The following is a 43,230-nucleotide window of genomic DNA, read 5'->3' on the forward strand; positions in this document are numbered from 1 at the left end:
AGCGCCGGTTCGGAAAGTTCGAGTTCGTAGTCCTCGTCGAGCGTATCGGCGAGCTCTGCTTCCAGCCAATCCGTATTTTCGCCCTTGTCCTTCGAATAAGTCATCGCACCACTCCAAATCTGGCCAAACTGTTGCGCCCGTTTTATCCCTTTATGCCAGGATCGCGTGACGGCAATCTAAAGTTTCGTCGCGATCAAAACCGTGCCGTCGATCCAGCGGCTCGAATTCAGACTCGGCCTGTAGTTTAGTCCTGAAGCCTGTGGCGGCCAAAACGGGCGCGATTTACCGTTTCGACTCGTGATCGTGACAGAAACATTGCGGATATGTGACGACCGTCGTGTTAAACGGCTCGACCCGCAAGCAGAATTTATTGAAAGTTAAGAAGCGCGGCCAGCCATAGGTGGTCGTCGCGCCAGCCGCGCCCGACACAGACGAGCAAGGGGTTGTCATCCGTGTCGACGCGAAGCCTAAACACTGTGGCGATCGTTTGATATCACCCGCACGGGTTAAATAAGGGGTAAAAGAACCGTTTAGCAACGTTTGTATCGGCAGCATGAGATGCTTGCCCTTTCAAACTCGGCAAATGACTTTTACCTTGCCACCGCCGTCCAAGCAGCACCTTGCAATGGGCGATGATCGTGAGTCGTGCGCCACTCCTAGGCCCAGCGCGAGGGTCCACCTTTTCCTGATAACAACCAAAAATCGGAACAACGTCAGGATCGATGAGTTTAAAACGCGTGAAGGGACATTCAACGGGAAGATGTTCGATGAAGAGCATTATCCTCAAAAGCGTCCTCGTCCTTTGCGTTGCAACAGGAGCATTCGCGCAAACGGAAATCATCAAGAAAAATCCGGAACAGCAAACTGAAAGTCAACAAAGCGAAAACGTCATTGCGAAACAGAAGACTGAAATCCGGCAGGTAATCATCGAAACGAAGGCTGAGCCTGTCCGCGAAATTAATTTCGAAGTCAAGGTCGGCATGACTGTGCCGAATACTGTTAAACGACTGCCGCTCCCGCCAGGTATCGTGAAGATCGTTCCGAGGTATGCGGATTACGAGTATTTCGTGCCCGCCGACGGCCGCATTGTCATCGTAGATCCTAACTCGCTGGAGATCGTTCTCGTGATCGAGTAGTAGATGCCGAGTGGCCATCCCTTCCGATCGGCGGCCGCAGCAGAAATAGTCGTTGGCGAGACAACGAGAAGCTGCGTGGGAATGTCCTGACATGCAAAGGTCATGCGATCCTTTTCGGCCGGATCATCCTGTCGCTCGAGTACACGCCAATAAAGTAGAAAACGTAAGCGGCGAGGGCACCTACTGCCCCCAGGTAGATGTTGAAGGGGATCGAGACCCCAAAGAACAGCAAGGAACCAACCGTGCCTGTGATCGCACCCAACGTTGCGTAAGGGCCGGGAGGATTGTTGGGACGCCTGGATCCGATGACTGTAATGATGATGGCCGGCACCAGCGCAATTGCTCCGATGAGTTCGGACACAAAAATAATGAACCGAATGTGACGGTTGTCCGGGCTATCGACAATGAACTGCAGGCTGTTGATAAAGAAGAGAGAGAACCCAACACCGGCGACCAGTGATGCTAACACGAAACCGGCCAGGAAAAAGGCAAGACGTCCAACCAAACTGGCGACCAGAAGCATGAAATGTTTACTTTCATTTAGGGACATTGGTAACGGTACCGAGGTGGTTGTTGACCAGGTTGAAGGCTAGCACCAAGGCTGGCGCCTACCAGTCCACCGCCGGGCCAGATTGCGCTCGACAAGAGTCTCTCCAACGTCCTTGCCATTGACTGAGACAAGGGCGAGCGTCCGTCCATACTGGTCGATCATGCGCCTGGTTTTGGGATCGCCGCGCGCAATCCGTATTTCCTTGCCATCGAGCAATCGTTTCAGCGCGGCTTTGGCTTCGAGGCCGCGAGCAAGTTCGCTTTCACATCTGGCATTGCTGATTTCGGGCGTGTCGATGTTCGCGAGGCGGATCTTCTCCCGGTTGAGCCAGATCGTGTCACCGTCGATTACATAGAGCTGTTGGCCATTGGCCAGACTTGCGTGTGCGCTTTCCATTGGTTCCGGGAAAACAGCAAAATAGAAATAGCACATCGCCAAACCCAGAACGGGCAGTGCCCAGCGTTGTACGTGCCGGCCCCACGATCGGTGCCAGCGGAATCGCCGCCGCTGCTTTCCGGGACCCTCGGGAGGCCTGGTCCATTCGCTTGAGACTACCTTCAGCTTATCACTCATTCCCGTGCCCTATTGTCCGGGCTTCATATTGACACCTGTTCAATAAAATATGGATTGAGCGAAATGCTAAGATTTGAAATTAATAGAGGTTCCGATTCATGCGGCTTACTGACTGCTCCAACCCAACCAATAACGAGCGGCGCATAGAGGTAATGAGGTAATCGCGCATGATGAGCAGCGGCCCAATCAATGACTGAGCTTTACCACGTTGGACAATGTCCGGGTTGCCGCCAAGGATGGTTAATTCTGCAGCGCAATCTCTCTAATCAGGGCATTTACGCTCATTGCGAAGAGTGCGAATTGGGTTTCATTTCGCCAGGTGATCTCGTGCCACCATTGAATGGTTTTCTAACCATCCGGCCTATCGCCCTCAATCGGAAGAACGCACTCTTTGCCGGGCATCACGCCGGAGCCGAGAACTGGGCGACCATTGCTTCGCTGATCGAGACTTGCAAACTCAATGCTATTGATCCGCAGGCCTACCTGACAGCCACGCTTAACGCCATCGTCAACGGCCACAAGCAGAGCCGGATCGATGAACTGCTGCCCTGGAATTATCCGCTTGAGTAACACGTGCACAATCGTAGGGCCCAAGCGGACAAACTTTCGTTCAGAGCATCATAGCTTGACCAGTTGCTTGCCGAAGTTCTCTCCCTTCAACATCCGAACGAAAGCGTGGGGCACGGTCTCAACCCCTTCCGCAACATCTTCCCGTGTCTGAAGCAGTCCCTGTTTGTACCATGACTGCAGATCGGCAATCCCGATTTCGTATTCTCCCTCGTGGTCGTCGAGCAAGAACCCTTCAATCCGCGCACGGGTGATCAGCGTCCTTCTGAGATGCCTGACACCGATATCGGGCTGGTCAAATCGGTCGGCCAAGGCAATAGTCCCGACGACCACCACCCTGCCAAAGGTGTTGAGGTTTAGCATGGCTGCATCGTGAATCGGCCCGGCGGTATTGTCGATAAAGACATCGACGCCTTCGGGGCATGCGGTGGCGACATCTGCCACGAGATCAGCCGAGCTTCGATGGTTGACGCCGGTCCGATATCCAAGCTCCCTGCACCATTCCAGCTTCTCGTCTGAGCCCGCAACAGCGACTGGGTCGAACCCTTTGATCCGCGCGATCTGTCCCGCAATCTGTCCCACCGCTCCTGAGGCGGCCGAGATCAACACCGTTTCCCCCACCTTCGGAGTCGCGGTTTTGAGGAGGGCAAAGTAGGCGGTGAGACCGGGCATGCCGAGATAGCTCAGCGCGGACTGAATCGGAGCGTCCGTAATTGTCACTGATTTGGCTGACGCGGCCGGGATAACGCTAAACGGCTGCCAACCAAAATGATCGCTCATGACGACGTCGCCTGGCTTGAACTCTGGAGACTCAGATGTAATTACCTCGCCAATTCCGCCGCCGCACATCAGATCGCCAATTTTAAAACCAGTAGCATAATTCTTCGCGGGGCTGATCCGACCGCGCATATAGGGGTCGACGGAGAGCCACAAAGTTTTCACCAGCAACTCACCATCCGCAGGCTGGGGAATTGGGCGGTCCTCCAAGGCCCAGTTCTCGACGGAAGGCATTGCGGGAGGGTAGCTCCGAAGTATCCAGCTAGGATTCGTGGGCATGTCCATCTCCCAATTGAGCGTTCGCCGTATTGATGCATGAATCCGATTTCCGTGTTAATGGTCGCTCGATGAGAGACATTATTTTGAATTTCGGAAGAATGGCGGATGGATATGATCGAGGCCATGAAGGTGGCCGTGGCAGTCGCCAGGCATAACAGCTTCTCTTCTGCGAGCCGGGATTTGCGCCTTTCCGCTGCCTCGGTAAGCCGCATTGTGGCAGACCTTGAGGCCGATCTCGGCGTACGTCTCTTCAACCGCACCACCAGGCAGATCAATCTGACGGATGCCGGGATGGAGTTCGTTCAAAAGAGCACCTGCCTCCTGGAGGAGCTTGATCTGATGCGGAGTGCGGTACGCGAACGCCACGACACCCCCCGCGGCCAGCTCCACGTCTCCTGCGTAACGGCCTTTGGCAATGAGTGCCTGGCACCAGCGGTTCCTGAGTTCCTGCGACGGTTCCCGCAGCTCGATGTCTCTATCGACCTTGGCAATCGGCTGGTCGATCTCATAGGAGAGCACTTCGATGTCGCCATCCGGGTAGGACCGTTGAACGATTCATCCCTGATCGCACAGAGGATTTTCACGCAGAGGATCGTGTTTGTCGCTACGCCCCAGTTTTGCGAGCAATATGGGACACCCAAGACCTTAGATGAGATCAGAGCTTGCCCATCCGTTACTCAGGTCAGCGGGAATTGGGGGCGCGTACATAGGTTTTCGCATGGAGGAAAGGTCATTGACTTCGAAGTGCCGCAGCATCTGACAATGAACTCAGCGCGAGCGGTGAGAAACGCCTGCCTTACGGGCGGGGGCTATTCCCTCTTGGGCGATTTCATGGTCGCCCAGGATATAGCGGAGAACCGCCTCGTGCGGCTGCTGCCGGACTATGAACCCATCGAGCAACCGATCTTTGCGTTCTACGCTCAGCGACGGCATACCCCACGTAAAATCAGGGTGTTTATTGACTATTTGGCGGAGGTGTTCAGCGGCAAGAATACCACGTGAGACCTCATGACATCTCCTGTCGGGGACAGAATCGCCGCCCCCAGCAGGCTACTTTTCTCCGCACCACATTCAGGATTCTTGTTTAGGTGCCGATGGCACACCGCTTACGCAAAAATCATCGTTCGAATAGTGGAGGTCCCAGCATGAAGATTGATTTAGGCGAAGTGCTTGATCCATTTCGCAGGCACGTCATCGACATCAATGATGCGCTTGCTTCCCGGGATCGAGGTCGAGTTGGCCGTCGAACCAGTCCTGACGCTGCTTCAACAGGCCCGGCCGCTCCTGCTCCAATGCATGTGCGGTCTTTTTTTGTACGTGAAGCCGCGCCCGCGCAGCCAATTGTTCAGCGCGCTCCGGCCAATCCGCACGCCGTGCTCGTCCACCAGGCGCGTGACCATCTCGTTGAGCGTAATATCCTTTCGCTTCTCGATCATGCCAACTATGAAACCTTCATGGGCATCCAGGCTTGAGCCGCGCCGCCGTCCCGTCGCACGCGCTTCCAACTCGCCCTCTCTTGCTCGCGCGATCCAGCGGATCGCCGTCGAAGCCGCCACACCGAACCGGGCCGCCGCACGGCGCGCCGACAAGCCCTCGCTCGATGCCTTCAAAACGCGAACCCGTAGATCGCCGCTCAATGCCCGTCCCATCAAATGCCTCCATCATTGGAGACCTTGAATCAGACAAACATCATGCTGTCACTTCACAATCGATTCATCGATCAATGGATATGCTTGTCTTATGACTGTCCGCGCTTCTTGTGAGAGAAAGAAGCGCCGGAGAGGGCTGCCACCTCGTCCGGCGATGGGGGATGGATCGTGGATGTGCAGGCCGTCTGAAGGGCCGAGCTAGAGTGTGATCGCCCCCATCTTTTCCAATCGTCCTGAACGGATACCCAGGGTCTCGCCCTGGATGACAAGCATAGGAGGCGGAAAAGATGCATCAGGATACTATCGGCGCCGACATTTCGAAAGACCATATCGATCTTCATCGCCTACCAGGTGGCGAGAGGCTGCGGATTCCCAATGACCGCAAAGGTTTTGTTGCAATCCTCAAATGGATCGGCGGTTTGCCCATTGACCGTATCGTCTACGAGCCAACGGGCGCTTATCACAAAGCGTTCGAGCGCTTCATGATCGCCCAGGGCCTGCCGGTCGGCGTCACGCCCCCGTCGACAGATGCTTAAAGGGCATAGACCGTCATACGGTTACAGCTTCGGGCGATCCTTGCTATTGTTCCCCCACCGAATGCCGTGGCTACGAATTTATCTCAGTAGAAATTGAGAAAGGAAACGTCATGAAATCAATGACCCGCCGTATGTTCACCGGATCCCTTGCGTCGCTTGCCGCCATCAGCCTCCTTTCAAAGGTCGTGCTGGCAAAAGATATAGTCAAGGCAACAAACGTCGTACTTGTCCACGGCCTGTTCGCTGACGGTTCATGCTGGTCCGACGTAATTGGACGCCTTCAGGCGACTGGGTTAAACGTGACCTCGGTACAGAACCCGCTGACGACGCTTCCGGAAGCCGCCGCCGCCGCCAAACGCGTTCTTGACCGCCAGGACGGGCCAACGGTTCTTGTCGGGCATTCTTTCTCCGGGATGATCGTCACAGAAGTTGGAGTGCATCCGAACGTCTCCTCGCTTGTCTACATTGCCGCCCGCGCTCCGGATGCCGGAGAAGATTACACCGCCTTGGCCAAGACCTATCCCACACCTCCAGCTACCGCCGGCATTGTATTCGACGGCGATGAGGGTCGACTGACCGAGCAGGCCTTCCTTCATGACTTCGCGGGCGACGTGGCTGAGAAGCAAGCCAAAATTCTCTATGCCGTACAGGCACCTTTCAACAAGGCTTTGCTGGCTGGCAAGACGACACAAGCCGCCTGGCGATCAAAGCCGAGCTTTTACGCGGTCTCCAAGAACGATCGCACCATCGATCCTGACCTTGAACGCTTCATGGCAAAACGCATGGGCGCTAAAACGATTGAGCTGGAGTCCAGCCACGTGTCGATGATCTCGCAACCAGAGGCCGTGGCGGCGCTCATCCTCGAGGCGGCGGGCATGGACACGAAAGGTTGAGAGGACCCTTTTTGCTATGTTCGGCGGTATCGTCGATGCTGTCACAAATGCCGGTCGCGTGATTGCACTTATTGATCTCTTCGGGCGTATGACGCCGGTTTTATTCGAGGCGCGACAGCTCAGCCCAGCGGCATAGACCGACTTAATTGCCGCTTCGCGGCCACTTTCGGACGTTTGCTAGCCGGTTATGCAGCGTCCATAGAACTCGCCGCCGCCGCCCCGGCTCCCTTTTTAGGGCTGCTCCTGGCCGCACTTCGACGCTTCACGCGTCCTCATGCAGGCATCAAATCGATGACCCGCATGATCGCGACCGCGCTGCTCGTGTTCTGGGTGCCTTCTGTCGTATCGGCTTTAGCGCAGGTCCAAACCTCGCCTTTCTTGACTGTGAACTTTTTCTCGTTCTGAACGACCGACAGTTCTCCCTCAGTCATGTGGCAGAGCATATCGTTTTTCATCACGTTGTCCGGCGTCTTCGCCCCGGGTTGGATCACGACATCGCGCAACTTGACCATTGCATACGCTTTTATGTTTGATGCCCGCTCGCCCAGCGCTACTTCTCTGACACCGGGTGCAAGCTCCTTGCCCTCATCGGGACCGTAAGTCTGTGCGGCTGCTGGGGTCGCCCAGACTATCAGAGGCGTTGCAGCCATGGTAAGACCGAGTGCGAGTGTGGATCTACGATTGACGGATTCCATTGCTTCCTCCCTAGCCAAATCGTTGGAAATTAGGGTCAACCCACAAGTATTGGGCCGATGCAGTCAAGAGTCAACGAGCCATACGTGGTCGCGGTCGCCACATTCGGCGGTGTTGTCTATGAAGTTACAAACGTCGGCAGAGTGATCGCGCTTATTGATATTCTTCGGACGCATGCGCCAGTTGAATTCGAGGCGAGACAGCCCGACTCTGCGGCTCATGCCGGATTGTGGCAGCGATCTATTTCGCCGAAGTTGTGATGTAGTTGATGATACATTTGTGGTGATAGTTCACGGGCAAATGGAGTAACAGCGCAGGGCTTCACTTCAGAAATAAAGTTCCGAGTCACTTTGACACTGTACAAAGATCGAAGTTAGAGCGGATCATTTTTTGTCACCTGCGGGATGTTAAAGCCTTCTTAGCGGAGACATAGCTCTGTATTATATCCAAATTGGTATATTATTTTAAATTTTGAAGTATAATTTAATTACATGAATTTGATTGTAATGATGAGTTACATAATTATACTTGTGCTAAATGTTAAACTGCTTATGGCCTGCTTTTAAAAATATGTGGGAGGATGAATGCAATGGCAACGATAGTCGGTACCGGTGCTAACGATAGCCTGTTTGGGACGAATGAAAAAGACGGTATCTGGGCTCTCGGCGGTAACGATCGTCTGGATGGCGGCGCGGGAAGCGATTTCCTTTATGGCGGCACAAGCAATGATACTCTAACGAGTTCCGACGATTTCGACCGCCTTGATGGCGGCGATGGCGACGACCGGCTCGTGCTCAACGGCGTGGGAGGGGCTGTGACAGGTGGTGCCGGTGTCGATACGCTCGTTATCGACTTTTCCGGCAGCCCCGAGGCAGTCACGTTCAATGGCCTTAACAGCCATCACATTATCGGCGGCTACTGGAATCAATGGGATCCCGCCAATCATATTTACTTCCGTGACATCGAGCGGCTCGAGCTGACAACCGGTAACGGCAACGACTTTATCAGGGGTGGCACTGGTGACGACATAATCTCGACAGGAGGTGGTGCCGATAGGATAGGTCAGGGCTATTCAGAGGAGCCGGGGGATTCCGCCGGCGGCGACACAATTGACGCTGGCGCAGGTGATGACACCATAGAGGATTATTTCGGAGCCAATCACCTTTTTGGAGGCGCCGGCGACGACAGTATTAATACGACACTCGCGTCCGCTGCGCTTGATGGTGGTGCTGACAATGACATTCTGGTGCTTCAGGATTTTACGCGGACCGACGCTGTCACGGTCGATTTCGCGCAGGGTATTGCCTCGACAGGGACCATTTTCCGCAATTTCGAGTTCTCTACCGTTCAGACGGGCCAGGGCAACGACACCATAGTAGGAGGCGACCATATCCGGCTCAATGCCAATATGCATGGAGGTGATGATCGCTTCGGGGGAGCCGCCCTGGACGAGTCTGCCAATGGCGGTGGGGGCAATGACTTCCTCTTCGGCGGTGGCGGTAGAGATGATCTCTCCGGCAGTATTGGGGATGATCATCTTGATGGTGGTGCTGGTGACGACGGTCTGTATGGCGAAGATGGCAACGACGTTCTACTCGGCGGTGATGGCAATGATTTGATCTGGGGCGGCTCTGGTGATGATCACATCGAAGGGGGAGCTGGAAATGATCGAATGTTCGCGAGGGCTGGGCCCCTTGGGGGAACTGCAGGTAACGATGTACTGCTCGGCGGTGAGGGCGACGATTGGCTTGCTGGTGGCGAGGGTGTTGATCAAATCGATACATTGAGCGGTGGTTCCGGTGCGGACAGACTGGAGGGCCAACTCGGTGCAGACATTCTGGAAGGCGGGAGCGACGCGGACACCTTCGTCTGGAAAGAAGCCACGGCACGCCTGAATGGCGGCATAGACCACATCACCGACTTTGATACTGCTGGCGGCGACGTGATCGAACTGATTGGATTTGCTTCAAGCAGCACTGGTATTCACGATTTCAACAGCTTTCTCGCGGCGTCCCACGATACAGCGGAAGGTGTCTATGTCAGTTTTGATGGCGGCACCAATGGTATCCTCATCGAAGGCATTTCGATTGCCGATCTGTCGGCCGACGACGTTGCCTTCACCTAATGCCTGCTGCTGAGCCTTGTACTTCGTCGCTCATGCTGCGGCGAAGAATGAGCGATGCTTGGCCCCTTCGACGGCGGCAAATGACTTTTACCTTGCCACCGCCGTCCAGGCAGCACCTACGCCTCGGCTTTGCGATAGGCTGCGACGACAAGCCAAATTGCGGAAAGCAGGAAGTAGAACGCGCCGAACCCAGCATAAGGGGCGATGTCCAGAATCGTCGGCGCCACTATTCCCAAGGATCGGCTGATCATGAAGCCGCCGGCGAGGGCCGATTGTCCACCACTCAGGATCATCGCCCATTGCGCGCCATAGTCACGCCAACGCCTTACTCCCGTGTTCAGTTGCAGCAGACCCGAGAAGATCGCCCAAACGCCAAACACGGCCAGAACGGCATATGTGCTGTTGCTGACCGCCACGATGACGGCGAGTGTCGCCATCATGCTGACTATGGCATTCAATGCTTGGGACGGATTGGCTTTCAGGCCACCATTTACCCGGGCGTCAACCAGATTGGCAAAGGCGTCCCATGCCGGGTAGATCACGAGCAGAAACGCGGCAGAACGGGGTTGGCCGCTGAAGAGAATGGCGGCAGCAACCCAGGCGATAGAGAATATGGCGCGTGCGAAATAATAGGATCGCAGCCAGCTGGACTGGATCGAAATTTGGATTTGCATCGGCAGGTTTCCTTGTTGTGAGCTACCTACCAGTAGGAAGGTGCACTCCTTGAGTCAACCCGGTCCTCGAACACCTCATTGTGAACAGCAGGAGCGATGTGCACCTTGACATTTTGCCTACTAGAAGGTAGGTCGCGATATGAAATCAATGACTTCGACTTCGGAAAAAATTCTCGACATCGCACAGTCTCTTATCGTCGCGGGAGGCTATAACGGGTTCAGCTATGCCGATATCTCGGCTGCGATCGGCATTAGGAGGGCGAGCATCCACCATCACTTCCCGACGAAGGCCGAGCTGGTCTCGGTGTTGGTGGATCGCTACAGGCGGCAGGCAGAAGCGGGTTTAAAATCTCTCGGGGAGCAGGTCTCAAGTCCTGCCGAACAACTGCAGTCCTACCTGAACTACTGGCAGACATGCATTCGCGATGCCTCGCCGCCCTTCTGCGTCTGTGCGATGCTCGCTGGCGAGACGCAGATGCTGCCGGAAGAGGTCGCATCACAGGTTCGTGCCCATTTCCATAGTCTCGCGAGTTGGCTTACGTCGGTGCTGAGCGCTGGAGCAGAGCAGGGCTTGTTCCGTTTGAACAAGCGGCCCGAGGAGGAGGCCCAAATGTTGATGGCATCGGTTCACGGGGCAATGCTCTCTGCGAGGGCTTTCGGCGACCCCGGACTGTTCACGAAAATCGTCAACCCTCAGATCACCAAGCTACTCTCACCGGATTGTTTGAGGACTGCTCAATCTAGGTAATTATACCCAGTATTTGAAAATAATCCTTTTACCGCAAAAGCAAATTAGATATACGCGACAGGTGATTTGCAGCTGACTGGCGGACCGAGGGACAGGGAACACTCGCCGGGCGCATGGGAAGAGCTTCACGGCTTCCCGTCATGGAAATCTATTCTCGATATTTAGTGTCATGCGAAGTGGAGAAGTGGTCATCTCGTCTGGCTCATAACCAGAAGATCGTCGGTTCGGCTCCGGCCTACCGCAGCCGATTATGAGGGCAGAAAGTAAATGCTCGCCAAGAAAAGTACAAAAAGGGCCATCGCAAAAACAATTATTTCAAGTATCCAAGCTCCGTTTTTAGTCATTGCCTTTTCTTGTTTTTATTGGCTCATCGCAAACCGTATAGTCTACCTCCCTTTGCTCAAGCGCACCTAAATTCTTCGCGAGCGCCTGAATAGCTTGCCTCCACATCTAGCATCATCGGGTGGTCCACGGCCGGCATGGGAAGAGCTTCACGGCTTCCCGTCATGGAAATCTATTCTCGAATACACCGAGCGGGAGAGGGGAGATCGGCGGTTCGAATCCCTGTCGCAACCGGTTGAGCACATGATTTTGGCCGTCGGGATCTATTGGTTGTTGGGTTGAAAGAGCCACAACCACGCTATTAGCGCGGTCATCAGGATGACGGCGTACACAACCAGATTTCTTCTCTCAAAGTTTTTTCCCAGTTTGCCCACGGCAAACGAAACAAACGACCGCATTTCTGCAATTCAGCCAAACGACGTAGCGCCGGATGCCCATTCCGCGCCCGAAGGCGAAGAGATCAACTGAACTGACGCGCGTTTATCGCTGCCATCGGCCTGACTGTGTCTGCAGGTGGAAGCCGCAGCGAATGGCTATTCGTGCAGGAACTGTAACTTGATCTTGATACCAGTTCCTGAAGCTTCCTTGGATCGGCCTCCCAGCAGGATATCGTCCCCGTCGATTTCACCTTCCATATCAAGGGCATTCTTGCCGCGTCCCAATACGGTTTCCACTCCCTCGATGGGCATCCCTTTGTACGGAAAAGCTTTTACCCGGGCTGTGACTCGGTTCCCGGAAACTGAATAGGTACCTACGTAGTAGATCAAGGTATCTCCGCCATATACGCGACCATCGCGCAGAACTACTAATCCAATCCCCTCCATGGTGAGGGTATTGAATTCCGCTCTGTATATGCCTTCGCGAAATTGCTTAGCCATTTGATCCTCCATTCTTCAAACGATCAATCGCTACCCCAGCTATAACGCACGAGGAGCAGATCATCGGATGGTTCGGCCATGTGCCATGGCGGATGCCAGCGGACCGCCGCAGTTCCGCGGTCAGCGAAGTTTAACAGCCACCCCGCAGGAGCCTATATCGGCGGAACCACTACCCCTTTGATTCGACGAGGATCACCAGAGACTCCGGCACCACCCCGTCGAAGGCCATCGCATCGGCGGCCGCCTTGCTCTGCATCGCCGCCTGCAAGGCATCAATATCCGGAACGTCCATCATCACCGCCACGCGAGTCGGATCTTTAGGATCAACAAACGTTCGGATGTTGGTCACCCCGAGCGGACCGAAAAGCTCCTTGCGCTTCGGTGAGGTGAGCCAGTGGTTCGCGTCCTTTGTGATGTTGTGATGGCCAATAATCGTTGGCATAGCACCCTCCCTGCGACGACGCTGACGGCCGGATCAAGGGCCGCGCTCCATATCGCAAGGCTACTGTGCGCTGTTTTTGCTGGGCTGTAAATTGTGGCGGTCAGGGCGCGGGGACGGTTGAGCAAGGGGCGCAGACAGATGATGAAGATCGCCTTGTCGTCACTGAGCACTGCCGTGCGGGAACGCCGGCTGATAGCCGGAAGGACCCTTGCAGCAGTTGCTCAGGACTGGGGTGACCGAAACAGGTCAAGGATTGCCGTATGGCTGCTCAGAAGAAGGGCGGGCAGAGATGGGCTAATAGGGGTCGGCGGGAGGCAAACTGGAAATGATGATCACCGCGCCGGAGGCCGTCAATCGGTTCGAACTCGGCAAGTAGTACTTCATTTAAATCGGCCGGATAAAAATGCCGCGCCTTTATTTGCAAGTTCGAGGCGACGGCAAAGCTTAGAGCAAGCCGGGAAGTGGTCATCTTTCTCGTCTGGCTAATAACCAGCAGATCGTCGGTTCGAATCCGACCTGCCGCAACCAATCTCTGACGGGTGTTGCGCTCCTTGTGCGCAAGGAGCGCAACAATGCAAAACGCGATGGCACCAGCAATACAGGTTAGCAGCCAACTTGGCGAAGGTCTTCAACAAGGACCTTCAATTTCTGTTCCGGGTCAGCCTATTTTACGCGCCGGAATTTGACGACCTGATCCCGCGACTGCATAGCAAGTTTCTTTAAGCGTGTTTCTTCGTCGAATTGATATCGACGCGCACCTCGCCAGTTGGCCTGATAGTCTTCTTGTTCCATTGCCGCAGGATAGCCAAGGCTGTCTAAGCTCAGGTTTATTTGACCACTAAAATCTTACTGGCTCTTACTGTACCCCCTTCGAATCTAGGTAGTTATCCCTAGGTGATAGCGGCCCGCGGCTTAAGACTCCACATCGGGCACGGTGCATAGTACCGTCAACTCATCCTGCTAAACCTCATTCTCAAGGAAATGCATGGCGATCTCCGGACCTGAACCGTTAAACAAGCTCCTGAGAAACCTGCGCGCGAAAGATTTCGATCTTCTCGCGCCTCATCTGAAGAAACGCGAGTTCCATTTAGGATATGAGATTGAAAGCCCCAACGTGTCGATTGCGGAAGTGGTTTGATCGAGACGGGTTTGGTATCCGTGATTGCAGGAAGAACTCCGGGACCGCAGGTCCAGATCACAATTGCCGGTGTCGAAGGCATGACCGGGACGAGTGTTGTACTTGGCGCGTCGCAAACGTCTCTCACAACCTCCGTGGTGATGCCGCAACCGGCCTTACGATGCCTTCCAGCGCATTGCGCGACGCTCTGTTGCGCAGCGAGACACTGCGCGGCTACCTGTTGCTGTATGTGCAGGCATTCCATGCGCAGGCTGCATCAGCGGGGTTGGCCAGCCAATATCAAGTCGGAGCCAGACTCGCCCGCCAATTGCTGATGATCCATGACCGTATCGATGGGCAACTTGGTCTGACGCATGAAACGCTTTCCGCCACGCTTGGAACAAGAAGGCCATATCTCACCGAAACGCTAAACAGGTTTGAAGAAACCAGACTCATCAGCACAAGGCGGGGCGCGATCTCGATTCTTAGCAGGGCTGGGTTGATTAAACTCGCTGATGGTTCGTATGGAAGTGCCGAGTTAGAGTACAGAAGATTGCTTCTGAAATGAGCGCTCGCTTGCGGCACATCGAGGTTTATGACGTAATCGCGCATGATGATCAGCGGCCCAATCAATGACTGAGCTTTACCACGTCGGACAATGCCCGAGTTGCCGCCAAGGATGGCTAATTCTGCAACGCAATCTCGCAAATCAGGACATTTATGCTCATTGCGAAGAGTGCGAATTGGGCTTCATCACGCCAGAGGGATGTTTGTCACCTTTCGTGGTGTCGTCGATGCGGTTACAAATGCCGGCCGCGTAATTGCGCTCATTGATGTCCTCGGACGTATGACGCCAGTTGAATTCGAGAAGAGACAACTCACCCCTCCGACGCACGAGCGGCTCAATTTCCGCTTCGTGCCCACAAGCGGCAACGGGGGGCTGCTGGTGTGGAAATCACTTTGAGAGTATTTTCTTCATTAAAGGCTAGGCCTAGTTGACTTCGGTTGCGGTCGCTTACGCGCCATGCCGCGGGAGGAGCCTGTGATTGCGATGGCGCGCTTTGCCCACCTTACCCTTCTTGCCTTCGCCTTGGGATTGTTGCCCGGAATTGCACTGGCTGGAGAGCCTTTCGTCCCCAGTTGGATCAAGAACGATCCCACAGCCAAGACAGTGGCTATAGAGATTGTTGCCGATTGGAACCAGGTCGAGCGGTACCGCAGGGATAATATCCGGACCGACATAATCGACTTCAACGGCTACTGGGGCGGCAATCTTATGATCATGGTGCCAGCAAAATGGTCGGTACAGATCGAGTTCATCAATGGCTCCTCGTCTTTCCGGCACAGCCTCATGGTGACCAGGGTCTATGCTCAGTCAGAGATGCCAGTGAAGTTGACGGCCAAAGATGCGATCTTTGGCGCGTACACCGATCCGCCAGAGGGAATCAAAACCAATGAGCGGAGACAACTCAACTTTGTTGCGCAGCCGGCCGGGAACTATTTCCTCGCCTGCGCCAGGCAAACGCATTTGATGGACGGACACTGGATCGGTTTCGAGGTGAGAGACAAGCTCGAGCAGGCGGTGGCAATCGTCCATGAAAACAAGTTTCCGCAGGAGCAGCCCCCAGGACGTCCATAGGTGTGCGCGAGCCCGCCTGCGCGTCACGGCGTCGTCTTGGCGATCAATGCAATCCATGGCGGCTACAATCTATTTCCGAATGTACAGGCAAAGCAGAACTAAAAATCATCGTTCGAATAGTGGAGATCCCAGGATGAAGATTGATTTAGGCGAAGTGCTTGATCCATTTCGCAGGCACGTCATCGACATCAAAGATGCGCTTGCTCATGCCCGTTATCGCTACGATGGGCTCGACTTGATCTTGGAGACGGTCTCGGACTCCAAGGTTCGCGGTGCCTCACAGGAGATTTCGCCGTGGCGGGTGAAAAGATGAATGTCGTCGACGATATGCTAGACGAACTCTATCGGCAGCTATCTGACGTCGATCGTATGCTGGAAGGTTACGCGTCAAAACGAGAGTGACAGCGGGCGAAGGCCCGTTCGTGCCGCGATTGTCGATGCAGTTACAACTGCAGGCCGCGTAATCGCGCTCATTAATATCCTCGGACGCATGACGCCAGTTGAATTCGAGCCGAGACAGCTCACCCCCCGCGGCATGGACTGCCTTGATTTCCGCTTCGCGCCCTGAAGCTTGACCTTTGCAGCTCTCCAGCGAGTTCCGAAAGCTGACGTTGCTGCAGACTGGCGCAGTTGAGCAGTATCCTGGCATCCTTGGGAGGTCGACTTGAGGTTGGCGCCGGCCTCTGTCAGGGCTTCACGAACCGATATGCGAAGCGATCGGTCTCGCTCTTGATCAAGGGATCGAAGACCTTGATCGCGTGTGGATCGTTCCCGTTAGCGAGCAGGGTACTTTCCGCATCCAGTACGAAGCCGGCAGCCTCCACCTCCTCGCGTACGGAGGCAGGGTCGATGCGATGCAATGACTGGGCATCACCTGTGCCGGCTCCGGCGGCGGCGGCGTGATCGACAATGACGTAGAACCCACCGGGCTTCAGCCGCTCGTAGACAGCTCGATTGAAGTTAGCCGCCGTCGCGCCCCTTGCCTGCATCAGCGCGGTGTGGAGATCGTGGTAGAACAGGTGCAGCCACAGGACATCCGCTGGCTGCGTGATCTCCGGCATTGCCACGAGGTCCGCTGAGACGGCTTCGACGTTTTCCCGGCCTGGCTCTTGCGCGATAGTTCGCAGGAGGCCGACCGGATCGTTCTTGAAGTGCGCGACTTCGGCCGGCACGAAGCTGGTGACTCGACCTTCGGGTCCAACGACGTCGGAGAACAGGCGCGTCCAGTCGCCGGCGCCTGGATAAACGTCGATGACGGTGGCACCCGCATCAATGCGTGCGAACCGGATCAACTCGGATAGTTTGGATTGGTCGTACATCGGAATCTCCTTTACGGTTGGGTATTCGACGAGCGCGCGGCACGCGAGACGGCGATCCGCTCATTCACCTTCGGCGAAAGCCGATGGTTGCAGAAGGCCTGCGCTATACGGGCCCGGACGCGTCCATCTGCGCGGCGCGTGCCAACGCTTGCGTGTCTATGTATTCCTGGATGCTGGTCAGTCTGCCGTCCCGGACCGTGATGGCGAAGATCCAGTCGTCCTCGAACGGCTTGTTCGTGGCTTTGACCTTCCCGCTGGCGAAGCCGACGATGAGAACCCGGTCTCCTTGTGCGACAAACTCCCGGGGTTCCGTGGAGGTTTCCATCGACCTGGACGCCGTATCCAGCAAATCTGCTAGTCCCGCGTGCCCCCGGTAGGTGCCGGCCAGCGGCCAGTCCTCGCCCGGAATGATCCACTTGATGTCTTCGGCAACCAGCGCCAACAGAGCCTGTCTGTCGCCGCGGCCTATCGCGGCGAAGAAGTCCTTCGCGGTCTGGATGTTTTTTTCAATACTCATGGGAATATCTCCATTTCGCTGTGATCGGATCGCGTTCGATCCGATCCGTACATCGTGGTCCTGTCGGTGGGGCCTCGTTTTATCCGTCGAACTTGACCAAATCCTTGAAGATCAGATGACCCCAGCTCTTTCCGCGCGCCTGGACCAGCAGCCCGCCTTCCGATAGCCCGCCAAGCTTGATCGGCGCGAAGCCCAGATTTTCCGCGAGCGTACCAATCTCCGCCGCAGCGTCGTCATCGTCGCTCGCCAGGAACACGACTCTCCTGCCGCCATGCACGGCCGGATCTTGGCCAAGGGTGGCAGCGAGCAGATGGTTGAAGCCCTTGACCAGCCTTGCGCCAGAAAAAACCTGCGCGACGGCCTGGGAAGACGGCTGTCCTCCCAGTTGCTCAGGGGGCACGCCGTAGGCATTGGTCACATCGACGATGGTCTTCCCCTGCCAGGTGGGGAGCACCTTTGCGACATCTGGATGCGACTCGAAACGGACTGCCAAGAAGATGATATCCGCCTTGACGGCTTCCGCTAGTGTTCTAGCAATGACCTTGGGCCCGATCGCGGCCGCATCAGCTGCAAAGCTTTCCGGGTCCCGCGTGGTTGCAACAGATACTTCGATGCCCTTGCGTGAAAAGGCCTTGGCCAGAGCTCGGCCGATATTGCCGAAGCCGATGATTGAGTAGCTCATAATGCTTCTCCGATCCTGTGTTAAGGTTGGGTCAGACCTGCGCCCAACCACCATCGACGGCGAGATCTATACCGGTGATGTAGGAGCTTTCATCGGAGGCAAGGAACGTGAGCGCAGCCGCGATTTCCTCTGGCTTGCCCCTGCGACCCATTGGGATCTGTGCAGCAAACTGGGCCACCGCCTCCTCGGCTTGCTCAGCGGTGAGGCCGGTCGTTGTCGCCAAGGCGGGAGTCTCGATCGCGCCGGGGCTCATCGTATTGACGCGGATATTGCGGTCCTTCAGCTCTTGGGTCCAAGACCGCGAGAAGCTGCGAACAGCCGCCTTGCTAGCTGCGTAGGCGCTGAACGCTGGCAGCCCCATCACATTCGCGACCGAAGAGTTCAGAATGATCGATCCGCCGTCTTTGAAGATGGGAAGGGCCTTCTGCACCGTAAAGAACAGGCCCTTCACGTTAACATCGAAGGTCTGGTCAAAATGGGCCTCAGTAGCTGCCGCGAGCGGCGCGACTGTACCTGCGCCCGCGTTTGCGAAGAGAATGTCGATGTGACCATGTTTCTCCTTCACGGTGGCGTAGAGCCGGTCCAGATCTTCCAAGCGCGAGACGTCGCCCACGACTGTTGTCACGTTTTTCCCGATAAGCGCCGCGGCCTCTTGTAAGGCTTTCTCGCGTCGCCCAATGATCACGACCTTCGCACCTTCTTCCACGAAACGCTTGACTGTGGCCAAGCCGATCCCGCTGCTTCCGCCCGTGATGACTGCGATTTTACCTTCGAGTGCTTTCATAATCTTTTGTCCTACGTTGTGTGTGAGTTAGGCACGGAACCGCGCCGGGGTCAGAGTTGAGCAAGGCCGCCGTCGACGGCGACTTCGCTGGCGGTCATGAAGCTGCTGTCGTCCGACGCGAGGAAGGCGGCCGCGGCCGCGATCTCCGCCGGAGCGGCCATGCGCTGGAGCGGGGTCATCGCGCCGTAGGCCTTTTGGCCCTCCTCTCCGAGCGCTTCCTTCGCGAGTTCGGTCGCCGTCGCGCCGGGCGACAGCACGTTGACCCGGATACCGGTACCCTTCAGATCCTCCGCCCAGGTCCGTGCGAGATTGCGCACGGCTGCCTTGCTGGCGCTGTAGGCAGTGAATTCCGGGGCGCCGGTGGTCCCGGCGCTCGATCCCGTCAGGATGATCGAACCGCCCGGGCCCATCAGTGGTAGCGCCTTCTGGACCGTGAAGATCGTGCCCTTCACGTTGGTGTCGAAAGTGTCGTCGATGTGCTTGGCGGTGATCTGGCCGAGAGGAAGCGGACTTCCGGCCCCGGCATTGGCGAAGACGATGTCGAGGCTTCCGCGCTCGGCTTTCACCGCCGCGTAGAGCCGATCCAGATCGGCCTCATCCGAGACCGAGCCCTTCACCGCGCGGGCGTTGGGTCCAAGCTCGGCCACAGCCGCATCGAGTGCTTGCTGCCGACGGCCGTAGATGAAGACGAAGGCACCCTCCTCGATGAAGCGCCTTGCAGCGGCGAGGCCGATACCGGTGGCGCCGCCCGTGATCACGGCGGTCTTTCCATTCAATCTGATCATGTCATTCATTCCTTGTGTCGCGTCTCGGGTCGTCGCTTTTGCGGAGACATCCTCCGACAGCCTCGATATGGGGTCGCCGGCGCCAAGCGGTGAGTGCGCAATCGCGCGTGTCCGTGGTGCGAAAACGATCCACTTACGTGATCGAACGCAGCGACGGCCATGCGCAATCCGGCCCAGTAGGGTAGACTGGTCTTTGGAAGCCGCCCCATGCGGCGCGGGAATGGACCATGATCGACTGGGATGACGTTCGCTACTTTCTTGCCGCCGCACGTGGCGGCTCAGTGCGGGCTGCCGCCAAGAGCCTGGGAGTCAACCACTCGACCGTGCTGCGACGCATTGCTCAGCTCGAGGAGCACCTCGGGGCGCAGATGTTCGAAAAGCTGCCTTCGGGCTACCGCCTGACGGCCGCGGGCGAGGAGGTTCTCGAGTTCGCGAATCAGATGGAAGCCTCGTCGCACCAACTGGAGACGCGCGTCTTCGGGCGCGATCAGAGCGTACGCGGGCTTCTACGGGTGACGCTGCCCCCGTTCCTTGCGACACACCTGCTCATGCCGGATATCGCAGATTTTGCGCGTCTGCATCCGGACATCGAGATGGAGATCGTATCGACCGGCGAGGTCGTGAATCTGACCAACCGGGAGGCGGATGTGGCAATCCGGATGGTCTCCGATCGCAAGACCCTGCCGCTCAATCTTCATGGCCTGAAAGGTCCGGATCTGCTCGCGGGTGTTTATATGTCCCGCGATAGACTGGCCGCGTGGCGTGCGGGTGCGCCGGATCCAATCCGGCCCATCGTCATCGGCGGTCAGGCTGTTCCGAACTGGGTCGACCAAGGGGAGTTTCTCGCCACAGGGGTTCCGTTCAGGACGCCGGACGCCGACGCGCAGATCGCTGCGGTAAGGCAAGGGATCGGCATGACCAAACTGCCCTGTTTCGTCGGAGATGCCGATCACTTGCTGGCGAGAATTCCGGGCATCGATCTGAAATCACCTGCGACGATCTGGCTTCTCACGCAGGGGGAGACACGCAAGACGAAGCGCGTGCGGCTTTTCACAGAGTTCATATCCCACCGACTCGCCGCGTACGCTCCGCTCCTCGCGGGGCGGTCCATATCGCGCGGCTGACGTCCCGTGCCAAACGCCAAAAATGGGCTGGGGAAATTGCTGTTGGAGATGGCATTCCCAAGGGGACAGGCCGCGGAGTGGCCGCTCTCCGTGAAATCGAAACGCATAGTGGACGGTCCGCTCCCGGCCCCAAATGGGTCATGCTGCCAAGTCGAGCCGACGTCCGCATGTGGCGCGAAGGAGACCCCATCCTATATCAGGATTTACCTGAAGCCGATATTCGTTTGCGCAACGTCATAGTACGTTCATTTGCCGCCGATAGGCCCATACCCATGTATAGGAACGGGGATCGGGTATGTTGCCAGTCAAATCATACGTCATATGCGGGACACCAAGAAGCGGCAGCACGCTCCTGTGCGACCTCTTGGAGAGCACAGCAATTGCAGGCCGGCCCGCCTCGTACTTTCGAAGCGTTGCCGAGAAGCGTCAGGGTCTTTCCGTCAAATGTCATCTCGACGTTGGCAAATCCGCCCGAGCGCTTCGCGCGGATCTTGTCCGGCCTGCCCATTTCCATAGCACCGGAACTGGCCAGCATGATTTCTGGTGCTCTTGGGTGACGACCTCAAGATTGGTGGTCTTTTGCGGAATTATGTAGCAAAGACTGGTTTTTGCTACATAATTCCGGTCTTTTGCGCCGCCAGGTAGTCGGACATCGCCTTGAGGATTGTTTTGGCTTCGGCCTCACCGGCCGATGCGCCTGTTGGTGTTCCAGACGCGATAATCAGAGCCAACGCTGCTGATGAACGTGTGGCTGCGGTGGATTGTATCGCTTTTCGGGCTATTGTTTTTCATCGAAATACGCCTTCCTTTGGTATCGCGTTCGCCGGATATCGGTCCGATCCCAACGCAGTCACAGGATCGTTTCAGCTGGCGCAACCCACATCAGCAAATGCAGCCGCTGGCATCGCATTGTGAACGTCTGAGCTTCAGTCGCCATCGTCTCGATCATCATCATCGTCATCATCGAATCGCGAAGGATCGACGACTGGGAGCAGGAAGATACGCCAGTCCTCGTGACCACCAGGTTCGCCCGACTGGCCAGCAGTCGCGCGGCTAGCTTGCCAGGCCTCGGCCTCCTTCGGGAGGGGTCCGCGCAAAGTGATTTCCGAGACACCATCCCAGAGGGAACGGCCTTGGTTTTGGAAGACATGCAGGTCCCGCCGCAACCCCTTGTCCGACAGACGCGCCTTGGCATCATCTTCAGTTACCGCGTCAAAAGCGACAATTCCTCGTCCTGAAATCTCGGCCACGTATACGGTCATTTTTCGATCCTCTCAGAGCTTGGGTTGATGGGCTCCCGATGGCTGAAAAGGTGCGGTGCATGTGCGCTGGTGCTGGTCGCTGTCACTAACCCGACAGCACTTTTTGGTCTGGGTCAGAAGACTTGTTTCTGGCAGTGGCGCCGTCAGCTCAGCTTTCACCCTCCACCAATTTCAATTTTGCTTCAGTGGCCTTCTTGCGTGCGATCGTTTCGCCCGCAGCGGCCACTGCAGCTCCCGAATGCTCCTCGCCAGCGACCTGCACCGTCGGTGAGGCAAATCCGATACCGTTCTCCGCGAACGCTTCGCGTATCATCGCGTAAGCACGTCGCCGGATGGTGGATTGGTGGCCGGGTTTCGTCATCATGGCGAAGCTCAGCTTGATGCCATAATCGCCGAACTCCTCCACGCCCTTCATTTTTACCGTTTCGATGATTTGCGGGCCGAGTTCTTCATCTTCGAGCAGCGCTGCACCGACGCCCTTCACCAGCTTTTTGACTTTGGCGATGTCCGCGTCGTAGCTGACAGAGATGAAAAATTTGTCGATGGCCCAATCGCGGCTCATGTTCTGCACCGCGCCCAATAACCCGAAGGGAACGGTGAAAACCGGGCCTCGATGGTGGCGCAGTTTGACGGAGCGGATGCTGAAGGATTCGACAGTGCCCTTGTAGCTGCCGCTCTGGATATATTCCCCCACCCGAAACGCATCATCTGTCATATAGAACACCCCGCTGATGATGTCCCTGACCAGCGCCTGCGAGCCGAAGCCGATAGCAACGCCGAATATTCCGGCGCCGGCAATCAATGGACCGATCGCCACGCCAAGCCCGGACAAGACCATCATGACGGCGATGGCGGCGATCAGCACGGCCAGGAAATTGCGCAGGATCGGCAGCAGGGTCATCAGCCGTCCGCTGCGGGCCAGCGCAGCTTCATCGCCGCCTTCGATGCGGGCGCGCTCGATGCGCTGATTGATGATGCCCTTGACCATATGCCAGATCAGGTCGGCGGCGAGCAGGACCACCACGCCGCCCAATACGCCGCGGATCATCCGGCTGGCAGCCTCGTCCTCCACCAATCCGCTTGCACGAAATCGCACGACGGCTGCGAGCCAGGTGACAGCAAGTGCGATGACAATCACCCTGGCGCCCCGCTCTATGAGAACCTCAAAGATCGGGTTCCTGGCCTTTGCCGTATCGTCAGGCCCCGAGAAGAACGATTTCACGATCGTGCTGGTCGTTTTCAGAATCGGTGGCAGGATGAGTACATATATGCCGACCCACAAAGCCAGGCTCATGCCGGCAACCCACAATAGCCATAGCAGGCACAGATAGAATGTGAGCAGCCACTCCTTGACGCGGTAGGCTCTTGAAGCAATAGGGGCTTCCGGGCGGTTCCAAACGGTTTCGAGTGCAACCGCCAGCAGACCAAGACCGATGAAGTAGACGATCAGGCTCTTGACGTTGGGTGTGAAATTGAGTGCGGTCATCACTCTGGCGGCCGCCCATCCCGTAAAGAAGATGCCTGTGAACAAGGCAACGCGCCGATACCAGAAGCCGGCCATCACATCATCCATCGGAATGAGACGCATTTTGCCGTGCTCACCTGCAGGTGATTGCCCGCGATGAAATCCCAGGAGAATGGCGGTCAACCGCGTGATCACGCGCCAGGCAATCAGGCCGACGAGCATGGGAAGGACAAGCATGGCCAGCAGCGGGGGCCAGGTGAAAGCAAGAAACGCACCGATGCTGGCCAAAGCAAAGACCACCAAGGGTGCGATGGCTGCGAAGATCGACCGGCCGATCACGTGATGCCGTGCGGGCGTGCCTCCCTCGACCGCATCGGGTGTAACGTTCCGCCGTATCGCCTGGCTGACCAGTCGCCGGAAGACAAATTCGGCGCCGAAGCCGAGGGCCGCAAATGCGCCGAACAGGAGCAGGATTGCTCCCGGACCTCTCCCGTTGATCTCGGTCATTATCGTGGAGCTTGCCCCCGAAAACTCGGCAGGAATTGCCGGAACGGCTTGCCCCAGTCCCCGCAAATGCGCTCGAACGGCGTTCGACCAAAGCATAATCTCATCCGCTGCAGGCGCGGCCGGAGTCTCCGCCGCCTGCGGCGCACCCTTTGCGGTGATCCAGGCTTTGACATCCGGATCGTCCAGGAGTTTGATCAGTTCCTCAACCTTGGCTGGAGGGGGCGGCGCAGCTACGCTCTGCGCTTGCGAAGGCGTGAGAGACGCGTACAATAAAGCGAGGCTCAACGCCAGCAGGACGCTTACCTTGGCGGTCAAGTCCCGGATTGCAGCAATGTGCATTCAAAACCCCCGACATGCAGTTTCAACAATATACACTCAAGAAGTCGGCCTGTCTCATTTACAATGGGTGCGGGGAGCCTTCCGCCAAAGGCGTTCGCTTACGAGGACATCTCCCTGACTGCCAATTCAACACAGCGCTAGTGGCCATGTGCTTAGGCGCGATCTATTGGGCAGGCATGGGGCGCGTCGTGTTTGGCCAGAAGCAAGTCCGGCTGTTGCATGCGCGGACGCTTCTTATGGCCGGAGAAGGAAACGCTACTTCGGTGGCGTTCGGTGTCGGCTACGAAAGCCCGAACCAGTTCAGCAGGGAATATGCCCGACAGTTCGGTTTACCGCCATCCAAGGATGTACTACGTCTTCGAGGCGAGGCCGCGTAACTGTGCCTATGCGGGAGAAGTCCATTTTCGACCGCTTTGGGCTGTATTCCAGACCCTGGCGGTTTTGTGTCCGCTTTCATCTCGGTTAGCCAGCAGCGGACAGTCGGTAGTCGGCCCCGTGAATACTTAAGATCAAACGTTTTCTTGAGGGCCAATGGTGGCCGAAGGAGAACTCAAATGGGTATTGCACAATACGATCCTGCCGCATTGGGCCGACCGGCCTGGAACGCCGGCCGAAAAGTCGGCATCAAAAAACCCCTGAAGCAGCGCCAGATCTGGGCGATTCGCTTCTTCCTCGACCGGGAGGGGCGCATGAGAGATCGCGCGCTGTTTGATCTAGCAATAGACAGTAAGCTCCGAGGCTGCGATCTTGTTAAGATCAAAATCAGAACCCTCGTCACAGGTCAAGAAATTCGAACCCGCGCCATGGTCATCCAGCAAAAGACCGGTCGTCCTGTACAGTTCGAGATCACAGCCGACGTCAGGGCAAGTCTGCTTGCGTGGCTTGAACGGAGAGGTGGAACAATTGACGACTACGTCTTTCCCAGTCGAGTCGATCATTCCCATCATCTCAGCACTCGCCAGTATGCCCGATTGGTCGATGAGTGGGTAACTGCAATTGGGCTAAAACGCGAAGACTACGGGACACACTCGCTTCGACGCACGAAGGCCGCGATGATCTACAGAGTGACGGGCAATCTTCGTGCAATCCAGATCCTGCTTGGACATACCAAAATCGAGAACACGGTCAGGTATCTTGGTGTGGACATTGAGGATGCGCTGGAACTAGCGGAGCATACAGAGATTTGACAGAGTGCGGCCTCGCACCCAGCGGGGCCGTGCCTCTTGGGGAAAATGTTTCTGGTTCTAGCAGTTCGAGTGGGCGGCTATGCGCCCTATCCCAGCCATTCAATTAGGATCGCCCGATGCCCAAAGCTGTCGTTTAATTTGGCGATGATGAAGTCCACTTAGGGGTGGAAAGCGGTCGTTTGCCTAGACTTCAGGAAAGATGGCGTTACGACCGGAACCGGTCGTTTGATGTTCCGCTTCTCGCAGCAGGCCCTCGAGGCGGGTTGCCCATTCCTTGTTGCCATCTCTGAACGGACCAAGCGCATCGCCGGCAGGCTCCGGGAGATCGCCTGCAGCGGCGGCGAAGCGGCGAGCCTCCTGACTATGTCCCAAGGCCGTGTGGCAGCACGCCTGAATGCGGAGCAGCGCCGGCCAGCCAGGCCGCGCCTTTAACGCCGCACGCCCCGTGTCAAGCGCGCCCTCGACGTCGCCCGAAAAGAACAGCGCAAGGATCAAGAGACTGAACCAGACCGCATTCTGCGGATCATGGGGGTTGAGTTCGAGGCCGCGAGCCAGCGGCTTTCGCGCGCCGGCCGCATCGCCCACGAAAAGACGGGCCATGCCGAGGACGAGATACCCCAAGGCGAAGCTCGGACCAAGTTCGATGGACCGCTCCGCTGCAAGGATCGCCTGGTCAGCCCTGCCTGTGTAGGCCGAGACAATCGCCAGCGAATAGTGCGCATACGGATTCCGGGCGTCGAGATATATCGCCCGCAAGGCCGCATCGAGTCCTTCCTTCCCGTCCGCGGCGGGATTTTCCGTCCAGCCATAGGCGATGAGGCCTGCGTTGACCCGCGCCCGCCAGATCTGCGCCTCTGGAAGCAAGGGATCGAGCTCCGCGGCCTCTCGGAAGAATCGCCTTGCGAGAAGGTGGGTTGGCTGCGTTACCTTGTGAAAATTGAATGTACCTTGCCGTACAAGTTCCCAGGCGGTCACGTTGCCGGTGTGCGGGGCAACCTGAAGTCCATGCCGCAACAGCAGCTCGGGCTCAACTGCCGCTGCGATCCGCTCGGCGATGGCGTCCTGCACCGCAAATACCTCGGCCACCTGAAGATCGTAATGTTCGGACCAGACCGTGGCGCCCTTCATTGCGTCGGCGAGGTGCACCGATATCCGAATCCGATCGCCGGTACGCCGGATGGCTCCATCCACCAGAAAATCGACGCCAAGTTCGTTCGCGATAGACTTCGGATCCCTCGAGCCATTCCTCCTTGCGAAACTCGCCCCACGCGACGCGACACGGAACCATCGGAACCGAGCGAGCGCCATGATCAGGTCGTCGGCGATACCGTCGGCCAGATATTGTCTCTCGGCATCGCCGCCAAGATTCTCGAAAGGCAGTACTGCAATCGCGGGGCTGGATCTCGCCTCCCCATGCCCTTCGCTACCGGGTCCGTCGGTCCGGCTCTCCACCGGACCGGAGAATCTGTATCCGACCCGTGGGACCGTGACGATCAAGTCGCCGCCGTCTGATGCCGGGCCGAGCAGCTTGCGAAGGGCAGCAATCTGAACGGAAAGATTACTCTCCTCGACGGCGAGGCCCGGCCAAACGGCATCCATCAGCGTCGACTTGGCGACGACACGCCCATCTGCCGCGAGCAGAACGGCAAGCAGCGAAGCGCCGCGGGCGCCGATGGCGACAGGCCGATTGTCACGGAGAAGGCATCCGTTCTCGGTAATGAACTCGAAGGGGCCGAATACAAGGTGCTGTGCGTTCATGATTGGCAATGATACGCCCGTTTCGCAGTTTTTCGGAATTTTTCGGCGCTCGTTTAAGGACTTGTGCCGGCTCCGCGCGCAGATTCAGTTCCGTGCAGCAATTGAGGTGGTAGGAGCGATGAAGAACCAAGCAATGCAACCGAAAAATTCTCATGCATTAACCGCGGAAATCGTACGCGGGAGTGACAGCTATGTCGCCGAGCAGGGGTCTGTCTATCGCTCGGGAGTCTCGGCGGAGAGCGTCGGATCCAGCGAGCTGTGGCTCGGGATGATATCGCTACCCGCAGGGAGACGAACCAGCGCCCATCGCCATCAGGGACACGAGACGGCCCTGCTTATGACCGCAGGCAAAGAGATCGAGATTTGGTCGGGGGCCGGGCTCGAACGGTGCGAAAAGGTCTTCCCCGGCGACTACCTGTTCATTCCGGCCGGCGTTCCGCACGTGGCCGTCAATCGCAGCACGGAAACCGCCGAGTTCCTCGGTGCCCGCAACGACCCCGCAGCGAACGAGAGCGTCGTGCTGATGCCGGAACTCGACGACATCGTACCCTAATCAGGCCGGGTGGTGCGCCATGGCCATCATCGAACAACGTCTGGCCGCTATGGGTCTGGAACTGCCCGAGCCTCTGAAAGTTCGCGAGGGGCTGCGTATGCCTTTCGCCTGGGTCCTACATCTCGGGGCACGTCGCGTGCAACCAGGATGGGACATTGGCAAAACCCCTCGGCAAGGTCGGGACCGAGGTGTCGCCAGAGCAGGGTTACGCGTCAGCGCGGCTCGTTGCCCTGGCTCATCTCGCGAGCCTCAAGCGGGCTGTCGGAAACCTCGATCGGGTTACGGCTTGGCTGCGCGTCTTCGCCATGGTGAATGTTGCTCCGGGTTTCAATGAGACGCCGCTGGTCACAAACGGTTATTCCGATTTGATACTGGAGCTGTACGGGCCTGACGCTGGCGCCCACGCCCGTTCGTCCATCGGCATGGCCATCGCTTTGAATGCGCCCGTAAACTGCGAAGCGGAAGTGGAAATTGACGGGTGACGGCTTAGGGGTCGGTAGCTGCCGGACCGTAAAGCGCCCCATGTCGGTCATTCACATCGAATTTAGTGCCACCTGAAAGCAGACGTTGCCAGAGTGGGCCCTAAGCTTATGAACGATAGAACGTTGCGATCCGTGTTAAAGCCAACATCTGAAACTAAAAGAACCGAGCGTCGTAGGCAGTTAGAAGGGGCGGCGCGATCAAGGATGGCTTTGAGCTGATCCGCTCGGCGAAGTCAGTTTGTAAATCCAAGAATCTCGTCATGGAGGCCGGCGATCTGGACATTGAGCGCTTCGATAGCTTTCAGAATCGCTGCCGCCTCTGCCGGCGCGCTCTCGGGCAATTGGTCAAGGCCGTTGCAAGAATGCACGAGCTGCCCAAGCAGCCTGCGCAACCTGTCCTTTCCAAACTTACCGTAGATGATCGCGTCAAGCCGATCGGCAGCAGTCTTGCCACGGGCCTCTCGCAATGCGTCGCGATAGCCGCTCAATTCCTGCATGCTCATCTCGACGTTGAAAGCGGTAGCATCTTGGCTAGCCGCGATCGCGGCGATATCCTCGAGCGTACCAGTTCCGGCCGCGATTACTTCCAAATAACGTCGCGACCCCTGCGGCGCGAAACAAGAGACCAGCATTGCCCTTTCTCTGGACGTGAAATCGAATTGTGCCCGCCTCGATCCTGCACAAACCCCGCGCACATGACAGGTCCGGCAGGCAGGCCCCAGCCCGTAACCAGTCCGTTTTCTCCGTCTTGGTTTTCCAGTCCTTCTTTAGCCTGTACGCGCTCTGCGGAGGGGACCACTGTCGTTACGAGAAAGGTAAAGATGTCGGCCCGCGCCGCAACTCGTACTATTGGTTTAATTGTCTCAATATTGAAAATGGACTAAACTAACACCATTGAAGGGGAACAATCAGATACTATTCGCCGACAAGGTTTAAACCTATCGATTTTAAGAAAAATGGGACAGGTTAGTTCCGCTTCATCTCTTGTTCCATGTACCGGTCGAGGCAACTCGCGCCGGCAAAGATTGGAGATTTGTCATGCCAGCCAATTGGGCACCACTTCAGAAACTTTCGAACGGTCGAGTCGAGTGGCCGACGGGTCCGATGACGGGCCTCCACCCAAACTTTGAGCCCACGTGGGTCGAGGCCTGGGTAGTGCAGTCTACCACCGGCGCGAACCCAGCTGATACGATCTTGGCGGGACCCAGTCAAAGCACCGCCCAGAGTTCGTGGACAGGTTTTACGCCGAACCAGTGGACTGCTGCCGAGCCTGGGTGGAAAAGCGGAGACTTCTATGCCGGACCAGCATTGGGGATCTCGCTCCTGGCAATGCGCAATAAGACCACAGGGGATCATGAGTTCGATTGGTGGTTTCAGCCGATCACTCTATTTTAGAGCTCGGCAGCCGTTGAGCTACGCGTAGTTGGAGGATGAAATGGTCATCGATGACGAATTTATCAAAAAATTTGAGATGCAGATCGAAGCCATGAAGAATATGCAACAGAAGGTCGGGAAGGCGATCGAAGACGCCCAAAAGCAGGTTGAAAAACTGAGAGAAGCGAAAGGGCAATCTGTTGAGGACGTCTTAAAGTAAATGTAATGTCCTACCGTTCAGGACCGTGGTGGCTGGGATCGCTCGGTGGAAAGGACCCGAAGGCATATTCCACTTCGTCGGGAGAGTCGCGGTTGGACTCTGGTACCAATTTGACGCGCGCGGTCGCGTGCGCCTTGATGCGCAAAACATCGCACACCCCTGTTTTGGAAGAACAATTGGGATTTGAGTTCTTTACATCAGCAGTGTGGTTTGCAGCCCGGTATTCCCGGTTTCCGCTACTGGCATTGCCGGAGCGCAAGGCCGTGAAGTTATTGCGCGCGTGGTCTGCCAGCAAAGCTGAAGTCAGCGCGGCTGAACGTCCCGCCATCGGCGTTGTGAACGCGACCTCTATGGTTGCGTTACCCCGGCGAAGGTCACCAAGTCGGCCACCGTGAAGTCTCCGGCAGTGGACGAAGGCAGGATAGGTGTGAACCCGCCGGCGACGTTCAGATAGGACGAGGCATCCCTCTTCAAGATCCTGACAAACGTCTCCGCCACGATGCTGCCGCCGACCGGACCCAACTGATTTCCACTGTGGAGGACGGCGGCCTCACGCAGGACGTAATACCACAGGGGCGTCTTGCTCAGCAGCAAACCGCCGCTGGAATTCAGCACAGCCACTTCGGCCGCCGGCAATCCAGATGTCAATTGCGCCGTGGTCATAGGCGTGATGCCGAATGCGTTGGCCATGCCCTGTCCGCTCGGCAGGCCGAGAGCCAGAGCACGCCGGAGGTTGCGCGTGGCCAAAATCGCCATCATTCCCGCGAAACCGGGCAGTGATTCCAATCCATTAGCCATGAAGCTATCGATTTTACGGGCCTTGTTGTGAACCGGCACTGGCACTCCGGTATCAAAGAACGCATTGAAGTCGACGACCCAGTTTGAAAAGACCGGCAGCCGCGGATTGCGATTGAACTCGAAAACCTTTCCGAGTGTGGCATTCGGGAAGTTGAAATTCACCCAGTACGTATCGCGGACCATGCTGTGGCCGAACCGGTACGCTGCCACCGCGAACTCGACCGGCATTTGGAACGGACTGCCGATAGGAGCAGAAACGCTCGTCATTGCGTTGTTCACGGCGGTCGCTCCGCAGATTCTTTCCAGAAAGTCATGCACCACGGCCCATTGGTAGTGATGGGTCACGATTCGCTTGGCCTCTGCGAAGATGTCGCCCGCGAATGCTACTGCAAGCAGCAGGTCAACGACGGCATTATGGAAACGCAGCATCGCGTGCTGGAACTGGACGATGATCAGGTTTTCGTCGTTACGCGGATCACCGATTACGGCAGTGTTCGTACCCTGCATGCGGGGGACTTCCCAGTTCGTCTGCGGGACCATTCCTGATAGGTCAGCGTTGTTGCTGGGGCCGCCCGAGCCGGTAGGCGTGTTCGTGCCCCTGTGCAACTTGATTGCGGTGGCTGGACCGGATGCAGGAAAATCATAGAGAAACGGATCCAGGCCAGGCCCGCGACCGTAAACAGAATCCAAATCGAGCGCCGGGCTCCGCATGTTATTGATCGTATTCGCATCGGTTTCGGCGTCGAGAGTCGACGAGACGTCGAACGTGATGTCATGGTCCACGAACTGACCAAAATAAGTGAAGCCTGCCGGAATCGAAGATACGCCCGCGTCAGCAGGATTGTCAGATGCAGGATTGGGATCACGGCCGGCGTCTCCCATCATGTTACCGAGTTGGCCGAGGAGTGCTTGCGTGGCGAAATTGAATGGCAACTTCGTTGCCTTGCGGGTGGCTGGTGACGACATGTACCCAAAACGATCGGCGCAGGCGGAACTGAGCCGCGGGAACGGGAACCAGTAGAGCGGAATTTTGGCTCCGTGAAAACGTCGAAGTCCCGGCTTTAGGGCAGGGATAGACTCTCTGACGTCTTCCGGAAGTTTCTTGACGGTAAGGGTCGCCGGCTCGATGCGGTTTGCGCTGGCCAACAGCTGCTCTATCGAAACGGTGGGCCTCAGATCCATTTCGATCAGACGCCTTTGCAGCTTTGACAGGGCCATTGGCTTTTTGTTAACGAATCCCTTGGGAATGGATGTTCTCTTAAGAAATTCGCCAACTGGCCCGGGAATCTGGGAGGTCGCCGCGGCGTCGGCTTTATCGGGTTTTCGTTTCCTGGACTTGGTCGCTTTGGAAGCCTGTTTCGCTGGAGCACCCTGTTTCGTTGCCATACTTGACCTCTTCAAAATGATTTTAAGAAGCAGCATCACCCGCTCCATGGGAGAGGGGCATTCAACAAGCCGGATATCGGTTCACGCAGGATATGAGAACGAGAAGGGAAACGTTCGGAGAGATGTCGTTGCGTGAGGTTGGCGAACTCCCAACTCAGACTCGCGGGCGCTGATGAAACGCGCTTCCACCGACACCTTTTCCGCAGCACCCCCCCTTGCTGCATCTCCATTGCCGACTTCCTACAGTGTCACTTTTTGACGAGTTTGCCTAGCCGGCGTCGGGTTGCGGTCGCGGCGACCACGTTTCCCTTGAGCTCGTACAAATGCAATGCCTCTGACGCAGCGGCAATCGCATCGCTAAGTCGGCGGGGCGTCTCGAGCACGTGAGACAGGTCGACAAGTGCATCCGCGTGGTCGTTGACAAAATCAGTCGCTTCGGCAATCGCCAACGCCTCGCGGGCGAGCTTTTCCGCAACACGGGTCTTTCCCCTCCGCGCCAGCACACGTGCGCGCACGCGGCGCCAGCGGATCTGCGTAACCAGGTCGCCGCTCGCGGCCAGTTTTGAACTGAGCCTGGCAAATTCCTCGGCCTCCTCGTCTCGCTCCTGCTCCAGGATTATGACAGCAAGAGTTGCGGCCATCGTCGAGCGGAATGCCCGTTCGCCCATCTCTTCAAGAGCGCGGTATGCCGCATGCGCGCTTTTCTCGGCTGCAGCTGCGTTCCCGGCCATTAGTTCGACGACGGCCTCGTGCTCGGACGACGCCACGTAAAGTGTTAGGCCAAGGTCAGCGTAAGTGGCGTTGCTAGTCGCGATCAGTGCGCGGGCGTCCGCAAAGCGGCCGGCAATCGCGTTGAGGCATGCGAGTTGGCGGAGGATAGCTGCCTCTGACTCGGGGCTTTCGCGTACTTCGGCCCGCATCGCCTCACAGCGACGGATGCCCTCGGGGGCTGGGGTGGGGCCGAACCAGAGCGAAGACGCAATCCATGTGAGAATTTCGTGATACTCATGCAGATCGCTTGCTCGTCGGGCATGGCTCGCCGCACGCTCCCACGCCTCGGCGGCGGCCTCGCCGCGAGCTCCGTTAAAATGGAGCCACGCTTGGAGCCGTCTGGCGCGGCACAAGCCGAGGTCGTCTTCCAGTCGCTCAAAAATTGGGATTGCGAAGGTCGCCGCCTGTGCCGCCTTCTCCAGTCCGCCCTCCTCACCGAGGAGAAGCTGCAGGAACTGCCGCTGGACCAGGATACGTGCGACCAGGCCCTGGTCGTCGGCGATGGCAGCGAGCCGCTCCGCCTCGTCCAGCACGCGCCCAGCATCGTCAAGCCGTCCCCCTTCAATCAGCGCGCCGCTCAACTCTCCGAGCAACGCAATCCGATGTGAATCATCTGTGGGAAGCATTCGGCAAACCCGATCAAGCAGGCCAATTGCGGTGGGAAGATCGCCGCGGACAAGCGCTCGCCGCCCGGCTGCCTCAAGCCTTTCACTCGCCCGGGCAGCAAGTGAAGTCGTGTGCACGTCGCCCGGATCGAGCGAGATGCGGTACTGGAATGCCTGTTCCAGGTGGTAGCCGACAAATTCCTCGAATTCACGCAGCCGGTCCGCGGCCGTCAGTTCAAGCCAGGCCGCGAAACGCTCGTGCAGGTCGGCACGCGCGTTCTTCGGCAGGGAGCGATATGCAGCGTCGCGTATCAGGACGTGGCGGAAGCGGTAGGCCTTGTCTCCAGCGAACGTCGGTGTCTCCGGGCGGATCAGATCGCGGCGTACGAGTGCGAGCAAACCGTTTTCCAGTGTGTCGAACACTGGGCAGGCCAGTTCGCTGAGGGCACTGAAATGGAACGATGAGCCCTCAACCGACGCTGCAGTCAGAATGGCGCGCTCGAGAGGGGATAGACCCTCGAGACGTGCGGCGAGAAGCGCATTGATCGACGAGGGAACGGGTAGCTCCGCGAGTTCGGATGCAGGGACCCAGCCATCAGGCCCGCGGCGGATCACCGCGTCGTCCACAAGCATCGCCACCAGTTCCTCGGCGAAGAGTGCGTTGCCCTCAGCTGCGCCGGCGATTTTCGACTCGGCCGCGGGCGGCAGAGGCACGCGGCCGAGTAGGTTGTAGATCAGCTCGCGGCATTCCACGTCGCTGAGCCGCTCGAGAAAGATCGAAGTCGCGTTGCGCCTCCCCGCTCCCCAACCGGGATGTGTATCGAAAAGCTCTGTCCGCGCGATACAGATCAGCAGGATTGGAAAATCGCGCGAGAACTCTGCGAGGTACTCGATCAGTTCGATGAACGTCGACTCCGCCCAATGTAGGTCATCCACCACAACAACGAGGGGATGCCCTCGCGCCACTGCCTCAAACAGCTTGCGGACGGCCCATGCAGTCTCCTCGGTCGTCCCTTGTCCCGCGCCACCAAGTCCGATCGCCCCGGCGACGCGCTCAGCAATCAGCTCGGCTTTTTCTTCGCCCTTGAGCTGATCCCCGATCGCGGCTGCGAGCTTATCACCGGAGTCCAATCCCTCCGCGCGCGTGAGCTCTCGGATGATCTCAGCCAGCGGCCAATAGGTGATGCCCTCGCCATAGGCCAGACAGCTGCCGTGCAAAACCGTGATGTCCTCGGGGAGGTCGTTCTCAAACTCGCGCACGAGCCGCGACTTTCCCACGCCGGCATCGCCAAGAATGCTGACCAAATGGCAAGTCCTGTCGCCGAGCACATTCCGGAAGACTGTATCAAGCAGGGCTCGCTGGCGTTCGCGCCCGACGAAAGGCGAGTCGAAGCGGCGTGCAAGACCGGGTGCATTAGCGAGGACCTCTACCAGGACAAGGGCGGAGATGGTCTCTCCATGCTTGAGCTCGCGCGGCCCGCTTGGCCGAACGACAACCGCATCGCGCACGAGCCTATGCGTCGTCTCCGCTATCAGGATCTCACCCGGGGCCGCTGCCTCCTCAAGGCGCTTTGCGACATTGACGGCATCTCCGGCGACTGACGGATATCCCTGCATGTTGTTGCGGACTATCACCTCGCCGGTGTTGATGCCGGTTCGGTTCACAAGGCGGATACCCCAACCGGCTGCAAGCTCATCGTTGAGGACGCCAAGTTTTTCGCGAATCTCGGCCGCTGCCCGCACCGCGCGCACCGCGTCGTCTTCGTGGAGCTTCACGCCAAACAAAGCCACTATTGCGTCTCCGATGTTCGTTTCCACGATTCCACCATGTCGTTGAACAATGGCGTTCAGCTCGCCGAAGTGGCGGGTGAACACGTTCCGGAACGCTTCGGGATCGAGGGAGATGCCGAGCCCCGAGGAGACGACAATGTCGGTGAAAAGTATCGTAACTGTCTTGCGGGCGTCAGCACTCGGATCCGACGCTGTCGGCTTAGCCGGAGCCGAGGAACGGACCATCTGGTAGACTTTCACGGGCCGGGCGATGTTCTTGAGCTTCTGTTCGCCACCGTATTCGAAACGGACGTCTATCTTTCCCGCGAGTTGGTCGTACGCGGAGCCTGTAATCAACACGCTTCCTGGTGCGCAGAGTTGTTCAAGACGAGCGGCCACGTTGATGGTATCCCCCAGCAGATCGTCGTCCTCGACCACGACATCTCCAAGGTTCACGCCAATACGCAAGACGATCCGGCGTTCGTAACTCACGGGTTTCTGCCATTCGGCAACCTTTTCTTGCACCGCCGCGGCGCAGGCCACGGCATCGACGACCGAGACGAACTCTGCAATCAGCCCATCACCCATCAGATTGACGATGCGGCCGCGATGCTCGGCGAGCAAAGGTTCCATGAACGATTGCCGCAGATGTTTCAACGCGGCAAGCGTCCCGGCTTCGTCGGCCTCAACGAGGCCCGAATATCCGACGACATCTGCAACCAGTATTGCGGCGAGTTTTCGCCCGATCCGAGGCAATGTCATGTATCGGCCTCCGCGCGGGAGCTTTCCCCCACCAACAGTCATTCGGGAATGAAATAATAACCCATAGCCGCGAATGCGACGACTAGAATCGGACCCGCATCAGGTCAAATACAACTCGAAAAGCGACAGTTCGCGGTTGCCGATCCCTTACCGCGACGTTCAGTTGAAGACGAAAAGTGGATGTTTTCATTGCTCAAGCGCCGTGGGCTGCGATGATTAATATCGGTCACGCGAAGTCCGTTGCCGCATGCGGATATGCAGTCGCCCACAACCTCTTGAGGCTCGACTAGGAGGAGTGTACATTAAATCAACTTTGCATCTGTATTTTGCAAAAAACGGGGGAGCAAATGGACAAGCGGTTGACGCGACGTCGCGTTATGCGCAACGGGCTCGTGCTCACTGCCGCCGTCGCCGTGATGGGACCGCTCTCGATGGCGTCCCCGGCAGAGGCCGGGGAGTCAATCGATTCGATCACATTGGCGCTGCCCAGCATCCCCGAAAGGCTGTTCATTCCACAAGCTTGGTCGACCCAGGCCGGCGCGATATTATCGCTCGTCCAGGAAGGTCCCCTGACCTTCGGCGATGATCTTGCTCTTCAATCGGCGCTGGCCGACCGATGGGAACGGGTGGATCCGACGACGCTCAAGTACCACCTGCGAAGCGGCGTCAAATTCGGCGACGGTAGTCCGCTTACCGCTGACGATATCGTCGCAACGTTCAAATATCACATGAGCCCCGGTTCCCAGTCCTTGCTTGCCGCCTTCTATAATTCGGTGGAGAGCGTCGAGGCTACGGCTCCCGATGAGGTAAGCGTCAAATTGAAGGCGCCAAATGTACAGTTCGCCTTTACGCCCGCCCACATGGCGGGTTTCGTGTTCAAGAAGGAACAGCTCGCGGACACGAAGATCGGAACGGCCCAGGCCCTGCCGCTGGGGACGGGCCCATACAAGCTTGTCGAATTCGCTCCGACAGAACGGGTCGTGCTTGAGGCGCGCGACGACTATTGGGGGCCGAAGCCAGTCATCAAAAAAATCACGTTGAAGGCAATTGCAGACCGGCCGGCTCGACTTCTCGCCATGCAGCAAGGCGAGATCGACGGTGCCTTTGATCTCGCCATCTCCGACATCGAGCAGTGGAAGAAGCTGGAAAACGTCGACATCAAAACCGCGCCGTCGCTGGGAGTATACACGCTGACTCTCGACCATTCGATGCCGCCATTCGACGATATCCATGTGCGTCGTGCGGTAGCCTACTCGGTGGATAGGAAGGGCCTGGTCAAGGCGCTGCTCAAGGGCTACGGCGAGGCAGCGACCGCGCTGAACCCGCCTGAAATGTGGTCGGGAGTGCTGCCGGCCGAGGATCTCAGTGCGTTTTATGCGACTTTGCTGGACCATAATTCGTTCGATTTGAGCAAGGCGAAAGCCGAACTTGCACAATCCAGCCACCCGGACGGCTTTGACGTCACCATTCCCGCATCGAATTCCGATCCTTACATGATCGATATCATGCAGTCGGTGGTGGAGAATCTGAAGCAGATTGGTATCCGTGCAAGCATCAATCCGATCGACAACAACGCTTGGCTCGCACAGTACTTCCAACATGAGCATCTTGGCATGCAGATCATGGCGTACTATCCGGATTTCCCCGATGCGGCCAACTACCCATACCTCTTCTTCTCGAAAGATCAGGCCACGCAGGGTGGCATGAACGGATCGAACTTCAGGAACGACCAAGTCGATGCGTCACTGAAGATCGCCAATGAGAACCCCGACCGGAAGAAGCGCGCCGATGCATTAAAGGACGTGTTCAAGGTCGCCGACGATGACGTCGCCGTCGTGCCGATCTTCTGGCCGGACACGGCAATGGCGATCAGCAGCAAGTACAATTTCAGTGGCTATACCGCTTTCTGGTATAGTGTTCCGTGGGCGATCCGGGGTTTCGGTCTGAAGTAAGAGATCGCCGCGCGGGTTGGACACGGTTATTTTTATTGTTTCGCCATATGGATCTACGCCGAAGCATCCTACCCAGGATTGAAGGTGTCTACAAATGGACCTCTTTGAAGCGAGTCTGGGCCGTTTCGACCGGTATGTCGGGTGGCCCCGGTGACGGGCTCGAGCCTCATGGTGGTCGTCATGCGGCGGATCGCCGTGGCGATCCCGCTGCTTCTCGTCATCTCCTTCGGCGTTTTTGCACTTGTCCACATCGCGCCCGGCGACCCGGTGCGCTCCCTGCTAGGCGCGCGCACGTCAGACCCGGTAACGCTCGCCGCCATCCGTGCACGATACCACCTGGACGATCCGCTCCTCGTCCAATACGGGAAATGGTTGTCGCAGGTGATCCGAGGCGACCTCGGCGTCTCCATCCAGGGCAATCAGGCGGTGACGAGCATTATTGCGGGTCGCCTCGGCGTCACCGCCTTCCTAAGCTTGATGAGTACTATTCTCGTTCTCGGCTTAGGCATCTTGCTCGGCGCGGTAGCAGCCTTCCGACATGGCACTTGGCTTGACCGGTTGGTTGTCGCGTTCGGTGTTTTCGGCGTTAGCGCTCCCACCTTCGTCACGGGCATTTTCCTTCTCTATGTCTTTGGCGTCATGTTGCACTGGTTCCCGATCTTCGGTCCGGGAAGCGGCTTCCTCGACCGTGCCTGGCACCTGACACTTCCGGCGATTGCGCTTGCGATATCGGTCATGGCGATCGTCGTCAAAATCACGCGCGCAGCGATGATCGAGGAGCTGTCCCGAGACTACGTCATGTTTGCGCGAGCACGCGGCCTGAGCTCACGTCGCATTTTGTTTGCCTACGTGCTAAGGAATTCTCTCATTCCTGTAATCACGGCCGCTGGGCTGATTGTCGTCGGCATCGTGGCGGGCGCGATCTACGTGGAGGTCACCTTTTCGCTACCAGGTCTCGGCGCCTTGACGATCGATGCGATCCTGAAACGCGACATTCCGATGATTCAGGGAACGACGTTGCTTTTCGCTGCCTTCGTCGTACTGACCAACCTCCTAGTGGACGTGATCTATGCGCTCATTGACCCGCGCATCCGCTTCTGCAGAGTCGCGTCATGACCGCCCCAGCTATCGGCGAGGCACGAAGGAGGAATCAGCCGTTGCGCGTTCCAATCGTCATTCTCGTTGCGGTGCTGATCATCACGGCGGTCACGATCTGCGCCGTCCTTGGCGAGAGGATCGCACCCGATTCGCCCTTCGTCCAACGTCTGGGGGTTGGTGACACACTGCCTTCCCCAGCCCACATTGCGGGAACGGATCTACTCGGTCGCGATGTGTTATCGCGGGTGATCTACGGTGCGAGAACGGCTTTGGTCGGCCCGGTTGTGGTCGCCGCAGGAGCTTTCGCAATTGCGACCCTGCTTGGTCTCCTTTCGGGTTACCTTGGCGGCCTCGTCGACTCGGTGATCACCCGCTGGGTCGATTTCATGCTCGCGTTGCCGGCACCGCTCGTTGCGATCGTCGTCGTGGGTGTAATGGGAGGCGGATACTGGACCGCCGTCCTGGTTCTGGTCGTCCTATTCATTGCCCCCGATACGCGCATTGTACGCAGCGCGGTCCTCGAGCAACGACCGCGTCCCTATATCGACGCCGCCCGCTCTCTTGGTATCTCGAAGAGGCGCATCCTGTTCGTGCACATCCTCCCCAACATCGCACCGATCATCCTCGCATATGCTGTCCTCGATTTTGGCTTCGCGCTGGTCAATCTCGCCGGTCTGTCTTTCCTTGGCCTCGGTGTGGAGCCTGGAACCCCCGACTGGGGCAGAATGCTCTTCGAGAACCGCAATATCCTCTTCTCCAATCCGGTTGCGCTGCTCTTGCCCGCAGGAATGATCATCCTTACCGCGGTCAGCATGAACCTCATCGGCGACTGGCTGTTAGAACGGTTTGCCAAGTGAATACCGCGGTGGGGCGCACTTATCGGGAGGGTCCGCTCCTCGAGGTCAAGGGGCTAACGATCTCACATGGCGCGATCCCCATTACGACGTCCGTCGACATCGTGTTGAAGCGGGGAGAGACCATCGCGATCGTCGGCGAATCCGGGTCCGGAAAATCGCTCACGGCAAGAGCAATCGCCGGCATATTGCCGCCTGGCATGAGTGCCACCGGCGCTGTCACACTCGACGGCATCCCCCTGATGCGGGTTAGCGAGAGTGAACTGCGAAAGATTCGCGGGTTTCGAGTGTCGATGCTTATGCAGGATCCGTTCACGATGCTGAATCCGCTTATGCTAGCCGGCGACCACATTGATGAAATGCTGCGCCACCGGCCCGAATTTGCGTCTCGTGCTGCAAGAGCGGAGGAGGTTAAACGACGCCTCGCGGAAGTCGGCATCGTGGATGAGGATGTAGCTCGCCGCCTGCCATTCCAGCTATCGGGAGGAATGTGCCAGCGTGTTGCACTTGCCGCCGCGCTTGCTCGCGATCCGGAGCTACTGATTGCCGATGAGCCCTCGACGGCGCTCGACGTAACCACTCAGGCGGAGATCATCAAGCTCCTTCGCCGTGTCCAGCGCGAGCGACACATGGGCCTCATTCTCATTACGCACAACCTGCGGCTCGCGTTCTCGACCTGCCAGCGGATCTATGTCCTCTACGCCGGCTCTATCCTGGAACTCGGTGACGCCGCAGCTGTCGAGAGTCAGCCCTTTCATCCCTACACTTTGGGCCTCCTGCTCTCGGAGCCGCCGGTCGATCTACGCGTGCCCCGGCTGCCTGCGATCCGTGGGTCAGTGCCGCGCGCGGGCGATGTTGCCTCCAGCTGTGCTTTCGCCGACCGATGTGACTGGGTAAAAGAGATTTGCCGGACCGGTAAGCCGCCGCTCGCCGCCCGCGAGGCGAGCCGGTTCACAGCATGCATCCGCCAGCACGAGATTCAGGGCGAACTCGACGCTCTGCGCACGGCAGCGGTCCTCGCGGCGCCGCCGATAACGAGGCCTCACGGAGAAACGGCCGGGGCGCTCGTTCGCGTGGACTTGCTCGCCAAGACATTTGCCGCCAAGCGGCGCCGTCCGATCTACGCTGTAAAGAGCGTATCGCTACATGTGATGCCGGGTGAAAGTGTCGGCCTGGTCGGCGAATCCGGCTCAGGCAAGACCACGCTGGGGCGCTGTCTCGTCGGCCTCGAAACCCCGACTGCTGGCAAAATTCTCGTTAACGGCATTGCGGCAGAGGATTTTGGAGCCATGACGAAGGTAGACCGCGCCCTTGTTCGGCGGACAATTCAGATGGTTTTCCAGGATCCGTATTCGACACTGAATCCCAGGCACAGTGTCGGTCGAGCCTTGGGGGAGGCGCTTCAGGCGTGCGCAGGCGCCACAAGCGCGGCGACACCGGAAAGGATTGCGTCACTGCTGGAGGAAGTCGGCTTGTCTCCCGCCTACGCCATGCGCCGTCCCGCGACGCTTTCGGGTGGCGAGCGCCAGCGAGTGGCCATCGCACGTGCACTTGCGGTCAAACCGGCAATTCTTGTTTGCGACGAACCAGTATCCGCGCTCGACGTCTCGGTGCAGGCGCAGGTGCTCAATTTGTTCAGGCGCCTCCAAGTTGAACGCGAGCTCTCCTATCTCTTCATCTCGCACGACCTGGCGGTCGTCCGCCAGATCACCGAGCGCATCTATGTCCTCTATCTCGGCGAAATCGTCGAGGAGGGACCGACGGAGAGGGTCATCGAAAATCCGCACCACCCATATACACGTCGCCTAGTTGAGTCGATCCCGCGCTCAGCATTACCAAGGCCTCCATGCCCAGGAGATATTCGTACTTAGGCCAGCCGTATGAAAGTGCGCAGAGCTGCGGCTCAGCGTAAGCAGTGTCGGGACCGATCCCTAAAGCAAGAGTGGAACGCGCTTACCCGCTCACGGCAGCTATCCCATTATCGCGCTCCAGAACCAGTCAGTCTGGTTCCGGCCCCAAATCGGTCATTCAATCACCCCTGGCTGATGTCGGCTGCTGGGCGTTTGAAATAAGGGGCTTTGGTTTGGCAATTTTAGTTGGGATGATTTACGGGTAGGTGCAGTGAAGGGCCTGCCTTTTCGGCCGCTGCTCTTAGGCGCTTGTCTCTGGTCCATAAGGTCGCTCGCTGGTCAAGGAGGACGGATGCCAGCAAGTGAGCATCGGTGTAGCCAATGCCGATGCTGAAAAGACTGTGGCGATCGATCATTGTCATGACTTCGTCGTGCGTGGCGACAACCGCCGCGCGCTGCGCAGCCAGAAAAGCGATCACGCTGCCGCGATCCCGAAGGCTGCCAAGCGCCAGCTCACCGATCACGGCTGGGTGGCAAAGTAAGAGGTCGTCTTCAATAATCCTGCGCAGCTCCGTATCAACACGACGAAAATGATCAATCCAGATCGAGGTGTCCGCGAGTATCACTTGGCCGCTGCGCTCCGGCGGCGCGGAGCCGCCTCGGCATCGGGCATAGTTCCTCCGAGCGCGATGAGGCGCTTTCCGGACTCCACACGGACAAGCGTTTCCAACGCCTGGCGCACCAGGGCCGCAGTTTCATTTGTACCGGTCAGGAACCTAGCCTTCTCCATAAGCGTGTCGTCGAGGTTAATAGTCGATCGCATGATGTAGCTCCCTAATTGAAGCGCGGAAAATAGCACCATTTGGTGATAAAATCTATGCCGGTTGCAGCATTTCTATGCCGTGCGGTCACTGATGCGGCATCGAAAATTTCTTACCCGGAGGGTCAAAGCTCAAGTGCTATTGACTATTTACATGCTGGCCGATCTACCATCATAAATGGTGGGCTCACGGTTCCTATCCTTTCAAGGCGAAGGCAGTTTTGCACAGATAATTTGCGCCCGGAGGAATAACGAGTTTTGTGTAAAGGTTTGTTTTCATATCGAAATATGATCTCGTTACGAGACCGAAATATATAGCCGTCCTGTTCTTGCGATCAGGACGGCCATAAAGACTTTCGTTGCCCCGCGCTCACGCGCCGTAGACGAGCTTGTCCTGGCGGGCCCTGAGTTCGACGATCTTCGAGCCCGCGGCCGGGACAGCATTGGCGCTGGTGATGAGTGCACCCTTGGCGATCGGGGCGGTGACGCTGCCGCCCTGCAACAGGCCGCAGGGGATGGCGCCGGCGCTGCGGGCTTCCCCCGCCGTCATGATAAAGGCGCGGTAGCAATATTCGCCGATCGCATCGA

At 57.7% G+C, this 43,230-nt stretch carries 39 protein-coding genes, 2 tRNA genes and 8 pseudogenes; 25 read left to right on the top strand and 24 right to left on the bottom strand.

Features of this window, described 5'->3' with window-relative positions; all coding sequences use genetic code 11:
• A pseudogene (locus CU103_RS32690) lies at positions 1–104 on the bottom strand (polyphosphate kinase 2); the annotation flags it as partial.
• A 663-nt stretch (positions 105–767) separates the two neighbouring features.
• Between CU103_RS32690 and CU103_RS29700 the strand changes: the two are divergent.
• On the top strand, positions 768–1,136 hold the full coding sequence (locus CU103_RS29700; protein ID WP_162707345.1) for a DUF1236 domain-containing protein: 369 nt from the start codon (positions 768–770) through the stop codon (positions 1,134–1,136).
• Positions 1,137–1,236: 100 nt separating this feature from the next.
• Here the strand turns inward: CU103_RS29700 and CU103_RS29705 are convergent, their stop codons facing one another.
• On the bottom strand, positions 1,237–1,659 hold the full coding sequence (locus CU103_RS29705) for a hypothetical protein (RefSeq protein ID WP_106667641.1): 423 nt from the start codon (positions 1,657–1,659) through the stop codon (positions 1,237–1,239).
• Between the two features lie 66 nt (positions 1,660–1,725).
• Positions 1,726–2,259: a thermonuclease family protein gene (locus tag CU103_RS29710; RefSeq protein WP_106667642.1), complete on the bottom strand. Its 534-nt coding sequence runs from the start codon at positions 2,257–2,259 to the stop codon at positions 1,726–1,728.
• Positions 2,260–2,610: 351 nt separating this feature from the next.
• Here CU103_RS29710 and CU103_RS29715 point away from each other — a divergent pair.
• Positions 2,611–2,829: pseudogene (locus CU103_RS29715) on the top strand (transposase domain-containing protein); the annotation flags it as partial.
• Positions 2,830–2,877: 48 nt separating this feature from the next.
• On the opposite strand, the gene CU103_RS29720 reads toward CU103_RS29715, so the two are convergent.
• Positions 2,878–3,882: an NADP-dependent oxidoreductase gene (locus CU103_RS29720; protein ID WP_106667643.1), complete on the bottom strand. Its 1,005-nt coding sequence runs from the start codon at positions 3,880–3,882 to the stop codon at positions 2,878–2,880.
• A gap of 105 nt (positions 3,883–3,987) precedes the next feature.
• Between CU103_RS29720 and CU103_RS29725 the strand changes: the two genes are divergently transcribed.
• A complete protein-coding gene (locus tag CU103_RS29725; protein ID WP_106667644.1) occupies positions 3,988–4,884 on the top strand; it encodes a LysR family transcriptional regulator in 897 nt (298 codons plus the stop codon).
• Between the two features lie 213 nt (positions 4,885–5,097).
• On the opposite strand, the pseudogene CU103_RS29730 reads toward CU103_RS29725, so the two are convergent.
• Positions 5,098–5,531: pseudogene (locus tag CU103_RS29730) on the bottom strand (helix-turn-helix domain-containing protein); the annotation flags it as partial.
• 287 nt (positions 5,532–5,818) lie between these two features.
• On the opposite strand from CU103_RS29730, the gene CU103_RS29735 reads away from it, so the two are divergent.
• Together CU103_RS29735 and CU103_RS29740 are read left to right on the top strand one after the other, a co-directional pair.
• Positions 5,819–6,067, top strand: a complete 249-nt coding sequence (locus tag CU103_RS29735; protein ID WP_106667646.1) for a hypothetical protein — start codon at positions 5,819–5,821, stop codon at positions 6,065–6,067.
• A gap of 110 nt (positions 6,068–6,177) precedes the next feature.
• Positions 6,178–6,960: an alpha/beta fold hydrolase gene (locus CU103_RS29740; protein ID WP_245449073.1), complete on the top strand. Its 783-nt coding sequence runs from the start codon at positions 6,178–6,180 to the stop codon at positions 6,958–6,960.
• Between the two features lie 272 nt (positions 6,961–7,232).
• Here the strand turns inward: CU103_RS29740 and CU103_RS29745 are convergent, their stop codons facing one another.
• Positions 7,233–7,655: a hypothetical protein gene (locus tag CU103_RS29745; protein WP_106667647.1), complete on the bottom strand. Its 423-nt coding sequence runs from the start codon at positions 7,653–7,655 to the stop codon at positions 7,233–7,235.
• Positions 7,656–8,242: 587 nt separating this feature from the next.
• Here CU103_RS29745 and CU103_RS29755 point away from each other — a divergent pair.
• Positions 8,243–9,778 carry a calcium-binding protein gene (locus CU103_RS29755; RefSeq protein ID WP_106667649.1) on the top strand — a complete coding sequence of 512 codons (1,536 nt, stop codon included), beginning with the start codon at positions 8,243–8,245 and terminating at the stop codon, positions 9,776–9,778.
• Positions 9,779–9,894: 116 nt separating this feature from the next.
• Here the strand turns inward: CU103_RS29755 and CU103_RS29760 are convergent, their stop codons facing one another.
• Entirely contained in the window at positions 9,895–10,452 is a 558-nt protein-coding gene (locus tag CU103_RS29760) for a DUF308 domain-containing protein (protein WP_106667650.1), read from the bottom strand.
• A 139-nt stretch (positions 10,453–10,591) separates the two neighbouring features.
• Between CU103_RS29760 and CU103_RS29765 the strand changes: the two genes are divergently transcribed.
• Both CU103_RS29765 and CU103_RS29770 read left to right on the top strand, forming a co-directional pair.
• Positions 10,592–11,200, top strand: coding sequence for a TetR/AcrR family transcriptional regulator (locus CU103_RS29765; RefSeq protein WP_106667651.1), 609 nt, complete (start codon positions 10,592–10,594; stop codon positions 11,198–11,200).
• A 170-nt stretch (positions 11,201–11,370) separates the two neighbouring features.
• A tRNA-Met gene (locus tag CU103_RS29770) sits at positions 11,371–11,444 on the top strand.
• Positions 11,445–12,075: 631 nt separating this feature from the next.
• Here CU103_RS29770 and CU103_RS29775 read toward each other — a convergent pair.
• Entirely contained in the window at positions 12,076–12,420 is a 345-nt protein-coding gene (locus CU103_RS29775; RefSeq protein WP_162707341.1) for a GrlR family regulatory protein, read from the bottom strand.
• Between the two features lie 169 nt (positions 12,421–12,589).
• A complete protein-coding gene (locus CU103_RS29780) occupies positions 12,590–12,862 on the bottom strand; it encodes a hypothetical protein (RefSeq protein ID WP_106667653.1) in 273 nt (90 codons plus the stop codon).
• A gap of 432 nt (positions 12,863–13,294) precedes the next feature.
• Here CU103_RS29780 and CU103_RS31680 point away from each other — a divergent pair.
• From CU103_RS31680 to CU103_RS29800, 6 genes are all read left to right on the top strand, one after another.
• Positions 13,295–13,390 (top strand) — tRNA-Ile (locus CU103_RS31680).
• A gap of 457 nt (positions 13,391–13,847) precedes the next feature.
• Positions 13,848–14,000 carry a hypothetical protein gene (locus tag CU103_RS31855; RefSeq protein ID WP_210203857.1) on the top strand — a complete coding sequence of 51 codons (153 nt, stop codon included), beginning with the start codon at positions 13,848–13,850 and terminating at the stop codon, positions 13,998–14,000.
• Positions 14,001–14,160: 160 nt separating this feature from the next.
• Entirely contained in the window at positions 14,161–14,547 is a 387-nt protein-coding gene (locus CU103_RS31685) for a Crp/Fnr family transcriptional regulator (protein WP_162707342.1), read from the top strand.
• Between the two features lie 198 nt (positions 14,548–14,745).
• Positions 14,746–14,943, top strand: a complete 198-nt coding sequence (locus CU103_RS29790; RefSeq protein WP_106667655.1) for a transcription termination/antitermination protein NusG — start codon at positions 14,746–14,748, stop codon at positions 14,941–14,943.
• A gap of 87 nt (positions 14,944–15,030) precedes the next feature.
• Positions 15,031–15,618: a sulfocyanin-like copper-binding protein gene (locus CU103_RS29795; RefSeq protein ID WP_245449075.1), complete on the top strand. Its 588-nt coding sequence runs from the start codon at positions 15,031–15,033 to the stop codon at positions 15,616–15,618.
• A 133-nt stretch (positions 15,619–15,751) separates the two neighbouring features.
• Positions 15,752–15,931 carry a hypothetical protein gene (locus tag CU103_RS29800; RefSeq protein WP_106667656.1) on the top strand — a complete coding sequence of 60 codons (180 nt, stop codon included), beginning with the start codon at positions 15,752–15,754 and terminating at the stop codon, positions 15,929–15,931.
• Between the two features lie 373 nt (positions 15,932–16,304).
• Here the strand turns inward: CU103_RS29800 and CU103_RS29805 are convergent, their stop codons facing one another.
• The 5 genes from CU103_RS29805 to CU103_RS29825 all read right to left on the bottom strand — a co-directional run bounded on the left by CU103_RS29805 (position 16,305) and on the right by CU103_RS29825 (position 19,705).
• A complete protein-coding gene (locus CU103_RS29805) occupies positions 16,305–16,937 on the bottom strand; it encodes a class I SAM-dependent methyltransferase (protein WP_106667657.1) in 633 nt (210 codons plus the stop codon).
• A 103-nt stretch (positions 16,938–17,040) separates the two neighbouring features.
• Positions 17,041–17,454 carry a nuclear transport factor 2 family protein gene (locus tag CU103_RS29810; protein ID WP_106667658.1) on the bottom strand — a complete coding sequence of 138 codons (414 nt, stop codon included), beginning with the start codon at positions 17,452–17,454 and terminating at the stop codon, positions 17,041–17,043.
• 79 nt (positions 17,455–17,533) lie between these two features.
• Positions 17,534–18,136 (bottom strand): NADPH-dependent F420 reductase, encoded by a 603-nt coding sequence (locus tag CU103_RS29815; protein WP_106667659.1) that lies wholly within the window; start codon positions 18,134–18,136, stop codon positions 17,534–17,536.
• Between the two features lie 31 nt (positions 18,137–18,167).
• The gene (locus tag CU103_RS29820; protein WP_106667660.1) at positions 18,168–18,920 is read right to left on the bottom strand and encodes an SDR family NAD(P)-dependent oxidoreductase; all 753 of its coding nucleotides are present in this window, start codon (positions 18,918–18,920) and stop codon (positions 18,168–18,170) included.
• A 50-nt stretch (positions 18,921–18,970) separates the two neighbouring features.
• On the bottom strand, positions 18,971–19,705 hold the full coding sequence (locus CU103_RS29825; protein ID WP_106667675.1) for an SDR family NAD(P)-dependent oxidoreductase: 735 nt from the start codon (positions 19,703–19,705) through the stop codon (positions 18,971–18,973).
• A 227-nt stretch (positions 19,706–19,932) separates the two neighbouring features.
• Here CU103_RS29825 and CU103_RS29830 point away from each other — a divergent pair, with 227 nt between their 5' ends.
• Both CU103_RS29830 and CU103_RS31690 read left to right on the top strand, forming a co-directional pair.
• The gene (locus tag CU103_RS29830; RefSeq protein WP_106667661.1) at positions 19,933–20,829 is read left to right on the top strand and encodes a LysR family transcriptional regulator; all 897 of its coding nucleotides are present in this window, start codon (positions 19,933–19,935) and stop codon (positions 20,827–20,829) included.
• A 295-nt stretch (positions 20,830–21,124) separates the two neighbouring features.
• Positions 21,125–21,319: pseudogene (locus CU103_RS31690) on the top strand (Stf0 family sulfotransferase); the annotation flags it as partial.
• On the opposite strand, the pseudogene CU103_RS32955 reads toward CU103_RS31690, so the two are convergent.
• The 3 genes and pseudogenes from CU103_RS32955 to CU103_RS29845 form a co-directional block, all read right to left on the bottom strand.
• Positions 21,290–21,364, bottom strand: a pseudogene (locus CU103_RS32955) (DUF2092 domain-containing protein); the annotation flags it as partial. The pseudogenes CU103_RS31690 and CU103_RS32955 overlap by 30 nt on opposite strands.
• Positions 21,365–21,755: 391 nt before the next feature.
• Positions 21,756–22,091: a hypothetical protein gene (locus tag CU103_RS29840; protein WP_106667662.1), complete on the bottom strand. Its 336-nt coding sequence runs from the start codon at positions 22,089–22,091 to the stop codon at positions 21,756–21,758.
• Positions 22,092–22,239: 148 nt separating this feature from the next.
• Entirely contained in the window at positions 22,240–24,402 is a 2,163-nt protein-coding gene (locus CU103_RS29845) for a mechanosensitive ion channel family protein (RefSeq protein ID WP_106667663.1), read from the bottom strand.
• Between the two features lie 197 nt (positions 24,403–24,599).
• Here CU103_RS29845 and CU103_RS29850 point away from each other — a divergent pair.
• Both CU103_RS29850 and CU103_RS29855 read left to right on the top strand, forming a co-directional pair.
• Positions 24,600–24,779 (top strand): annotated as a pseudogene (locus tag CU103_RS29850) (helix-turn-helix domain-containing protein); the annotation flags it as partial.
• Positions 24,780–24,956: 177 nt separating this feature from the next.
• Complete coding sequence (locus CU103_RS29855) at positions 24,957–25,589, top strand: tyrosine-type recombinase/integrase (protein ID WP_106667664.1); 633 nt, start codon at positions 24,957–24,959, stop codon at positions 25,587–25,589.
• Positions 25,590–25,772: 183 nt separating this feature from the next.
• Here CU103_RS29855 and CU103_RS29860 read toward each other — a convergent pair whose 3' ends face one another.
• The gene (locus CU103_RS29860) at positions 25,773–27,347 is read right to left on the bottom strand and encodes a winged helix-turn-helix domain-containing tetratricopeptide repeat protein (protein WP_106667665.1); all 1,575 of its coding nucleotides are present in this window, start codon (positions 27,345–27,347) and stop codon (positions 25,773–25,775) included.
• Between the two features lie 118 nt (positions 27,348–27,465).
• Between CU103_RS29860 and CU103_RS29865 the strand changes: the two genes are divergently transcribed.
• The gene (locus tag CU103_RS29865; protein WP_106667676.1) at positions 27,466–27,900 is read left to right on the top strand and encodes a cupin domain-containing protein; all 435 of its coding nucleotides are present in this window, start codon (positions 27,466–27,468) and stop codon (positions 27,898–27,900) included.
• 19 nt (positions 27,901–27,919) lie between these two features.
• Positions 27,920–28,382: pseudogene (locus CU103_RS29870) on the top strand (RidA family protein).
• A 233-nt stretch (positions 28,383–28,615) separates the two neighbouring features.
• Here CU103_RS29870 and CU103_RS29875 read toward each other — a convergent pair.
• Positions 28,616–28,972, bottom strand: coding sequence for a hypothetical protein (locus CU103_RS29875; RefSeq protein ID WP_146147898.1), 357 nt, complete (start codon positions 28,970–28,972; stop codon positions 28,616–28,618).
• 845 nt (positions 28,973–29,817) lie between these two features.
• Between CU103_RS29875 and CU103_RS31695 the strand changes: the two genes are divergently transcribed.
• The gene (locus CU103_RS31695) at positions 29,818–29,976 is read left to right on the top strand and encodes a hypothetical protein (RefSeq protein ID WP_170117156.1); all 159 of its coding nucleotides are present in this window, start codon (positions 29,818–29,820) and stop codon (positions 29,974–29,976) included.
• A gap of 348 nt (positions 29,977–30,324) precedes the next feature.
• Here the strand turns inward: CU103_RS31695 and CU103_RS29885 are convergent, their stop codons facing one another.
• Positions 30,325–32,208: a peroxidase family protein gene (locus CU103_RS29885; RefSeq protein WP_245449074.1), complete on the bottom strand. Its 1,884-nt coding sequence runs from the start codon at positions 32,206–32,208 to the stop codon at positions 30,325–30,327.
• Between the two features lie 200 nt (positions 32,209–32,408).
• Positions 32,409–36,068, bottom strand: coding sequence for an adenylate/guanylate cyclase domain-containing protein (locus CU103_RS29890; protein WP_106667668.1), 3,660 nt, complete (start codon positions 36,066–36,068; stop codon positions 32,409–32,411).
• A gap of 347 nt (positions 36,069–36,415) precedes the next feature.
• Here CU103_RS29890 and CU103_RS29895 point away from each other — a divergent pair, with 347 nt between their 5' ends.
• The 4 genes from CU103_RS29895 (at position 36,416) to CU103_RS29910 (ending at position 41,843) form a co-directional block, all read left to right on the top strand.
• A complete protein-coding gene (locus tag CU103_RS29895; RefSeq protein ID WP_106667669.1) occupies positions 36,416–38,020 on the top strand; it encodes an ABC transporter substrate-binding protein in 1,605 nt (534 codons plus the stop codon).
• A 150-nt stretch (positions 38,021–38,170) separates the two neighbouring features.
• On the top strand, positions 38,171–39,136 hold the full coding sequence (locus CU103_RS29900) for an ABC transporter permease (RefSeq protein WP_210203858.1): 966 nt from the start codon (positions 38,171–38,173) through the stop codon (positions 39,134–39,136).
• Positions 39,133–39,975 carry an ABC transporter permease gene (locus tag CU103_RS29905; RefSeq protein ID WP_170117157.1) on the top strand — a complete coding sequence of 281 codons (843 nt, stop codon included), beginning with the start codon at positions 39,133–39,135 and terminating at the stop codon, positions 39,973–39,975. Before CU103_RS29900 ends, CU103_RS29905 begins: the two co-directional genes overlap by 4 nt.
• A gap of 8 nt (positions 39,976–39,983) precedes the next feature.
• Entirely contained in the window at positions 39,984–41,843 is a 1,860-nt protein-coding gene (locus CU103_RS29910) for an ABC transporter ATP-binding protein (protein WP_106667670.1), read from the top strand.
• A gap of 221 nt (positions 41,844–42,064) precedes the next feature.
• Here CU103_RS29910 and CU103_RS29915 read toward each other — a convergent pair whose 3' ends face one another.
• From CU103_RS29915 to CU103_RS29925, 3 genes and pseudogenes are all read right to left on the bottom strand, one after another.
• A complete protein-coding gene (locus CU103_RS29915) occupies positions 42,065–42,448 on the bottom strand; it encodes a type II toxin-antitoxin system VapC family toxin (RefSeq protein WP_106667671.1) in 384 nt (127 codons plus the stop codon).
• The gene (locus CU103_RS29920) at positions 42,445–42,645 is read right to left on the bottom strand and encodes a type II toxin-antitoxin system VapB family antitoxin (protein ID WP_106667672.1); all 201 of its coding nucleotides are present in this window, start codon (positions 42,643–42,645) and stop codon (positions 42,445–42,447) included. Before CU103_RS29920 ends, CU103_RS29915 begins: the two co-directional genes overlap by 4 nt.
• Before the next feature lie 367 nt (positions 42,646–43,012).
• Positions 43,013–43,230 (bottom strand): annotated as a pseudogene (locus tag CU103_RS29925) (homoserine dehydrogenase); the annotation flags it as partial.

The sequence above is a fragment of the Phyllobacterium sophorae genome, assembly GCF_003010965.1.
GTDB lineage: Bacteria > Pseudomonadota > Alphaproteobacteria > Rhizobiales > Rhizobiaceae > Phyllobacterium > Phyllobacterium sophorae.

Bases quoted from the DNA above. Each gene is read 5' to 3' on its own strand.
- CU103_RS29700 (WP_162707345.1), top strand. From the start codon at position 768: ATGAAGAGCATTATCCTCAAAAGCGTCCTCGTCCTTTGCGTTGCAACA.
- CU103_RS29705 (WP_106667641.1), bottom strand. From the start codon at position 1,659: ATGCTTCTGGTCGCCAGTTTGGTTGGACGTCTTGCCTTTTTCCTGGCC.
- CU103_RS29710 (WP_106667642.1), bottom strand. From the start codon at position 2,259: ATGAGTGATAAGCTGAAGGTAGTCTCAAGCGAATGGACCAGGCCTCCC.
- CU103_RS29720 (WP_106667643.1), bottom strand. From the start codon at position 3,882: ATGCCCACGAATCCTAGCTGGATACTTCGGAGCTACCCTCCCGCAATG.
- CU103_RS29725 (WP_106667644.1), top strand. From the start codon at position 3,988: ATGGATATGATCGAGGCCATGAAGGTGGCCGTGGCAGTCGCCAGGCAT.
- CU103_RS29735 (WP_106667646.1), top strand. From the start codon at position 5,819: ATGCATCAGGATACTATCGGCGCCGACATTTCGAAAGACCATATCGAT.
- CU103_RS29740 (WP_245449073.1), top strand. From the start codon at position 6,178: ATGAAATCAATGACCCGCCGTATGTTCACCGGATCCCTTGCGTCGCTT.
- CU103_RS29745 (WP_106667647.1), bottom strand. From the start codon at position 7,655: ATGGAATCCGTCAATCGTAGATCCACACTCGCACTCGGTCTTACCATG.
- CU103_RS29755 (WP_106667649.1), top strand. From the start codon at position 8,243: ATGGCAACGATAGTCGGTACCGGTGCTAACGATAGCCTGTTTGGGACG.
- CU103_RS29760 (WP_106667650.1), bottom strand. From the start codon at position 10,452: ATGCAAATCCAAATTTCGATCCAGTCCAGCTGGCTGCGATCCTATTAT.
- CU103_RS29765 (WP_106667651.1), top strand. From the start codon at position 10,592: ATGAAATCAATGACTTCGACTTCGGAAAAAATTCTCGACATCGCACAG.
- CU103_RS29775 (WP_162707341.1), bottom strand. From the start codon at position 12,420: ATGGCTAAGCAATTTCGCGAAGGCATATACAGAGCGGAATTCAATACC.
- CU103_RS29780 (WP_106667653.1), bottom strand. From the start codon at position 12,862: ATGCCAACGATTATTGGCCATCACAACATCACAAAGGACGCGAACCAC.
- CU103_RS31855 (WP_210203857.1), top strand. From the start codon at position 13,848: ATGGCGATCTCCGGACCTGAACCGTTAAACAAGCTCCTGAGAAACCTG.
- CU103_RS31685 (WP_162707342.1), top strand. From the start codon at position 14,161: ATGCCTTCCAGCGCATTGCGCGACGCTCTGTTGCGCAGCGAGACACTG.
- CU103_RS29790 (WP_106667655.1), top strand. From the start codon at position 14,746: ATGTTTGTCACCTTTCGTGGTGTCGTCGATGCGGTTACAAATGCCGGC.
- CU103_RS29795 (WP_245449075.1), top strand. From the start codon at position 15,031: ATGGCGCGCTTTGCCCACCTTACCCTTCTTGCCTTCGCCTTGGGATTG.
- CU103_RS29800 (WP_106667656.1), top strand. From the start codon at position 15,752: ATGAAGATTGATTTAGGCGAAGTGCTTGATCCATTTCGCAGGCACGTC.
- CU103_RS29805 (WP_106667657.1), bottom strand. From the start codon at position 16,937: ATGTACGACCAATCCAAACTATCCGAGTTGATCCGGTTCGCACGCATT.
- CU103_RS29810 (WP_106667658.1), bottom strand. From the start codon at position 17,454: ATGAGTATTGAAAAAAACATCCAGACCGCGAAGGACTTCTTCGCCGCG.
- CU103_RS29815 (WP_106667659.1), bottom strand. From the start codon at position 18,136: ATGAGCTACTCAATCATCGGCTTCGGCAATATCGGCCGAGCTCTGGCC.
- CU103_RS29820 (WP_106667660.1), bottom strand. From the start codon at position 18,920: ATGAAAGCACTCGAAGGTAAAATCGCAGTCATCACGGGCGGAAGCAGC.
- CU103_RS29825 (WP_106667675.1), bottom strand. From the start codon at position 19,705: ATGATCAGATTGAATGGAAAGACCGCCGTGATCACGGGCGGCGCCACC.
- CU103_RS29830 (WP_106667661.1), top strand. From the start codon at position 19,933: ATGATCGACTGGGATGACGTTCGCTACTTTCTTGCCGCCGCACGTGGC.
- CU103_RS29840 (WP_106667662.1), bottom strand. From the start codon at position 22,091: ATGACCGTATACGTGGCCGAGATTTCAGGACGAGGAATTGTCGCTTTT.
- CU103_RS29845 (WP_106667663.1), bottom strand. From the start codon at position 24,402: ATGCACATTGCTGCAATCCGGGACTTGACCGCCAAGGTAAGCGTCCTG.
- CU103_RS29855 (WP_106667664.1), top strand. From the start codon at position 24,957: ATGGGTATTGCACAATACGATCCTGCCGCATTGGGCCGACCGGCCTGG.
- CU103_RS29860 (WP_106667665.1), bottom strand. From the start codon at position 27,347: ATGAACGCACAGCACCTTGTATTCGGCCCCTTCGAGTTCATTACCGAG.
- CU103_RS29865 (WP_106667676.1), top strand. From the start codon at position 27,466: ATGAAGAACCAAGCAATGCAACCGAAAAATTCTCATGCATTAACCGCG.
- CU103_RS31695 (WP_170117156.1), top strand. From the start codon at position 29,818: ATGGTCATCGATGACGAATTTATCAAAAAATTTGAGATGCAGATCGAA.
- CU103_RS29885 (WP_245449074.1), bottom strand. From the start codon at position 32,208: ATGGAGCGGGTGATGCTGCTTCTTAAAATCATTTTGAAGAGGTCAAGT.
- CU103_RS29890 (WP_106667668.1), bottom strand. From the start codon at position 36,068: ATGACATTGCCTCGGATCGGGCGAAAACTCGCCGCAATACTGGTTGCA.
- CU103_RS29895 (WP_106667669.1), top strand. From the start codon at position 36,416: ATGGACAAGCGGTTGACGCGACGTCGCGTTATGCGCAACGGGCTCGTG.
- CU103_RS29905 (WP_170117157.1), top strand. From the start codon at position 39,133: ATGACCGCCCCAGCTATCGGCGAGGCACGAAGGAGGAATCAGCCGTTG.
- CU103_RS29920 (WP_106667672.1), bottom strand. From the start codon at position 42,645: ATGCGATCGACTATTAACCTCGACGACACGCTTATGGAGAAGGCTAGG.